The organism is Radiobacillus sp. PE A8.2, assembly GCF_045635475.1.
Lineage (GTDB): Bacteria > Bacillota > Bacilli > Bacillales > Amphibacillaceae > JBJGXI01.
Window position 1 is genome coordinate 1 of record NZ_JBJGXI010000046.1, and the last position, 42,179, is coordinate 42,179.

A 42,179-nucleotide genomic window follows, 5' to 3' on the forward strand; every position below is an offset into this window, starting at 1 on the left:
TTTTTCGTAATTCCTCATAGCGATTCATTGCTTCTAAAGAATTTCTGAATCTGTCTATAATTACTACGTCGTCAATATATCTATATCCATTGTCTGAGTGTGCTTTTATTACTTCTAAAACAACCCATTCATTTGAAAATCGTTCTTGTATTTCTTGCCAACGCATATTACCCCTCCGTTCAGATATTTGTATCTATTATATCACACAGATAATGGAATTCTTCGAACGGGAAGTCTTGATTATTTTTATAGAATGAGCCAGTTAATGGAACAAGAGGTGTATTTACTTCTTGAAGTAGCGCATCCCATTAGTAACATATAACATTATTTATTATAATTGCGAAATACGTCAATAATCAAAGGGATTCCACAAATCACCAAAATAATAAATCCAATATTTCGAAATAAGGCTTCTACCTGTTCCATAACATCATCCCAGAAGAAATATCTAGGTATCGGTACAACCATTAAAATAAAACCAAAGATAAATCCATGAAAAAAGTTTCTTTGTTTATCCATAAATAATTAATCCCTTCATCATTTAACGAACAGTGCCAGGCACTGTTCGTGTTGAGAAGATCAGTTCATATAATTGTGTATAGTAATTATCTAAATAGGAAACCACTTCATTTTCAGAAGATGGATTTTCTCTTAAGTACTCTGCCAACCCACCTAACACCTCCTAATAACAGTTTTAATTATAAACATAAGGCGGATAACAATCCTTTGTTCAGCTAATGCTCTACGTTAGCTTAAGATTTCTTTTTATCTAACATTATGCCAACTATTAACCCTAATAAAATATTGGTTATAAGTAGAGGGTTAATAGGACTATGTGCATTCATAAGAATAAATGTCAAAACTCCTGCAACCGTTGCGAACAATAACGCATTATATGACATACTTCAAATCTCTCCTTAATCCTAAATATTCTATGATAGCAAATAACATTTACGTGCAGTCTCTTACACTAAACTGCTCGTTAGTTTAAGATCACCATTTCACAAACTCACTAATCTTCATAATATAATAATATCAGAAAATAACGAATTACCGATCTTGTTTTCATAAAAATGGAAATTTTTTTTAAAATTAGAAGATTAAATACAACGATTATACCGAATTATCGGAGGTTACCCTTCAGAAAAAAACTGAAGACTTTCCACCACATACTCTAAACGCCGCAATCAACGCCAGCTAACTAGGGCATCAACATTGCTAAATAAAAAATAAGCAGTCCAACATGTAAAGTGGACTGCTTATTTTTTATATTTAATATCCATAAACCAATGCAGTAAGCTTCCTACTCTGACCTCAATATAAAAGCATTCCACTTCTTCTGCCACTCCACGTCAGACCAGAATGGGTGGTGTGGTGCGCAGTTGGAGCAAAGTACCATGCCCCAGAAGCCGAGTTCCATTCCTTTTTTCACGCAATATTCGGCGATGTCTTTTCCGACAGGGCCTTCCTCGAACTGTGCAAGCAGTGGTGTGTAGCCTACGTATCCTTCGCCAATGGCGATTGGTAGATTATGATCATCTGCCCAGTCGGCTGCTTCCATGAATCGTTCGTTCACTTTCTGTAGCATCGCTTGTTTATACAATCCGTAATGGTCATAAAGATACAAATCCCACTTGACCGGGTCGCACCAATCATGGATATAAAGCAGTTTTAACCCGACAGGATTTTCATAAAGGCGCCATTCTTCCCCAGCAGGTAGCTGGTATGTACTAAAATCCGGGGCATCGTCGCGAAGCATCGATTGCACTAAAGCATTCGGAAAATCTGCCTCAGGAATCATAATACCCGTTTCGTCCAGCAGCTTATGAAGCATACCATTGATATACATATGAAAATGTGCCACTTGCTCATTTTCCGGCAGATAATCTTTTGAATATGGGCGATTTAACGTATAGCAACCTGTGATTAAAAGCTCGGCATGCTGCTTTTGTAAAAACGCCAGCGCTTTCTCTACATACGGCTTTGTATATTGAATCAATTTCCCTGCATTGCCACCATCAATTCCCGCTTCGATTGCTACCTGGGTTAATCGTCCAAATTCTATCTCATTATGAAGCTCTACATAAGCAATCCGATCGTCTAGTCCTTCACTTTTCACATAGTCGATCAATTGATCCATTGATTTGGCCAAGGTCATAAACCGGTCCTGTGGTGGAATCGCCAATAGCTCGTTAAATAGCTCTGGCGTTTTTAAGAAACTAGGACTTTGCTGATATTCCCATGATGATAGAATAATATAACAGTCATATTTCTTAGCATAAGCAAATAAGTTGAGCAGGTGCTGATGCCCATCCAACACAGCACCACCTTTACAGTTATACCAACGCGTTCTCACGCCCACTTGACCAAGATTCGCGAAGGCCAATGGCCCTGTGCGCGGACCTTCTTCTGTAAATAATAGAAAAGGCATTGCACAAATTCGAATCGTGTTATAGCCTCGTTTTACCGCTTCCTTAAAGCATTGCTCCAAATCATGATACGGCTCCCCTGGCATCGTCATCGTGTACCATGAAAAATCCCACATCGTAATCGTTAGTTTACGAGGGAGGTGTGGTTTTATTTTTTCCATTTTATCACTCCTTCGGTAGTTTTGTTATCGCAACTCGATAATGAGGAATTGCATCAATCTGGTTAAATTGAGCAATTTCTACTCCTTCAAATCGTTCCACATACGCTTGGTTAACATAGCTATGAATCTCCCCTTTGCGCAACGGGGTAATTGCTAGACTTAGCTTGTTCTGATTGAGCTTGTGTTTATTTTCCTTTAATCCGATATACCATGGTGCGCCGTAGTGGATATGGTCGGTCATCATGTGCGCACCGATATGCGCAGTAGCAACATCACCATCATAATCTACTTTTAGAAACACATCCTCGATATAAGAGGGCCAGTTCGGATCGATATCGATTTGAGCAAATCTAGCTTTCGGATGAGCGATTTCGATCGTAGGTTGATATGCTGGGCATTCGATCACCCACGCTGTAAATGGTCCTGTTTGCTGTTCTGTCAGGGCTCCTGCGTTTGTTTTCACATTCGCTCCATCAGACCATATCGAAACTGTACATTGCGAACGACCGACGCTCGTACAAATTAGCTGTTCATTTTTAACATACAAGTGCGCATCACTAAGGATGAGCTGCTCTTCTCCCCACAGGTGAAAACGATACGTCTGCAACGCTTGTTCTCGACTAAGGATCAGCACTTGGACGCTTTCGCCATTAGTTAATTGCAAAGAAATCGCATTTGCCATGCCTACAGCAGGATGTACCACCCATACATCTTCTTGTTCTTCTACTTTATGCGCTCCAGAAATAGCTGCAACAGACTGCTTATCAAGCACCAATTCTGGTAAAATACCTTCGTGCGCATAAAAAACATGTACACATTGCTGTCGCTTTTGTAACCTCGTTAATGGCTGCACCGTACCGCTCGTATAGTGCACTTTATCAATCTCTAGATGAAAAGGAAAAATCACACTCGCATCCTTTTTCAAAGTGAAGCTTCCATTTTGCGGAAAGCTGACAGCTCCCTGATCTGTTTCCAACTCCACTCTAACCGCTTCTCGATCTGGCATCTCAACATGATCCTGAAAATTATTGATAAACAGAAATCCTGATCCGTCCTGTTGTCGCACACACCAGCGCAGCTGTTCGGTATCTTTCGGATCGAGACTATCCTGCCCGTCTGGAAGGTACGTGCCCATCGGAGCGAGCACCGAGCCAAACGATTCCAAGAACAACGCCATCGTCCGAATCCGGTCATATGCAGGACTCACTCTGCCAAACTCACCGAGTGGCGATTGATAATCGTAGGTAAGCTTCGGAAGACCAGATTCATTAAGAAAACCATTCTTACCAATCGGATTCGTTCCGCCGTGGTACATATAATAACCAAGCAGATTACTACCGCTCGCCAGTTTGACGATTGTCATCGCTTCGATGCTCGCGGGCGCTACAAATGGTCGAGCATTGTAGCTCACCTGCATGCCACCCGCCATTTCACAATAAGCAACAGGATATGCCAACGGTTCATAGTTAACATCTTCCGCAGGGGTTGTGTGCAAGTCTCGAAAAATGTATTCCCCGCTCGGTGGCTGATTCGGAATCCATGGCGTGTACGCATATCCTGCTAGCATTGGCAACGTATCTGTCTCCAACACCGCGGCCCCACCCCAAGCCGTAGCAGTAAAAAATAGTGGACGCATACCCGCAGCTTCTGCAAGCTTGCGAAGCTCTAGCAAATGCTCCTGCCCACCAACACCAGAAGACACGTAAACACCCGGCTTATAGCCCCATGCATCCAACGGCGCCCCGGCATGCATGAATTCATTTTCAAGCTGTATCCCAATAACCGGCCCACCCTCTTGATAAAACGATCCTGTTATTTGCCTAGCAATCTCCCTATATAGTTTGTTCGCATAGTCCAAATACAACGGATCATTAGAGCGAACCTCCAACGGTTTGTTAAAAATCCAGTCGGGTATCCCGCCATTTCGCACTTCTCCATGGCAAAACGGACCAATTCGTAAAATCAGCGGCATCTTATGCTTGGAACAAAGGTCAATAAAATGCCGCAGATTTCTGTTCTCCCCCCACTGAAACTCCCCTTCTTCCTCTTCGTGATGATTCCAGAACACATACGTGGCGACAATATTGACCCCGCCTGCCTTCATTTTCAACAGCTCTTCTTCCCAGTACAGATAAGAGAATCTTGAAAAATGAATTTCACCAACGACTGGAATCACCGGCTGATTATTTTTCGTCATATAAAAATTCGTAAACCCAATACGTTCACCTGTAGGATTTACCCCGTGACACGCCGATAACACGCCAGGCTTTATCACCTTGTTTGCACTCTCTAGTTTCATGGATCTGTGCATAACATCCTTCCTTCCATTTATATCTTGTGTAAGCGTGCCCCTTGGTGATTTGTCTCTAATTTTAACACCGATTGAAAGAAAAACTCCGCTTGCGCATTGTCCTTTAATCCAAGATATCCAAGCGCCATCATATAGTTGCAGTGAACCTTATTTCGTAATGTTAGGTCGTCATCGAAAACTAGAAAATCTGGCAAGGACACAGCAAAATAATCAATGTTCACTTGATCAAACAAATGCCGTTCCCCATAATCTATCAGTTTATTAAACCGGCGTTTTGCTTGTTTTTCGTTTCCGAGCTTTAACCAAGCTAAGCCTTGATAGAAAATCATATCCGGCGGTTGGTCGTTGTAAAACATCGCAGAGGCCGGCTCCTCCAACCCTTGACACGCTGTTTCAAATGCAACTTTCGCTTGTTCATAATCCAATAATCCTTCATACGCACAACCTAAGTAATAGTAAATATTATTCTCCTGCGCACCTGCTAGCTTCCCTTCCCCTAGGTTAACAGGATAAACAAGTGCTCGCTGTAAAACTCCAATCGCTTCCTTATAACTTTTTGCTTGCAGCTGTTGTTTTCCGATTTCTACTAAAGCCGTTACATATTGACCGGTTACTTTCCCTTCTCCACCTTCCCACGGGTGAAAGCTGCGCTTATTAAGCAGTTCTAGCGCTGTATCATGCTGTCTTAACGTATTGTGAAGCGTCACATATTCGAGATATAAATCGTCTCGCGATTGTACCAATTTAAGATGCTTATCAAGCTTCGCTAATCTGTCTTGCGGTGCTACTTTGTTTTTCTTATAAAGCTGATCCAATTCGTATAATACACGGGCATCGTCTGGATTCAGTGTAAAAGCAGTTTCCAAACTCGCTGTTGCAAGCGCCGGATTATCCAACTTATTAAAATACGCTAATGCCAAATTCCGATGTACCGTTGCAAACATAGCATCCGCCTTTCGTGAAGCTTCCCAATGCATCACCGCATCACTGGCTCTTTTCTTATCGTACAACAAATTTCCCAGGTAATAATGCGCCTTTGCATCGGTTGGATTTTGCTCAATTGCGTACGTTAATACGTCTAATTCAAATAACGTATTCGGAAAGCAATAGTCTGGCGTTGCTTGTGCTGCCATCTGCAAGTAATACGTTGAAGCTTCCGGCTGTCCTGCGCGACCTAAAACATAGCCTAATGCATACAACACAGTCGGATACGTTCGCTCCGCTTCCGTATCGTTGACAACTAGCTTCAGCACCTCGGCTGCTTCTTGATAAAGACCACTTTCTGTATAGTCTGCGGCGATCGCCAAATGATTGTGAGCGTTTTTACGTGTTATCTGCAAAAGCTCTTGTTGGATAGCGGCTGCCTGCTCCCTCGCGCCATCGTTGGTATGTGCGAAAACTAGTTCAAATCTAGCACCAAAATCGGCGATGTCCAGTTCTAGTGTATCCTGCGCATAAGCAATCGCTTCCTCACATTTGCCCTGCTTACGAAGCAACACCGCTTTCAGATGTCTTGCTTTATAGTTATGTGCATTTCGAACTAGCGATCGCTCTACCAACTCCAGCGCTTCCTGATACGATTGTTTCTCACAAGCAATTTGTGCTAACGAAAAGTAGCCACTATCTTGCCATGCTGCCGACCATACGGCTTTATAAAAAGCGGCGAATGCTTCATCTAACCGTCCTTGATGCTTTAAAGTTAGTCCAAGCTGGTAATACGCATCACTGTCGTATGGATTTGGATTACGCGATGTTAACGCCCTTACTGCCGATCGGAAATGCTGTTCACTCTTTGTATATAATCCACGCCGAAACAATAAGCTTCCATAAGCAACATTGATCCGAATATCGCTAGAATCACGCTTCAAGCCTTCCAGGTAATAAGCTTCCGGTTCAAATGTCGCGTGCCGATATTGCTCTAAGTGCAGCCCCGCTAAATACAACTGTTCATTCGTGTTGATCTCTTCAGGTGGTGCTATTGGCTTTGCCGCTTCTGGCATCTGTTCAATTTCCGGCTGTTTTGACTGATAGCTGACCACGATTCTGCCACCAGAATCAGCAACAGAAACATGAAGATCGTGCGCTTGCTCGTCTTCGTCCAGCGCTACAATCGCTTTGAATGTATCGGTAGGAGAAAGCAATACATTATCGTTTATGTACGTACGTTTCTTGCCTGTTAAAACAACTGTCGCATCCTTCATTTCCGAGGTAGCATATGCTTGAACAACAGCTTTACGATTCGTTTCATCTACCTCGAGATTCACAGCCGCTTCAATCGTGGCATTTTTGACCACGCCAATATCTTTATACGGCATAAAATATTGCTTAAACGCTTTTTCTTCATACGGCTGCAGCCATGTGAAATCGGGTTGATTGTCCGTGTACACACCTGTCATTAATTCAATATAAGGTCCATCTTCATCGGTTAAATGACGATCCCACGCCTGCCCGAATTCCCCATTTCCCCATGTCCACTGCTTCTTCCCAGGAGAGATATGATGATTGGCTACATGTAACAGCCCCGCCTGCACACCGTGGTCATAGCCACCGACAAAATTATAATCAGATTTATACGCCATATAAGACGTTGGTACAGGTATGTTTTTATAGCGGGAAATGTCGACCCCTTCCGCATAATCCATTTTATAATACGTTCCCGTCGCAATCGGAAAGCGCGATACATCACGTTTACCATGGTCAAACACGGCATGCACATCAGGTGGAAACACTGACTGTGTGTGATCATTAACAGCTACCGCCGGGTTCGCCCACCATAAAAATGTTTGTGGCTGCGACGTGCGATTGTACAATTGAGCAGCAACCTCCAAATACGCTTTTCCCGGATGTAAAATAAAACCAGTCGTCACCTTCGTCCCGTACATGCGGTCAATCTCACTCACCCACACCGCAGCACTTCCATCCTCATTTTCAGTTAGCTTATATTCCACCGCCCCAAACGTGTTCGGACGATGATGCTGCGGCCAGTTGAACTCGATCCCACCAGATATCCACGGACCTGTTAGTCCAACAAGCGCAGGCTTGATCACTTGATTATAATAAACAAAATCGTAATTATTCGTCTTATCTAGCGCCCGATATACTCTACCACCAAGCTCAGGCATCACTTCAATCCGCACATATTCATTTTCTATAATTGCTAGTTTATAAGCTTTAAGTGCCTTACTATCGTTAATTTTATCAATGACCGGATACGGATATACCTTGCCCGTGCTCCCTTGGTAGACGCGCTTATCCAAAAACATCGGATTTTTATCCGGCTCCCCGACACCGTAAGTTGGAATCTCAACAGTTTCTTCCCATACACGCGCCTTCTCCATGTTACTCATCGCTCTCCCTCCTAACATGCAACTCTCTACATCTAGCATAAGCCTGAAACCGCTTTATTCCAATTGACAATATCCTGTATTTGATGGATTATATTCGTATCATCACTTTCGTTAGGAGGCTCAAAATGCAACCTATGTTAAAACCAGATGGATTTGAATCGGAAAAGCTGTTTGTGCTCCCAGCATACATGCGCAACGAACTGACCAATCATCCGCTTACCAACTCTTTATTCATTACAGATATCGGTTACTTCCCAAAAGCCCAATACCATTATCGCGAGCGGTCAGAGGGGTGCGATACAGCTATTTTTATCTACTGTACAGAAGGCAGTGGCTGGGTGGAAATGAATCAAGGCGAAAAGATCACGATTGAAAGACAAACCTTGACTATCATCCCCACCGGGACCCCGCATCGCTATGGCTCTGATCACACCAACCCATGGAGTATTTACTGGTTCCACCTAAAAGGAAACGACGTGAATGAACTGCTCCACGCCTTTCAGTTAACAAAACCGACCGTAATCATCCCAGTCTCCGGCTTTGTGAAGTTCGTTGAATGGTTTGATTCATGCTATAACATCATGACGTTTAAACCCTTCTCTATCCCAGATCACATCCATGCAGCACAAACGATACGCCACCTGATAAGCTCGATCGGCATGGTCGCCAGTCGTTCCAACCATAAAAGCGAGGCTTACTTGGAAGATGCGGTAAACTTCATGGCAGCGCATATCGGAAAACCGCTCAAACTAGAAGCAGTTGCTACACACATCGGACTATCCAAGCAGCATGTGATCCATGTTTTCAACCAGTTCACCGGCATGCCGCCAATTGATTTTTTCTTACGAATGAAAATGCAGCGAGCTAGTCAAATGCTCGATCTAAGCACATTAAGTGTGAAAGAAGTTGGTGCAGCAGTTGGATATGATGATCCTTACTATTTTTCTCGGGTGTTTAAGAAGGTGATGGGGAGTTCGCCTTCGCATTATCGGAGGGTGGCGAAGGGGTGATGTGGTGGTTTGTTAGGATGGAATATTTTTGAGCGGTTGAAGATTTTTTAGAATTAATATTGAGGGGCGAAACACGGGGTCAGTTCTCTCGTCTCATTTGAGTATTGCGGAAGGGAGATCCATTGGCAATGTTTAGCCATAATTAGCGCAGATACTATAGTCCGCCACCATTGACTTAACTTTTGTCCGTGTTGAGGAACAATCGCAGGTCTGCAATAAATAATGCCAATAGGCACACCTGCTCAAGTATGATAACACGGACAATCCGATTCTAAGCATCCGCTGGCGGGGCCCCGTCCCCTTCCAGCAAATGCTAAGAATCGGGCGTTACAGTCAATGGCAAGCAGCTACGCTGTAGCTCTAGCTCTCTTGTTTAAAATCACTGTACCATTAGTGGCTCACAGCTCCGCAAATGGTGGCTCTATTTTCCGCAATCGGTGGCTCAAAACTACGCATAAGCGGCTCAACTCACAGCAATAATCAACTTACCTTAAACTCTCAATTATTTTTATCATTCTTTCATGCTTTTCATTATCAAACGATTTTACTAGACCTTTAGTTTTCTTAACTGGCCTTGGATAGGTATTAGAAGCCTTTTTCACTTTTGAGGAATTCTTATCTTCGTTTTCATACATAAAAAAACCTCCTTTTGCTTTTATATTATGCAAAAGAAGGTTTTTTATGTGAATGGCTTATCCAATTAAATTAATATACATTTTCCAGAATTCTATCTTCAAATTCTCGTCTTTTTCGAGTAGAACTTGTTAGAGACTCTCTACGAATCTTAGTTTTTGGCTTTTTGTTAGAATTCGCTTGGCTTTGCTTTTTCAGTTGCTCTCTCAATCGATTACGAGCCTCATCAGTTAATGGCATGAAAGCCACCTCCTTCAAGTACATTTCTTCATTACTTTTCTTAATTGTATCACATTAAGTAATGCTAATCCACTTTTTCAAAGGCCTCAAACACATAAGTTAAGTTAGCTACATGAGATCCATCTGCTTCATGTAAATAACCATCAGGTCCTCTTAAAACAATAAACAAATTTTTTTCATTTGTGTAAATAGGTACAATATATACTTGTTGAAAATTCTTTCTTTCAAGTTCAATCGGTACTCCATCTAATAACCTTAATAAAATAACTTCTTGAATGTCTTGCTTTTTCTCTTCATCATTCAATGTATCAAAAAGATTTTTTGCCATGTGTTCATAATGGAAACTATGAACTTTTGAAATATGAGTTAGGCATTGATAACCTTCATCAAGTATTTCATCTATATTTGAGAACGATGATTTAATTACATAAATATTAACTTCAAACTCAAATTCAGAAGTGTAATCTGACAAAAACATACGTAGTCTCTCTTTGAAAGGAATATGAGAAGGAATTTTGTCGTATATGTTTGCAGCGTCTTGTATTTTATCAGAGCATGCAATAACTCGGTCTAAAAATGCTTGTGCTTGTTGCTTGTTGCTTTCAAGATAATCCACTAACTCTTCTTGATGTTGAAGTTCTGCCTTTCCAATTTTAAGAACAATTGGAGTGTTAAATATCGCAATATCAACAAAGATTATAATCGTTGCTGTCATAATAATGACTTGCCAATCATCAACTGTGAATGGCTCTACGAAGAATCTTACTGCCATTACGATAAAGTAGATTGCGTAGAGCGATCTTCTGAACTTTTGTTTATTATACTTATACCATTCACTAGATTTACGCTTCCAGGACAATATAAATTCTTTTTTTTCTTTGTTTATCTTTTCTGCAGGCTTGTGTTCTTTTTCCACAGACCTTTGCATACTGGATACTTTTTCTCTCCGACATTTCTTCCACCAGATTATTCTCCAATAAAAGAACACATTCCCGGTGCTTACAATCCAAATGAAGATAATATAAGCAAGCAAAGTCGAAACTCCAACGTATAGTGAAATATCATTTATATTCATGTTTTTTGTTAAGTCACCTCTTTTAATAAGGCCCTTTTCCATGATTCTCAATTGTTATAGGCCTTTCTCCTTGGCAAATGTCCCTCTTGTCCTATTCTTCAAGCTGATCACTGTTTTTAAAAAATTCCTACTAGTACCAATAATGGACTGCATACCTAAATAAATTATTGCACCTTTAGCAGTTGTATGCATATATTTTCATGATAAATCATAAGGTCATTTTCTTAATGAAAATTTGGTTCCTCATAAATTCTCTGATAATAAATATTTAGCTTTAGCTCCAAATAATTAATTAAAGATTTATTTATTAAAATCTACTATTATTTTATCTATATTTCTATACCTTCTAAGAGTTCAGTTGACTTTAAAAGATTCGATTGTCAAATTGATTTGGATAAGAAATTCTTGGGGCTAACCATTTCAATAAGAGACAACCTTTATCATATGGTGTGGTGTCAGGAACTACCTGCATCTATAGAGTTAACCATATAAGAATTTAGATAGTACCAATCATACTTTGAAACATTCTCTTTTGTTGCATCCATATCAACTCTGTAGTTTAGATTAAATCGGTAAAATATATCATCTAGTAATGATTTAATTGGTGTAAATGCTTGTTTACTATCGTTCCACTTATATTCCCTTTGATAAAAATCTACTTCATATTTCTTTGAAAATACATTTCCTAATGTGACTGGTGAAGGATTTAATCCCATATTCCCACTCCTAATAATTATGTTATTACCACTTTTGCGATTTATAAGGTAATAAAGTTAATCTGACCTGTCACTGTAAGGTTAAAAGAGGAAATAAAATTTAGATGGTTATTCAAAAACAATAACTAGATTTATAACTCTTTATTTATAAACATTACTATATTGATCAAAACAACACCTGGATCATCCATAATCGTCTTTATCTAAAAATCCAATATTTTCATCATGTACATGTCTTACTACTTCGGTTATTGATCTTTTTTCCTTAATCATCATTTCACCCTAGGTTAATTCTTAGTTCTCCTATTCGACAAAACCACGGGAATTCCTGCAAACAATACACCTATTCCAATTTATTACAAATTACTATCTGCAGCTTGAGCAACTCCTTCCGCCTATCTATCTAAAACAATCATCGATCAACCAATAATTCTTCTTTTTTACTATTTTTTGTAAAAAGTGATATGTATACTGTGGTGCTTTATTTACGGCTTCATAAATGGTTTTAAAAAAGAGTAAACCGTTGTTTAATCAGGGAAACAAACGTATTACCCTCCACGTTCACAAGTGTCCATAACATTGGTCTGCCCATTGCTACTTGCTTCTGCTTTTACGTTGGATTTGTTCGACAATGTCGTTAATTTTCTTCCATTTAAATCGATCGCAATTAAGAAAATTGTAAATCGATCGCCCGCAACAAATCACAAAAAATTTCAATCCATTTCCCTGTCAAAATTAAAATATGACTTACAGGTCATGGTATTAACAATTGATCTCTTTCATAATAACTACGTGCACTATGTTAATGTCACAATCATGTCATGTATTTATCATCGTCCAATCAATACGAACGATGATTTTTATTTCGTATTTCGCCAATTCTCTCACTCGGTTTAAGCCCAACTTCTCATATTTAAAATAAAAAACAATAACCATTTCCATTTTATTACATAATACCACCTATAGCGTGTGTTCTTCCCTTGTCTCTAATTAGATAATAGTAAGAAAGCAATCTTCTCTTCAGCTTGAAGATTAGAGTGGCAAGTATGTAGCTGATAATCAGTGAGATTACATGACAAAAGCTGGCTCATATCAGCGAATATAGCTATCTATTAACCCAAGAACCAACTAAATAAAAATTTTTCCATCATATTTACCACTTAATGTAAAAACTAGCCTTACGCGACGTGGTGTATTCCAATGATCGCTTCCATAATAGTTTGCATAATAGTTTTTAAAAGGAAGTTTAACGGTGAATAGTGACGAAGCAAAAAGAGAGTTAGGTAGATATATTCGCGCACAAAGAAAATATACTGGTTTAACTCTTGAAGAAGCTGCTCATAGAGCTGGACTAGATTTTAATAATCTAAGCAGAGTTGAACGAGGGGAACAATTGCCAAAGTCTACTACTTTGTTTAAGTTAGCAATGGTGATTCCTTTAAATCTCAACTATCTGGCTAAAAATTACATACACTACATTGATATGAATGAATAGTGCCTCGGTCTCTATGAATCTAGCATCTGTTAATCCCACTACAAGCGTTTCCTCGAAAAAAAATCCCCAATCAAAAGGAGTGTCTCCATTGTCCGAAATCCTCTCCACCTATGACATTAATCCATCCACATTAAGTTTATTACCTGCTCCAAATATAGAATATGACACCGTTGTTTACGAACCCGATCGAATATTTCATGTCAAACAAACACCGCTGCAAATCATTAAGAAAGCTTGCTTGGAAAATGGTGCCTCGTATGAAGGCAGACGGGCATCGGTTATTCACCTTACCGCCAGCAAGCAAAAAGTTCCGATTCCGGTAAGTATATGTAAGCACATCTACGTCTTCCCTAATGCGTCTCCTAGTCAATTCCTCTGTCGTTGGATCTTCTATCACCATGTTTCATCCATCAAGTCGAAATCCCAAAATGGAAATGACCAGTCGATCATCACCTTTAAAAATGGACAGCAGCTGCCAATGCAAGAATCCCTTAACTTGTTAGAAAAGCAAATGTACCGCACCGCCATGTGTATCGCTCACTTTTCTTCGCAGCCTAATCAACGCATAACCCGGTTTATTTAAACCAATCCCCCATAATGAAAGGAAGTTTACCCATGAACTATATTAAAGAAATCAATGCCTTTTATAACATCATTGAGACAAATCCACTCTCGGCCTCTGCTTGCACCTTGTGGCACACCCTGATGCATATTAGCAACAGAACCGGCTGGAAACCAACATTTACTGTGGCAGCAGCCGTACTTAAACTAAAATCAGGATTAAAAGACAGCTCTTTCAAACGAGCAAGAGAAGAATTGCAGCACAAAGGATTTATTAGCTTCCAATCCCAAGGTGGAAATCAAGCAGCTGTCTATCAAATAATCAGCCTGTCGTCCAATATGGACCACAGTACGGACTACTGTTCGGACCAGACTATGGACCAGAGCACGGACCACAGTGTGGACCGCAGTGCGGACCCATTATATAAACAAAACAATACAAAACAAAAAGAAAAAAATAATACAACAGACGCACATGATTTCTACGCTGACAATTTCGGTGACATCTGCCCATTCATTGTCAATGAGATCGCAACTTGGACTAATGATGTTGGTGATGCATTAGTTGTGGAAGCAATAAAGCGTGCCGTGAGTCGTAACATCTTATCCTGGAGTTATGTTGAGAAGATTCTACTGTCGTGGAAGGACAAAGGAATTCGCAGTGTGGAAGCTGCTCGTGCTGAAGGAATTGCGTTTATTACCCAGCGGAAGAAGAAACTGCCTCGAAGTAGTCGAGGTGGGAGACGGGAAGTTGTGCCTGAGTGGTTTGAGGATAGGGATCTGAAGAATGACGTGCGTAGAAATCCGGTAAGTGATGAAGTGAATGCTGAAGTTATGGAAATTGCAAGAAGGTATCAGAAGTGATGTGAGGGGGAGGCAATAAGTAAGCCAATACTCTGGGTATGTTCAGGGTATTGACTGGTTATTTCGTTTGATACTGGTGGTTGGGATTAAAATTGGGGGCGAAGCGTTGGTATATAAGGGGTTAGATATGTGATGTGTAAAACTTGTGTGAAAAGAATAGAATATGTATTTTTTCTTCATAACAAGTTTGAATTCTAAATATAGACGAGAGAATTAATACTCTCGTCTTTTTGATATTCTTTTATAAATCTTCTGAAACTCCCCTTGTTGTGACTGATGTAACCTTCTAATAGAAGATGGAATTTCAATTAAATCCTTTATTGCTTCTTTTACTCGTATTCTGATTTTAACCTATAGTAAGTAAAAATAACGCTTGTATAGTATTGCATCATCCAGTCATACCAAATTTGTTTACTGTAATCTGTTAGTTGCTTTTTGTCATTATGACGTATATTAAAACCATTAACAATATTGAATATGGCTTTATCATGATTATTTTTGTTTACGTCATACTCGTTGTTTAAAATCTCTTTCAAATCATTCCTTAACGGTTCTAAAATATCTGCTAAAATATTTATAGCCTTCTTTTTGGTTTCTTCATTCGAATCAAATCTATAGTACATTTTTACGGATGTTTTTAACTGCTCTATAACATCGTAATCCATAGTTTCAGGTTTTTCCGTATTCATAAGTGCAGTTATCGCATCATTAGGTAATTCCATTATAAAACCGTAATTCTCATTCAAGTAATAACCACTTTTATATCTCTTCAACAAGTTATTTATATGTTCAGCAAATTCCTTTTTATATTCATCTGAAATAAAAGTACCTTTTTTATGATCATATACACCAATATGATCGTAAAGAATTTCAATCACCGTAAATAGTTCTTCTTCTTTGTAAGAATCGAAATATTCCCATATAGGATATACTTTATCCCTATTCAAATGATTGATAAAGAATATCTCTGGTGATGGGGACAATGAAGGTGGATACAATTGATAGTCATCCTTAAATTGCTCTGATTGCCAAACTCCATTGCGTGCTACTTCAAATAACTTTCTGTCCTCAAAGTATCTATGTATCTGATTAAAATAATTTTTTAGACTTTTATAACTAATAGAAAAGTCACTATCTAAAAGATCATTCCTTTCTGCAAAATATCTCATAGACATCCCCCATTTATTATTATTTATAAGTTCGACTTAATTGATATTTAAGAAAATGTAAACATATATAGTTACATAAACATTTACTTTTCCAAAAACAATTTTTTAATATGAATTTGAAATAGGTACACTTATCTTATCTTTTGCAACGCAAACATTTCTATATACAACATAGCATTCTACGAAATGTCCGCCTTTAAAATTAGTCGACTCAATTTTCTTGCGTGTACCTATATCCCTTACAATTTGTCCTCTAATACAGTCTCTTCTAATAACTTCCTCTCCACGATTGCGAACTTTCCAATATACATCATAATAAAGACTATCTTCATCATCTTTTGACAGGGACTCGAATTCATTTTCAGTAATGAAAAACTCTAAGCTCTTGTTTGCCTTTAAAGGTAATTTATCACGTAGGATGTTTCTTAAAAACTTATTTCTAAAACCATCTTGTTTTACGATACAATCAATTTTTAGGCGATAGCGAATATCAACATCGAACTTATCTTCAATAAATTCTTCTGTTTGCCGAACACCAAACAAAGTACTTTTTTCAAATGCTTTGTTCTCTTGAATTTCTTCTGGCACAGGAAATACTCTTCCAAATATGTCTCGTAATGCCTCATATATGTCGTCACTATCTTCTGTCTTGTCTTTGATCTTTTCATATGCCTTATTAGCCTTATTAACGAAAGTCCCACCATTGTTATAGACTTTTTGGTTACTGCCAAGGGCGTACCAATACTTTTGATCTTTATTACGATCTTTCAGATAGCACAAGAGATCCTTTAGCAATGGAAGGTAATCATTAAATGTAGCACCCTTATAGTCTTCATTCTCATTAAAGAAATTAAAAACTAATGTATCTATTAATAGTCCACCAAATTTAAAGCCTTTATTATTCTTCCAAGCCCGAACTAAATTACAAATATACTTAAAGTTTGTGTTTGTCTCTTCAATTGTCGTTGTACTTTCTTCAATTTCTGGCATGGGATCGGTTTTCTTCCACGAACCGCCATTATTTGAGTCAGGATAATCAAACGCACCATCTGATCGCTCAAAGCATGGGCATACCTCAACAGTTTTATTTATACTTTCAAAACTTACAACAACAACTTGTCCATCGCCTCTTACAATTGTTTTGGGGTATCTTTTCTTAATTTCCTGTTTAACTTTTTGCAACAGTTTCGATTGCCCATTTCCCTCATGTTCGTCATACTGTTTTTTTAGCTCCTTTGGTAATACATACAGCATATCAACGTCACTAAACGTTTTTATTGCAGTATCTCTTCCTAAAGAACCAACTATATGACTATTTTCTATTTCATCATTATCTAAGTTCCTAAATGACTTGTTTAACCGCTTGGTTATTTCCTTTACCCTTTTTGTTTCTTCCTCAATTGATTCTATTTGTAATCCATCAACATATTCCTCGAACTTTTCTTCTAACATCTAATCCCCCTATTAAACGATAAATAATAGTATCACAAATACCAATAGACCAATTACTGTTATTCGGAAGGATAAAGGAATTTTATCTTTCCATGTGAAATTCTTTTGTTCGTCTATCCATTCATACTGGCTTTGAAAAAACAATTTATAATGAGCAATCCAATCACTCACAAATATCTGTTTTGAGATACTTATTTCATAAAATTCATCCATTAGTTTCTTCATCATAACAGTTTCGTTTGAATCATGGCTGTATTCCTCTTGATTTGAACTAATAGCTTGATAATAAAGGTCACGAAGTTCATTGTGTATCTGTATTAACCGATTTCCTATTACTCTATATCTATCTTTTTCACTATTGTATTGACTAATAGTTAAGGCAATGATACTTGCAATTATTAAAGCAAGAGAAACTTCCATATTATACAGAAAACCTGGTTTATATATCTGCCAAATACCAATAGAGAGAGTAATAAACGCAATTCTCCCTGGCATCTTTACTACCGTGTCGTATGTTGAGAAATGCTTTTTTGCTCCATAAATCACGTTATATCCGTTTTCTGCGAGCTGTCTCACAAAATAGTCCTTTTTCAAACAAATCCTCCTTATTTATTGAGATAAGAAAAATATTCTCCTTAAAAGTAATTATTAAAAGAAATGAATCTATAATATTATACGAACAGTGGCACTGTTCGTAAACTATAACTCCGTATACTTACTCCTACTCCCCTTAGCCTTCTCCACCGGATACTTTTGCTCATTCTTTTCCATTTTACTCACAATAGCCTCACCAAGATCGATATCCAACTGGTCTGCTAGCAATAAAGAGTAAATTACTACATCAGCCAACTCATCTTTTATATTATCCATATTTTCTGCAACAGCTTCTTCGCTGCTTTTCCATTGAAAATTCTCCAAAAACTCACTTGCTTCTAAGGACATTGAAATCGCTAAATCTTTTGGATTATGGAATTGGCCCCAGTCCCGCTCATCTCTAAAGTTAGCTGCCAGCTTTTCTAGTTCATTTAGTGTTAAATTATTTTTTTGCATTTTGAATACCCTTTCTTATTAAAAGTTAAAAAAGGACTAATTCAATAGCCCTCCATCAAGTTTTTCCAACAAAAACTAATAGTTACTTTCACTATCGGCAACCTTGGTATTTCCATAACTAGCTTCTCTATATGTAATTTCCCGTTTTAATTGTGAAATCAAATACTCTTCTAAATTCTTATCGGTACAGTGTACATAACATCCCTTTTGTCCTCTTGTCATTAGTGTTCGATAAGTATTTCGAATAATCTTATCAGCAATTTCTTCTGCTTGATCTGGATTTTCTTTAACCATCTTTTTAATTCCTTTTAGTGACTGATCTGATTTTGCTCGTTTGGTATAGTCAGTTACAACTCTACCATTTTCATATCGTAAATCATCACCAATTATAACGCCTACATAATCAAACTCCAGTCCCTGACAAGTATGTATACATCCCGCTTCATCGATGGATGCATCATCAATCGCCCAAGTAGCTGTATTATCTAGGTTCCAACTAATTCCAAAATTATGTTCTTCTATCTGTATATCATGAAAGCTAGATTTGCCACGATTCGCCTTTGGCCATTCCCAACAATAACCTGCTACTATTCTTGATTTGTTGTTATTTTCGTTTTTCTTTTCAATTTCACGTTTCATTTCATTCGGATCTGAAAAAACCTTAAAATCGTAATCCAATCCCATGTCGTTAGCATTAGCTGTTTCACGAATCTGCAATAAATCATCTAGCCAAGCTATATAACCATCAGATCCATCACATCTAAATTGAGATGCTAGAACTCCAGAAGTTATTTCTGCCCCATATTCTTTAGCATATTTTTTTATCATTTCAACACTGCCGACATCCTTTAAAGTTACTCTCTGATTTTCGTCAATAAAGAAAATCGACATTTTTGAAGTATGTATTATTTCTTTCACTTGATTTTCACCTAAGTTACTAAACAAACCTGATTTTTCGTTTAAACGATGAGCCTCATCAGCAATTAATACATCTAGCTCATTTAGTTCAGATTCTGTATAACTACCCGAACCTTTGAATAAATTATCAATTCTAGTCTTTCTAAAATCACCTTTTAGTTTTGTAGAATAGATGCTTCTAGGTGCTGAATTTTTAGTAACATATTGGCAGGTAAGTGTTTTATTCGTTAATGCAACAAGTAAATTTATTGCTAAAACAGATTTCCCCGTTCCAGGACCACCCTCAATTATCATAATCTGTTTCGTGTCAGTTTCAATAGCAACCTCAGCAAGCTGGAGAGCAGTCTCATAAATAACCTTTTGCTCATCGATCATTACAAATTCCTGATTACCTTTTAACATACTGGCTAGTGAATCCTGTAATGACTTTGACGGCCTAATTCTTCCTTGCTCAATCTGATAAAGAATATCTTGTTGATCGCCATGTTTAATATATTTTTTTATGAAACTTCTAAGTTTTTCCACGTCACCTTTTGCATACACCGGTGCTAGATTCAAATAGTAATCATAATATGTATCAGTCAATGGATCATCTTGAGTTTTCCGATAGTTATGCAGATACGCACATGGTTTTAATTGAATAAATTGTTCTTGTACATTCTCATTATAATCTTCAATTAATGCTGCGTAAGACCACGCTTGATAAGAAGGATGCGCCACTTCATGTAAACCACGGTTTAAGGCCGTCTTTACAATAGCTTCTTTTCCCTCTACCTTTTCCACTTCAGACCACTGTTTTAGTTCAACTATTATTACTGAGTCAGTCTCACCATCATGTCCAGATAATAGAAAATCAACTCTCTTCGATGTGTAAGGAATTTTATATTCAATAGCCACTCCTGCATCATTTGGAATTGATTGATCATTCAAGACCCGGTACATATGTAACATAGAATTGTCCCATGAGCGAATCTCTGACTCACTAGTACGTCCTAGCTTTAATTCGAACTGATTAAGAATGTGATTTACCAGGACGTCCTGATCAACATGATTAAGGAATTCTTGTTTACTTGCTTCGTAGACGATCATATAGATTCCTCCGTTAAAACACTGAATAAGAATATTTTACCATAAATTACATTTGAGGATTGACAAAGACACTTAGCCATATTTAATTCTCTGTGCTGTACTTTTATTACCACATGTTTTACAACCATTTACGTCCATCTTTACCCCATATATAAAAATAATTTTACCTCTTTTTATGGAATTACCTGCAAACATATTTTGGGATGTATGTAGAATAGTAGGCTTTCTACCCGTTCTTGCAAAACGAAAATGGGGTTAATAAAATTAACATCTCGGATATTAACGCACAATTGTATAATAGATTATTAAAAGGAATTCTATTCTGCACACTAGGAAATGTTATGCAAGATTATTATTTGTGAATAGTACGAAATTTAGGAGGGAGCTTTATTAGCTCTCCTCCCAATTTAAAAAGTGTCGATCAGTTTGTAGCTACCCAACACCTTTTTAATTATTCCTCAATTAACCTATTTTCAACCAGGTATTCTTCAGCAACTTCTTGCACATTACGTTCTTATACGTCTACCTGGAAGATTAATTCATGCATTATATCGCTATTAAGATTATTTGCTAAAGGCTGTAAAATTTCTTCAATTTCTGGATATTGCTCATAGATGCCCGGAGTCATGGAAACTGCGGCTTTATATGGTGTGAAGAGTTGTTCATCGTCTTCTAAGTTAACTGTTGCAAAGCCTACAGCTACATCCACTTCTTCATTGTAGATGGCATCATAGTTTAGTTCTTAATTCATCTCAGATATTTAAATCATCACCAAATTCAAAACTATAGTACTTATAGATACCCGGTAGACCATCAGGACGATTCGTGCAAACTCAGCATCTGCTGACATTCTAAGTTCCCCTGGGTTCTTACTTAATATAGTCTTCCGGTAAACCACTAATAGTTTCTATACATAATTCTTCAACATGCTCATAACGTATAACTAGCGTATACAAATTATTCACATCAAAAATACTCGTCCATATAATACCATTCTCCGCATCTACTTCTTGTATTGCCTCATATACCTGCTGCTTTTCTGCAATTGGTTCCAAGCCCTTGTAATTTAAAAGTCCAGTACCAGTATAATCCCAATAGATATCAAAGATAGTACCCCTTCTCATGTACACTTTTATAGAAATAATTATTCTGGTCATGAATGTGAAAACCGTTATGGATCGTTCTGTTAGATACGGTTGAATATGAGTTAGAGGTGAACAAATATGTTCTCTCATAGTGATGCAACCAATGAGGTAAATTATTTAGATGATTACCGGACGAGCATTTTTCATAAATTGAAAATTTGGTATAATTTTGCAGGACATTCATATCTTCTGTCGAAATTAATATAGCAATGTAGAAATAAAGTGACAAATTCGAACGGCAATTTATTTTAATGCGGAGGTGAAAGATCAAATGGACAGTGTAGTGTATCATCCAAGATACGAACGACTAGGCAGATGATGGCACTTCCCACTTAGTTATTGTTATCAAATAACTGTAGATTTTTGTCAGAAACATTAGGATTGTGTACAAGTCCATCCACCTCATTTATAAAGCGATTACGTTTTGTGTGTATTAAGAGAGTTGGATTAAAGGAAGTATTTTTGTTAGCTGATTATAGTGAAAAATGAACATAGTAAAAAGATTTACAGTTTCTAATATAAATAAATATCATCAATCAAAAGGAGGAATGGTTATGAATTTATTTAAAATACAGATAAATAATTACCGACTACTAAAAAATTTCTCTATGGATTTGGAAAAAGATCTTTCCTTGGTAATAGGTAAAAACAACACTGGAAAAACATCGATTCTATCGGTTCTTAATAAATTCTTAACTGATAAAAACAGGTTCTCATTTGAAGATTTCAATATTGAGTTTAAGCAAGAACTGAAAGAGTTAATTTTAGAGGAAGAAGTTATTGATGAGAAAGATTTTAAAAGATTGGGCATAAGGCTCTTGCTGTTTATCCAATACACAGAAATGGATAATATATCAAATGTCAGTAAGGTTATGATGGATTTAGACCCAGATAATAATGTTATTGTACTTGGGTTTGAATATACATTGGATTTCACCCAGTTTATACGGATAAAAAAAGACTATAGGGAATTTGAAGCAGCTGAGAATGAAAAAAAGGAAGTAAACACAGATTATTCCCCTAAAAATATTTTTGATTTTTCAAGAGATAATCAATCGAATTATTTTAAATTAAGGAGACGTTCAATCCTATATGATAAAGATACCAAATTGGTCTCTGAAGATAATTTTATAGATTTGGATCGTGAGAAAATAAACATTTCCGATATTATTAATTTCAAATACATAAGCGCCACAAGAGATGTTGCAAACAAAGAAGTTGATAAAACTCTTTCTGGTCAGACATCAAGAATATATAGGCGTACAGAAACAAGTGATGAACAAAACAAAGCTGTTGTAGATTTTAAGGACAAGTTAAGTGAAACAGACTATCATTTAAATGGAATATATAAGACATTATTTGATGATATAGTCAAAAAAGTAAGGGATTTTGGCGGTATAAAAATAAATGAATCAGAGATTGAAATAATTTCAACACTTCAACATAGGGAATTGCTCGAAGGGAATACAACAGTGGTTTACAAACATGATTCAGATAATCATCTCCCTGAACATTATAATGGATTGGGGTACATGAACTTAATAAGTATGATATTTGAACTTGAAATTCTTGTAAATGAATTTAAGAGGGAAAAGGATAAAAACCCAGCAGATATTAATTTGCTATTTATAGAAGAGCCCGAAGCGCATACCCACCCACAAATGCAGTATGTTTTTATAAAGAATATTAAGAACTTACTTAGTGAAGGTATTAAAAAAGATGATGGAGAAAAAAGAGAATTGCAATACATCATAAGTACACATTCAGCGTGTATAGTGGCCGATAGTGATTTTGATGATATAAAATACCTTAATAGAGAAACTGCAAACAGCGTTATTGTTAAGAACTTGAAAGATTTAATGAATGAATACGATGAAGAAACTAATCAATATAAGTTCATTAAACAGTATCTAACGATCAGCAGAGCAGAGATATTCTTTGCGGATAAAGCAATTCTAATTGAGGGAGATACTGAACGAATACTTATTCCAACTCTTATGAAAAAGATTGACATTGAAGAACAATGCAAATTTATCACTTCTGGTAAAGAGGACGAATACTTACCATTACTCTCTCAAAATATTTCGATTATTGAGGTTGGTGCTTATTCTCAAATCTTTGAAAAGTTTGTTGATTTTTTAGGTATCAAATCACTTATTATTACAGATCTTGATGCTGTAGACGAAGAAGACAAAAAATGCAGAGTTACTAATGGTGTTAGTTACTCTAATTATGCAATTAGATTTTTCTTTGAAGATGCTTCTTTAACTGATTTAAAAGACTACTCTATTGAGAGGAAGCAATTTAATAAAGTTGATGGACGATGGGTTAATCAAGAAAATGGGAAACTTTGCGTGGTATATCAAACTAAGGAAGATGGATACAATGCACGAAGCTTTGAAGACGCTTTTATTCACCTTAACAAAAATTATGTTGCCGAAAATAAGGATAGTTTCAAAGGAATTAAACACAAACGATTTTTTGAGAACGATTATGATGCCTATGATTTAGCTGAGAATTGTGTAATTAAAAAAACTCATTTTGCATTGGATATACTTTATCATAGTGATGAAGATCTAAGTAATTGGAAAATTCCAAGTTATATAAAGGAAGGGTTGCTATGGCTGAAGAAGGATTAACTTTAGAAACTGAGGTGCAGGAAATCTTGAGGGCAATTGAAAAAGAACAGAATTTCTTACTGAGTGGTGGTGCGGGGAGTGGAAAAACCTATTCATTGGTTAGTGTTATTAGGCATGTACTTGAGAAAAATCCAACAAAATATGTGGCTTGTATGACTTATACCAATGCAGCTGTTAAAGAAATCGAAGATCGAGTAAACCACAAGAATCTAAAAGTTTCCACTATTCATGACTTTCTTTGGGATAGTATTAAGCATTTCCAGAAAGAACTTAAAGCAGCTATAATCAAATTATCAAACGACAGTGAATCAAAAATATCAGTTGGTGAAGATCCAGTAGCTGAAAATTACTTTGATAACTTGGAGGATGGTATTCAATATAAAGAATATTTAAGACTAAACGAAGGGATTTTTTCCCATAATGAGCTTTTAATTGTATCAAATTATTTATTTGAAAATTATTCGAAACTCAATGACATTGTAAAAGACAAATATCAATACATTTTTGTTGATGAGTACCAAGATACAGACAAAGTAGTTGTAAATATATTGTTAGATCACTTCAAAAAAAGTAACAAGCGTAGTATTATCGGTTTTTTTGGGGATGCAATGCAGTCCATCTATCCTGATGGAATTGGAAACTTGGATGAATATAAGAATAATCCTTCATATTCGTTGATTGAAATAAAAAAATTAAAAAATCGAAGAAATCCTCAGAAAGTGATTGATTTAGCAAATAGACTAAGAACAGATGGAATCAAACAGGAGCCTTCAAATGATAAAAATGCACCAAATATAGTAGGTGGAGAAGTAAAGGAGGGTAATGTTCTCTTTATTCATTCTGTTCACGGGGATGTAACGGCAGTTAAACAATACTTATCAAAGCACTATTATTGGAATTTTATGAAATCAGAGGAGACAAAGGAATTAAATTTAACTCATAACCTTATAGCTGAAAAAGCTGGATTTGGTAGTTTAATGGATATCTATGATAAAGACCTGATATTAAAGTATAGAGATCGGATTAAGGCGTACATCAAGAAAGAAGATATTCCTTATGATTTTTCAGAAAGTACATTTGGAGAAGTAATTAAATTCTTGAAGGAAGTAAAAACAGGAAAGGAACTGAAAAAGGTTAATCCTACCGATTCAATGCAAATGTTTATAAATGATAATCCAGAATTATATGAATTTGCATCTGATTACAACTATTCAAATTTATGTAAAATTTATGTGGATAAGGACCAGTTAATAGATGATAAAAAACAAGACGAAAATGATGAAAATAGAAAGGGATCGAAAAGAGATAATTTAATAAAACACCTTTTTAAGATACAAAACATTATTTATCTTTATATAAATGGTCGTTTTAATGAATTTTTAAGAATAACAGATTATAAAGATAAAATTACATGTATTCAGAATAAAAGAACATTGAAGATTAATATTGAAAGACTCACTGATACAGAAAATAAAACGATAGAAGAGATAATTAACATTGCACACGACACAGGTATTTGTATAATCGATGACAAACTTGAAGAATTTAAGGAGAAAAATGAGTATCTTTATAACAGAATAAAGGATGTTGCTTTCGATGAATTCAAGAAATTATATGATTACCTTGAAGGCAAAACTCCATTTTCTACACAACATAAAACTAAGGGCACAGAGTTCGATAACGTTCTTGTCATTTTAGATAACGGTGGCTGGAATAATTATAACTTTGAAAATCTATTTTTGAATACAGGTAGAGAAAGTGTCCTAAGTCGGACACAAAAAATATTCTATGTATGCTGTACTCGTGCAAAAGAAAATCTCGCCGTATTTTATCATAACCCGAGTAAAGAAGTTATATATATAGCTGAAGAATGGTTTGGTAGGGACAATGTAATATGTATCTAGGTTTAAACGTTTACTTTAATGGACCAATCTTGTCTTAGTGATAGAATAAGTAAAGGCCTATAAGTATGAGACTACATCCTGGCCGCACGCTCCTACTATTTTAGCATGTGATAAATACGGGCGTTTGGTTAGGCGGTAATCTCAGCAATCATCTGAAGTACTTTCTTCGCATTTTCGTTTGTTTGTCATACCCCTCCATTCTTGTGGCGAGGGAATGAGCGGATAGCACTAGCGACACACTTGGCTAATACCTGCCCCCCTCTTTCTCTTTGTCTTTCTCTTTGTCTTTCTCTTCCTCTTTGTATGTTCCTATTATTGTGTCCAAATTGTTCCCCAACTTGGTCAAGGAATGTGTCGTGTCCATGAATTGGTCCTTAGACGTGGCATGTAGGATTGCGGATCAACAGATGCCATTTAATAGATAGGGGCAAATTTTTTCAAAAAGGCACCTGGTACTTTCAATGCCCAGTTGTCCATTTAAAGTACCAGATGCCCAAATTATAAAAAGACAATTTTTTTTTGTGTTGCATATCTATATCCTCAACATCGATTATTTAAATTCTAACCATCGTTAAGTAACTCTTTCAAATCATCAACACTATTCCAAAATTCATCAATCCTAACAGCTTTCATCTCAATCGTTTTATTAGTATCGACAACTTCCCATACCGGATGCTCCGCTTCACCCTCTTGTTTCGGATACAGCAGGATACAACGAATAGCCTCTTTGTATGCCGTCACATAAGCGTACATCTGATAGATATCACTTTGTTGGTAACGACTTTTTCCATGATAGGTTGCACTTTTCCATTTTGTATCTATAATGACCTTGTTATTAACTAGAAAGTCAGGCTTCAGCAGAATATTCTCTTGCCCGCTTTTTTTATTATGTAATAATCTAGTTTTCGCATGCTGACTAATTACTGCATCTGCCCCAGCAGCAGCTTCTAGAGCCACTTCCATATATTTCTCAAACAGCAGATTCATTGGAAATAGAAATGAAAAAGATGATGATTGCTGCCCTTTATTATAAATAGAAGCGTGTTCGATGATTAGTTTTGCAAACAATACAGCATCTCGAAATCGTTCATTTTGCCGGTTTAAGCGAACTTCGTTTAGTTTATGTGGTGGGAAGTTTACTACATCAACTTGGTCTAAATAACCTAAACAACGCTCCAACTGCAGTTTGGAAGTATGAAGTACAGATGAACTACGCACAATCTGTAATGCCGCTTTAAACAACTGATTCATACTATTATTCTCTGTTAGTTCATCGAAACTGCAATAGGCTCTCGTATGATTAAATGCATTTTGGCGGATATGATTGCTTAGCTCTAACTTCCCCTTCATCACATATAAATTTTCTTCCTGTCGTTCATAAGTTTTATAGATACCTTTCTTAAGTTCCTTTAATAGACGTTCTAAAAAAGCGGTAAGAAAGGCGGTAAGCAAATCAGCCGTTTCTTGTCCATTTTTCACTCTTTCATAAAAGGTGATTGGTATAAAGTTAGATACGGACAGCATAGAAAGTAGTGCTTTCCGTTCATCATCAGCAGATAAATTTATTTTTGGAACGATCTCATAACGAATATCCGAGCATTGAATAACGCCTACAAAATTAATGAACCTTACTCGTTTATATCTCTGATCCAACACGTTCTCGTTGGGGTATCTCTCCTCTATATAACGAATAAGCTCTTCTAATTGCACCTGAGTAACTTCATTTTCGGTAATCCAATCATAGGACTCACGCACTGTAACTAGTTTAGTCATAGATGGCCATAAGCTCCTGTGTTGATAACTTCCTTTTCACTCGATATAGAACTGGAATATGATGTGATGGCCGTTGTTTAAATATTTCATTCACATTGACTTGTTCCTTATAAACAATGTAAGTATCTTCCTTTGAATTACCGATTCCTCCTAATACAAGCCCAATCTTCTCCCAATCGTCATAAAAATACTCTTGTAAAAGTGGAATAATCTTAGATTCCATAATTGCAATAATCTCTTCATCTGTTTCGGCATTAATGAAATAAGCATGTCCGATCATATGGTCACGGTCATACAGCACTTCGATGCGCTTATTAATTTTGTTGAGCATATCTTCAACATCAATTTCATCACCAATTGATCCCAAATATTCTGGTTTTGGCATCATCTCTTCAAACACAAAACGACGACGCAACGCTGTATCTAACAGCGCAATGGAACGATCTGCTGTATTCATTGTTCCGATCACATACAGGTTTGGTGGGAGGGTAAACCTTTCCTTTGAATAAGGTAATTCAACGATTAACTCATTATTTTCGGTTAAACGTTTATCTTCTTCTAGCAGAGTCAGTAATTCACCAAAAATTTTCGAGATATTACCACGATTCATTTCATCAATGACAACGATGTGGCGTTTAGCGTCTGTAAAATCGAAGGATTTCTTTTCCTGCAGTGCTTTTAAGACAACAGCTTTCTTCTCGTCACCTTCAATTTCAACACTACCCTCTTCGATCTCTTGCTCCATCTTTGTAAGAATCCAGCTTAATACGGCCCAATATCTTGTTTGGTTTGAACCACCGATGGCATCACGGACAAAGGAAACGTTATTTTTCCAATCAATATCATTCGCTTTAATATATCTAAACACGCGTGACAACCGGTCTTTAGACACAATCGAACTTGTCTTAGCATCGTCACTCGTAATTACTAAATTTTCATTAGAAGAAATATGAGAAATAACCAAGGTGCCACCTGTTTTTGACTCAAACTGAACGGACTGTCTCATACAATTGGTCACCAAGTGATCATACAATTGTTCAAAACGCACTTCTTCGGAATAGTCATTCGTATTGGTTTGCAAGCCTTCGTACATAGCTTCAATCGCCGCTCTTTTTAGAATGCCATCGGTTGGAACAAAGTTGCCTTTCCCATCCGATTTTAATCCTTCAATAAAGTCCTCATAAGCATACGACTGATGAAAGGTTACAAAGTGGATCTGTTCTTCTTTCGTTAAACGTAAGAATTCTTGCTGAAGCGCACCTCGCCCACTTGCCAATAGCTCTTCAAAGACTTTTTCATTCATTATTTGCAGCGCACGATCAACAACATGATACGTTTTCCCTGTTCCAGGAGGTCCATAAAGAACCAAATTGTTAGGCAGATTACTTGGTCGAGAATCTGCATCCATCGGAATGTCTGGCCTCTCTTCCCCATGCATAAATACCAAATTAATAGCACTCTTATTTTTCACTTGATTAATGGAACTTCGATAACCACCGTACCCCACATACTCGTGTACATCTGTATTCATCCATTCCACAGGGAGCTGATGACCATAGTCTGGTGAAAACTTGTACCCTTCGTAAGCATTTGCCGTTAGTCTTCCAACTGCACTAACTCGTAAGATCGATTTTGTCTTACCATCCACTTTACGGGTGAAGGTAGATTTAAGCGCAACATAATCCCCTTCTTGCATGGTAAAAAACTGCTTTAACGCCTTTTGCCCAGCCGAAGTCTCTTCTCTTTCGTCAATGATCTTATGTAGATCCTCATCATCAAGGTAAGGCGTTAGATCCTCTCTTAAAAACCCTATAGCCATACAATTATTTTGTATTAAGTAATCACTAATCGAGTGTTCACTGCCATAAGTATGGCCAACGAGCCAGTAACTGACAGTTTCATCAATGTTCATATCTCTTTCTGAAAATGTATCCCAAATAAAAAATGAAAATGCTAGATTGGACCAGTTCGCAAATAGCTCTTGCTGCTTTAATCGTTGTAGTACATAGTGGTTCAGCGCAATCGAGTTTTGAGCAGACAGTAACTCATCCTTCACACCCAATTCCATTCCAAGTTCGACAAGAATCGGTGGTGAGTAAATATTAAAAAACTTTTCAGGAACATAGATATTTAGTATTTTTAACAGCACCATATTAAACAGAGGATGCTCCATCTCACTTATCTCAGCAATTCGATCTTCTTGTGCAAGGTGAATAGCATGAAGAATGAGTGCTTTTAACGCATCAAATTCCTTATATAATGCATCATCTTTTAAAATAACTTTATGCTGCCCATACCCTTTACAATACTCACCATTCTGCGCACGATAGATCCCAAACTTTGAAGAGTTGCCCCCACCTATGCCGGAAAGAATACCCTTTCGTTCCAACCAATAGATAAAACTTTTCTTTGATTGCGTATCCGCATATTCCTCTACCGTCATATCTTTCAGTGAGTCGAGCGGAAATCGATCCAAGAATGATTGAAGCCCTTCTTTTTTCTCTTCTAACTTACTAGGATCAATATGATATTGCGATCCTTTTTCGAGCAGTGTTTGGAGTTTCATCTGTAATTCCCCCAGTGTCATTTTATTTAATTATAAGATTTATTGGAAATGGATGGAAGGGGTAGGGTTGTGGTAATTTGTTTGATTTATATTAGGATAGGTGTGGAGTAAGGGTTGAGGGTCAATTCTCATGTAAAGATGCAGTCATATTATTTATCTTTCAGTAGGTTCTAGCCCTCTACTTTTAAAATAGATCTATTGAATTGTCAACACTAAATCAAAAAATTCTTCTAGTTCTGTGTTTCGAATTACTCATCTTTTCTCCCCAATTTTCAGCATAAAGTTATCCATAACTACCGAAATTTTATAGTTTTCTAGACAGCATCAAATAATTTTACATTAGATTTCATGTAATATCTTATGTATAATATAAGTAGGAACAGTCATACTTATTATGGAAAAAGTGAAAAAAAAGGTGGCGGTAACTATGGATAAACCAGCATTTACTATTGATCAAATAATTAAGTCTTCTGATTTAGTAAGAAGATTCAGTGAGATAAGGAAGAAAGCTAAAGAAAATCCTTACTTTATAACAGAGAACGGGCATGTAGAAACTGTGTTACTCAGTTATGATAGTTATGAAGAGTTATACCAAAAATCCCTTTTATTTAAGGAAATGGAAGAGCGTATGGAGAAACTTGAGAATCAAATTGTAGACTATAGAATGGAAAGAGCTGAGGAAAATCCGGATCAGCTCATAGACTGGCGTACTATCCGACGTACTGCTAGTGAAGACTAATGGAAGATAAATTTATTATAAAAATGGATCCTGATGCATTTAAAGAGTATGAAGATCTAGATAATTCTATTGTTGGTGAAGTTGATAAAGCACTAGAAAGTCTAGAAAAAAGAGCAGATCAAGTCGGAAAAAGACTTGGTAAAAAGCGACAAATTGATTTAACTGGATCAAAAGAAAAAAAACTAAGGAGATCTGGTGTCCGAATCATTTATACAATAACAAATGAATATGTTGAAGTATTACAGATTGTTGTTATCCTTGCAATTGGATATAAAAAGGATGAAACTAAAATTTATAAAAACGCTCAAACCAGATCAGCTATTTATAAAGATGTACAGATATCTAATGGAATAGAACAATGGGCTTCAACTGAACCAGAGGTATCGGAACCATCTGAATTCGATGAACCCGATACCTTCTTATATTATATACTAGAGTACAGTGACAACCAATATGAAGCTAGACATGAAGTAATTGATTCTGTAAAAGGAAATGGTTCTAGTGCTTCTGATGCTGTTGAACAACTAGGTATCAACTTGTACCATTATGCTCAGGAATATATTGAAAATCACCATGAATACTTTAACAATCCAGAAACAAATTCGCACTTCAAATATGTTATTAGCATAATTGAGTTAGCAGGTGCAAATAATCAAATACATAATATTATTGAAAGTCTCCATGAGAGAGAGTAGATATCATAGCTTATACAAGACCAACTTTATTCAAGGCTCATTATAAGTATTTTACCGCAGTTCTGTTCTGGAAGTTTAATACACGCATTATATCACCAATAAGATTATCTGCTAATGGCTGTAAGATTTCTTCAATTTCCTGGTTTTCCTCATAGATCTCCCTAGTCATCGAAAACAGTAGCATTGCATGACAGAAAGAACTATTCATCATCCCCCAAGTTAACTAGATTATACTCACGAATACGACTATCCGTCGCAAACTCAACAACTACAACCGCTTCAGCATTATAAATCCCATCATTTTCACGAAGAATACCTTACTCCTTCACGTATACCGATACCCCGAAATAAATTCCAAAAATTCCTCTTCCATGGAATTACTGTATTTTAAAATCGCATATGCATTTGCACTCGGTAGTTCGATCTCGCTCCATTCTGCTGACATTAGTCTTCCTTCTGCCAGTTCACGCCTGCAGCTGGATAATGGCAGAAACGACACCCCGAGTCCTTCTACGATAAATCGCTTAGAAATATGCGTCTGGGTAACGTGCATCGTTTTTATTTTTGGGTACCTCAACCGTAGCGCAGGCATAAGCTCCTTCCAATAGCTCGGGTGATTACCTGTAATGAGATAGTTGGTTGATACTACTTCCTCGACATCAATGGCTGGGGCAGTTTCGCTGTCAAACCCATCATGAGCCATCACGAAGATCACCTCATCCTCGTAAAATAATTCCGTCCGCAAGCTTGAATCAGATGCGGGCAAACAGGATAAACCGATATCGACCTGTTCATCTAATACGGCCTGTTCGATCAACGTTGATTCCACAATGTTTACCGAAATTTCCACCTCAGGATGCGAATTCACATACTGTTTTAGCACAAACGGCAATATTGTTTCAGCAAGCAACGGGGAAATGGCGATGGAAAACTTCGTTCGGTAACCTTGCGAAATCGCCTGTGCATCCTTTAATCCATCTTGATATACATGCATCATTTTTTTAGCATGTGTTAAAAAATTTCGACCTTCCTCTGTTAACAACACCTTTTTGTTCGTTCGATTGAACAAGGAAAACCCTAACTCCTTTTCTAGCTGCTTGATATGCACCGTTACCGTCGGCTGCGATACATAGAGCATCTCCGCTGTTTTACGGAAATTACCCTGATCAGCAGCTAAAATAAAGGTTCGAATCCATTCAAAATCCACAAAAAACACCTCGGTATTAAGTTTTTTAATCATTATAATTAATAATATTTAATTTTATTAATCAATACTATCTCATATACTATTAGCAGATGACAAGGAGGGAATCGGAATGATTTATAAAGGATTAAAAGGGATTGCTTGTACGGAAACAACGATTAGTAACATTGATGGAGATAAAGGTGAATTAATCTACCGTGGTTATGATGCAAAAGAACTTGCCGGTAACCACAGCTTTGAAGAGGTTGCTCATCTGTTATGGTATGGGCATTTACCGGATCAAAACGAGCTAGAAGCGTTAACAAAAAAGTTAGCGTCTAAACGAGAATTGCCTGCTTACATTACAGAAGTGATCAAGCAACTGCCGGAACATGTTGACATGATGAGCGTCATGCGAACGGCCATTTCCGCATTAGGGTCTCGTTCTTTTCCATGGAAGCCAACTGTGGAACAAGCGATTTCACTTACTGCACTCCTGCCAAGTGTAATTGGATATCGATTAGCACAGCTAGAAAACAGAATCTTCACGTATCCAGAAGCATCGTTGGGCCATGTTGCGTATTATTTATTTATGTTATCAGGGAAAATCCCTAGCACTACCCACACACACGCGTTAGAGGCATACTTCATATTGACGATGGAGCATGGACTAAATGCATCGACATTTTCTGCACGGGTGACAGCGTCAACAGAATCAGATATGGTATCGGCACTAGTTTCTGCGATTGGCACGATGAAAGGCCCATTGCACGGTGGTGCGCCAACCGGCGTACTTCAATTGTTGGAACACGCTTCCGGCGGGGCAGACATGAAACAGATGATCACAGATAAGGTCAACAACGGCGAACGAATTATGGGCTTTGGACATCGCGTTTACAAAACCTACGATCCAAGAGCAATGGCACTCAAGTTAAAAGTAAAGCAATTAGCAGGACAGGATTCTTGGTTGGATTTAGCGATGCAGCTGGAAGAAGATGCGGTACGTGTTTTAGAAGTTTTAAAACCAGGACGTTCCTTATACACAAACGTAGAATTTTACGCAGCGGCGATCATGAAGACATTGAATATGGATCCCGCCTTGTTCACCCCTACCTTTACATCGAGTCGCATTGTCGGCTGGACAACGCATATTATCGAACAGGCAAGTGATAATGTTATCTTTAGACCTTCTTCTGTGTATGTTGGGCAGTAAAGGAGGAGCCTTCTAAGAACACTTAGGAGGCTTCCTTTATAACGGTAGAAACTGAATTATGGAAGCTAGACAAATAAATTTTTCATAAAATAACCATTTTCACCTATCTATTATACTGTTAGAATCCCCTTAGACCCGTATCAGTCCAATCCGAGCAAATAATGACAAGAATCACCGTCTTCGAAATAGCAAAGTTACTGCTTAATAGAAACATGAGTATCGATGAAATATCTGAAATAACAGGGTTAGATAAAATAGAAATTGAAACAATGAAAAACCATTAGGGATAGGGAGTGGTATGCTCTTAGTACGTTTCACTTCCCCATCGCTCTAAATCAGACGAGGCGCCGGATCCAAGACGTAGATTATATCCATTGCATCATCCTCTTTTCCACTCGCATCTAGAACCTAAAGTATACAAAAAAATACCTGTAGTTTAATCACTCTTTTTCAAGTGTCCTAACTACAGGTACCATTTTAGCAGGATTAATAAGGGAACATTATTATTCCTTGGGTTCTAAATCTTCAAGAGAATCAATATCCATATAAGACGGTACAGCTAAACCGGTCTTTGCACCCTCTAAGTTTGGTCCCAAATCATCAAACTCACCTTCGTATTGCTCGTATAAATAAGCGTGTGTTACTGGCATCCATGCTGCTAATGATACATCTGCGATACCAGTTGCTATAGCCTCAAACATTACTGCCGGGTCAACTTGTGTAAGTGTCACATCAAACCCTTTTTCTTCTAATGCAATTTTAGCAACATTTGCTGTAAAAATCGCATCATCCCATGGTAAAAGCGCGATTTCGATGGAAGTACCATCCACAGGATTTACAGCTTTTGTCCATTCTGCTACGATTTCTTTATTGGTACTAGCCCAATCCTTGGCCACTTGTTCAAAATCAGAATCTTGAGCTTTTAATAATGCATTTTCTAGATCTGGAAGCTCCAAGTGTATGCGATCAAGAATTGTATAAGCTTCAGGCATATCATCCTTTAAACCTTTTCTGGCAATAGTTTTAATCATTCCTTCATCTCCAAAAATACCTTTGGGATCCTCTAAATATTTTAGATCCCACTTGGCAAACTTGTAATGAGGAGACCATGCACTAAAGATTATCGGCTCTTCGTTATCAATAGCTTCACTTAATTCTGTTAACATTGCTCCTGCTGAAGACAGTTCCTGTTCCCACCCAGCGAGGTTATCGTACGAATCTAAAACTTCTTCATTGGTTTTAGTCTGTCCAGCACCAGGCTCTGTACCGGTAATTGTATACTCTAGTTCTTCACTAACACTTTTTGCTGATTGTTCATTTTCTTCAATGGATCCACACCCTGTAACAATAAGGGCTAAGGATAAACAAGTAATTAAACCGATATTTTTCCATTTAAAATTCATCATATATAAAATTTACTCCATCCTTATGTACTATTATTTCAATCTTACGAACTATTATCCCGCTACTTCTGATGAAACGATCCCCAGCTGGTTGATCTCAAGCATGCAAGATTAATACTATACTTATTGGGTTCATGATTCAAACGTCAAATTTAGATATTTCTGTACATATAGTTCGTGAAATCGTGATTAAACGGAGCTTTCAATGAGGCATGTCTCTTTTGCTTCTTTTTTCTCTATATTACGTGTTACATGTATAATTTTAGTTTTAGTTTGGCGGGATTTCCGACTATAGCTCATCGGGGGAACATGGGGTCAGAGTAACTGTTCCGTTTTGTGCCATCTCATAACATGCATGTGGGACGAGACGCAGACGCTCTGTTCCACACGAATATTCTTGAATTTAATCACACTTTCCAACTAATAGTAGACTGCCCTCATTCGTTCCGATATTGTTGCAGTTGGATCTTGTGTTATTACAAATATCATTTTGCATCTCTAAAAAAGGTTACTAATATTGGTATTGTTTTTACAATATGCACCGATTAAAATGACAAAACCCTCCCCTTGTAACCTCGCATTAAACATTTTCTCCACTTAGACAACTCACACATTCTATTGAATAATGGTGAAAATGCAATTGTTTTACCATATTATAAAGGAGGATGTGAATGGAAAACGTTTAATAATCAGGTGTTAAATTTCGCGTATCTCTTATTAGATGTGAATCGATACAAGAAGGAAGAATTAGTATCCATTTCTAATTTAATGTCATCTGTATTTTTATTAGATCAAGACACACGTGATCCAGACGAAATTTTCATCCGACTTCGTGATGTTGTTAGTGCTTTGCAGAAGCTAACGCAAGAAGAAGTAACCTTGTTTACAAACTGGTTAAAACAAGTTGTTGTGAAAAGGTTCTCGCTTGAGGATCAAGTTGAATTGTTAAACATAATGGATAATTCTGAGGCTAGGGAGGGGATAGAAATGTATTCAAATTTGGAAGAAAACCTAAAGAAATTAGAGGAAAGAGGCGAACAACGAGGAAAACGAATTGGAGAACAAAGAGGAGAAAGAATAGGGGAACGAAGAGGAGAACGAATCGGAGAACAGCGTGGCAAAGAATTGGGTTCAAAGAACAAAGCCATTGAAATAGCAAAGTTACTGCTTCATAAAAACATGAGTATCGATGAAATATCTGAAATCACAGGGTTAGATAAAGTGGAAATTGATGCAATGAAAAACCATTAGGGATAGGGAGGGCAGGCTCTTAGTCCTGTTTCACTCCCCCAACGTTCTAAATCAGACGAGGCGCTGGATCCATGACGTAGATTATTTCCATTGCATGAACACGAGCCCCTCCTGCTTATATGTGAGTCAATCTTCTATTCGCCATCTCGATATTAGCCCAACGCTTCACCTTTTCATTACGAACAGTGGCCAGGCACTGTTCCTAAGAGTAGATTCCAAATGGCTTTTCGCCTGTTGTCATATATTAATGAGGGTACCTAGTACGCCAACCATTTGAAGCACCAGGTACCCCTGCCTTACCCTTGCAACTCCTTCAACTGCATAAACAGCTTCTGAACTGTGCCTACTCCTACTCTGTCATACTTTGCTAAGATGAGCAGTTCTTGTGGTAATTGTCTCACCTTTTCCATCCCATCTTCTTGCATCTGTCTCAAAAAGTTTGGAAAGCCTTTGAAATTATCTTCGGTCAATGGAATTTGCGCTAAATCTTCTGTCATGATGATATAGTCAGATCTGAAGAATATGAGCAGTTCACCAGGTCTCTCCTGCATAATTTGGCGCCGTTCACGCTCTTCTTTAATGAAGTTTTTTAAATCATTAAAGAATAATTGATCGTTATCTTCCTTATATCTTTTTACGTGATTGTACATGCCTTCTAAATCACTAGGTAACTCACTCATAATTCGAGCTTGTTGGGCTCCGCCAAGTGCAATCATGAACCGTTCTGCATTTTCAAACCGCTGTGGCAGGAGGAATGCGTCTCGTAAGAAAAAAGGAATGTCTACTGCTTCCCCTTTATACGTGATCGTTCTAAGGACCGTGTCGCCTGGGATGATAACTGGCTCGACTTCTTCCGCTTCTACCTTTTCTTCTACTGCTACATTAGTGTCAACTTGGCCGGCAATCTCAGATACCTTTTGCAGCACGGATTCTTGCCACCTATTTAAACTGAACTCGATCTCTTGTATATCATACTTATTTGCCGAATTTAAAGCAGGCTCCTGATAACGAGGAATGCCTTTATGCACCGGCCCATAGCTATACATGAACCAATTTGCAAGCAAATACAATGACTCCCAGCTAGAAAGAGCTTCAGAATATCGAAATGCTTTTGTGTTGTGCGCGGCATCATTTCCTAGCACTCTCACATTATGTACCGCATCACAAACGTCTATTGGCAAAACATCATACGACTGCAATAGCTGAATACGGTCTTTTAACCCATTACAGCCATGATCAGAAATCCCTTCACTCTGAATAACACGATGCACAATATCTTCGACGAATGCACGCGCATGCGTTAACATCATTCTCGGGCTAGTAAACACACTATATTCTAACTCTCTACCAAGCGCAGCTAAATCCTTCGAAATAGGAGTCAAAAATTTATAAAAATAATCATTATTTTCCATCATAAACACCTTTCCAGCAAATCTTTGAAGTTAACATCTTAGTTGAGACTATTTATTTTATCATAAATAGATAGAAATATAATTTCTGGTAGATAACAAGTGTTGGAATTTTAAAATAGAACAGATACCTGACAGATGATAGTGCTAAGTTCTATAAATGTTACTTCCTTACGAATATTGCCATTGCCTTCCTAGCTTCATTGCCTTTTCATTTTGGCAATTTCATCAGCTGTAACAGTTGAATGGATAGAATACGACCTATGCTCACCGCAAAGCCAGATTCAAATGGCAGGAAGTATGAAAAAAAATAGAGTTACTGCCCCATCTAACTTAAACGATATTCCCTGTATTCCTTTCAAGCAACTTTAAGAATTCTTACTATACCAATCGATTCTTCCGTATAATATGTATGCACAAAATCAGAATCCAACGTTGCAAAATAATTAATTTCGTGTTGCGTAGTCAATGCAAGATGGATCGCATCCGCCGGACCAAGTTGAAAATATTTAAAATGATTGAGGGCATGATGTTGTGTTGTTTCATCAGAATATGGAGTAATAATCCGGAAACCTATTTGTTCTTCAAAGGTAGAGTATATTTGTACACTATTTTTATAATAGTGCTTGAGATAATCTCTATGTTGAGGAAATTGAAGTTTAAAATCCTTCATAAGCTGTTCAATTGGGTAAATTAATTCACCTGTTTGTACCAACTTTTCTATTCTCTTTTTGGGAACGAGAGAATGAAGGCGCTTTGCAGTCTCTATATTACCTATTTCATATAAATCTTTATGTGATAAGGGATATGTTGGATTTTTAATAACACTATTAGCAATAGTTAGAACGTTGCGGATATGGTTCTTAAATAAATTATGAATAACTTCCGTAACAACCATATTACTTATAGCGATACATTTAACTCCATCCTGTTCCCATTTCGAGAATATTTCAGCTACTTTATCGCCTCGTATATCGTCAGAATCTAAATAAGACAAAATAAAACAAGCATCTAAATAAATTGACGCTTGTCGAAAGTCAATTTCCTTGATTTCTTCATATTCTATTACAAAATTGTTAGTCATTTACTTACCTTCCTTATAAAGTTCTACCAATCCTTTTTGAGTCATAGAAGAAACAGCAATATGCTTTCTTAAGTTATGGAATTTTGTTTTCTTGGCATTGCCCTGGAATTTTTCATTTTTCACATCTGCTACTGTACCCACATGAATCACCCCTCTTATATTATTATGAAATTTGTCATAAGGTTCTTTTGGACAATAATCCATAAAAATCCTCCTTTTGAAGAAATTATCTATAAATACTATTATCTATACTATTTCCAATCATAGTATTAACTAAACGAAGCCTTTATAGCAACCACAATATGTTACATCGGGAATTCTTCTGCTCATGGACATTTTAATATTTTTCATCAATCAGATTCTGACACTCTATCTTACAGCATATTTGTACCAAGAAATTATATGTAAAAAATGAAACGAATTATTATGACGATATGAACTTATAAAGCACTTACATTTCCTAATACAAATAAGGATTTACCTGGTATAATATAGTTAATATCATGATAAATCGAAATTTTTAAAATAATACGGACAACGAGGAGGGACATCTTTTATTGTTCCGCATCCGCATGGGGAATCTGTATACCAAAAATTTTATGAGAAAAATAATGAAGAGGTTGTAAAATGAATAAAATTTTAGCGTTCTCTATTTCAGGAATGGGGTTAACTGGTGCCGTCCTAATCATCTCGGTGGCTCTATTATTCAACCCTCCAATAGGAAATGTATTGAAGATAGTAACGGCTGGTTCTACAACAGCTTTCGTTATCTTCGCAGTTTCAGCTCTTGTTCTTCGTCGGCAATTAGATGGAAAAAGAGAGTAATATATTTATTAAATTAATAAAGTCGGTATAAAGGAGTAGACAAATTTGTCTACTCCTTTATGCGCAAGCCCGGCATGGGCTATAACTTGGTGGTGAAAGTCCACTACATTTCATGAATCCCATCAGGTGTACAACTGTCCATCTCATGGGCCTGGCCCCCTTCAACCACGTTAACTAAAATCTTCATCCTCAATCTTCATATCTTTATTATAATACTTCAGATCGTTCTCATTAATCTCTCGTATGACTTTGCAAGGACTTCCCATAGCTACTACATTTGCTGGAATATCTTTTGTCACGATACTTCCCGCACCGATTACAGTGTTCTCCCCTATAGTAACCCCTGGCAGAATAATTGAACCTGCACCAATCCAAACGTTATCGTCAATTTTCACAGGTAGGTTGTACTGTACTCCTTTTCTCCGCAATTCTGGATGAATCGGATGCGTTCCTGCATCAATCGTCACATTAGGACCAATCATCACATTATTTCCTATGTAAATATCGGTGTCATCCACCAATGTCAAGTTGAAATTGGCGTAAACATCATTTCCTAAATGTGTATGCCGTCCCCAGTTAGCATGAACTGGTGGTTCGATATAAACGTTCGTTCCTACTTCAGCAAACAGTTTGTGCATTATTTCTTTTCTCAATTCTCCCTCAGAAGGACGAGTGTGGTTAAAATCATAAAGCACCTCTAGACATTGCGTCTGTTCTTTTATTAACGCTTCATCGTTGCAAAGATATAATCTTCCACTTTTCATTTTTTCCTTAATTGACAATTGACTCACTCCTATGATCATCGTTCGTATCGTAATAATACCTATAATCGATTTTAACATACGTTGTTTTGTTTAACTAAAGCGTACATCGTCTCATTTCCTTCAATTCATGTGTCTGATCCTTTCAAGCTATTTAATGTACCAAACACAAAACTCATAGCTCTTTTAATCTCTCCTTTGCCTGATCATCACCTTTTAAAGCGGCTTTTTTATACCAATATTTAGCTTTCTTTATATTAACTTGGGTTCCAATTCCATTCTCATAACAAAGACCAAGATTGAACTCCCCATAAGAGTCACCCTGATCAGCAGCCATTTGGTACCAAGATATCCCTTCGTCCCCCTGGCCATTTTCCACTGCCTCATGTCCTAGGCGATTTGCTGCAAACACATCACCAAAAAGGGCGGATTCCGTAAACCATCGTTTGGATTCTTCCTTGTCTACTTTTGTCCCAACACCATTTTCATACATATAGCCAAGTGTATACATTGCTTCTGGAACACCTTTATCGGCTGCTAGTTTGAAAAGTTCTAGAGCTCTTTCTTCATTCTTCTCCACATACTCCCCGCGTAAATACATATCGGCATAATTGTTTAGGGCGTCGGCATGTCCTTTTTCCGCAGCTTCTCTATAATAAAAATACGTTTTTTCCAAATCATGCTCCACAACTCTCCCAACAAAATATTCATTACCTAACAAGTAGAGAGCATCCACACTACCAGCATCAGCTGCTACTTTGAACCAGTCAAAGGCCCATTCGTCACGTTGAATTGATTTATAAAAATCAGCCAGGTCGAGCTGGGCATCTGTATTACCAACTAAGGCTTTTTCATATAGGGAGATAACTTCCTCTTCTTCCTGTTCGTCAATATAGATTTCCGAAAGATCATTTGTGGGATTGACTATTTCGGATAAGATAATTTCCATATCACGTATTAAAATAGATTTATATTCCTCGTTAAAGACAGTTACGTGCACTAACTGCGTATACAAGACAGCAATATCGTCGGGAAGATTATTTTTTAAAGACATATATTTTTTAAAAAT

Annotated in this window: 39 protein-coding genes; 13 read left to right on the forward strand and 26 right to left on the reverse strand. The window is 37.1% G+C overall.

All coding sequences use genetic code 11. The features are described 5' to 3' along the window. Positions 1 to 324 precede the first annotated feature (324 nt). The 5 genes from ACI6MV_RS19695 to ACI6MV_RS19715 form a co-directional block, all read right to left on the reverse strand. The gene (locus tag ACI6MV_RS19695; RefSeq protein ID WP_407272031.1) at positions 325 to 519 is read right to left on the reverse strand and encodes a hypothetical protein; all 195 of its coding nucleotides are present in this window, start codon (positions 517 to 519) and stop codon (positions 325 to 327) included. 22 nt (positions 520 to 541) lie between these two features. After that, complete coding sequence (locus tag ACI6MV_RS19700; RefSeq protein ID WP_407272032.1) at positions 542 to 667, reverse strand: hypothetical protein; 126 nt, start codon at positions 665 to 667, stop codon at positions 542 to 544. Between the two features lie 636 nt (positions 668 to 1,303). Then, a complete protein-coding gene (locus ACI6MV_RS19705) occupies positions 1,304 to 2,590 on the reverse strand; it encodes a cellulase-like family protein (protein ID WP_407272033.1) in 1,287 nt (428 codons plus the stop codon). A gap of 4 nt (positions 2,591 to 2,594) precedes the next feature. Then, a complete protein-coding gene (locus ACI6MV_RS19710) occupies positions 2,595 to 4,889 on the reverse strand; it encodes a beta-galactosidase (RefSeq protein ID WP_407272034.1) in 2,295 nt (764 codons plus the stop codon). Between the two features lie 29 nt (positions 4,890 to 4,918). Beyond that, the gene (locus ACI6MV_RS19715) at positions 4,919 to 8,248 is read right to left on the reverse strand and encodes a DUF5107 domain-containing protein (protein ID WP_407272035.1); all 3,330 of its coding nucleotides are present in this window, start codon (positions 8,246 to 8,248) and stop codon (positions 4,919 to 4,921) included. Between the two features lie 125 nt (positions 8,249 to 8,373). Here ACI6MV_RS19715 and ACI6MV_RS19720 point away from each other — a divergent pair, with 125 nt between their 5' ends. Beyond that, positions 8,374 to 9,258 carry an AraC family transcriptional regulator gene (locus ACI6MV_RS19720; protein WP_407272036.1) on the forward strand — a complete coding sequence of 295 codons (885 nt, stop codon included), beginning with the start codon at positions 8,374 to 8,376 and terminating at the stop codon, positions 9,256 to 9,258. A gap of 485 nt (positions 9,259 to 9,743) precedes the next feature. Here the strand turns inward: ACI6MV_RS19720 and ACI6MV_RS19725 are convergent, their stop codons facing one another. From ACI6MV_RS19725 to ACI6MV_RS19740, 4 genes are all read right to left on the reverse strand, one after another. Continuing rightward, complete coding sequence (locus ACI6MV_RS19725) at positions 9,744 to 9,893, reverse strand: hypothetical protein (protein WP_407272037.1); 150 nt, start codon at positions 9,891 to 9,893, stop codon at positions 9,744 to 9,746. A gap of 70 nt (positions 9,894 to 9,963) precedes the next feature. Further along, complete coding sequence (locus ACI6MV_RS19730; protein ID WP_407272038.1) at positions 9,964 to 10,131, reverse strand: hypothetical protein; 168 nt, start codon at positions 10,129 to 10,131, stop codon at positions 9,964 to 9,966. Between the two features lie 64 nt (positions 10,132 to 10,195). After that, entirely contained in the window at positions 10,196 to 11,047 is an 852-nt protein-coding gene (locus ACI6MV_RS19735) for a type II toxin-antitoxin system SpoIISA family toxin (protein WP_407272039.1), read from the reverse strand. Between the two features lie 614 nt (positions 11,048 to 11,661). Next, positions 11,662 to 11,922, reverse strand: a complete 261-nt coding sequence (locus tag ACI6MV_RS19740) for a hypothetical protein (RefSeq protein WP_407272040.1) — start codon at positions 11,920 to 11,922, stop codon at positions 11,662 to 11,664. A gap of 567 nt (positions 11,923 to 12,489) precedes the next feature. On the opposite strand from ACI6MV_RS19740, the gene ACI6MV_RS19745 reads away from it, so the two are divergent. From ACI6MV_RS19745 to ACI6MV_RS19760, 4 genes are all read left to right on the forward strand, one after another. Continuing rightward, positions 12,490 to 12,819, forward strand: a complete 330-nt coding sequence (locus tag ACI6MV_RS19745; RefSeq protein ID WP_407272041.1) for a hypothetical protein — start codon at positions 12,490 to 12,492, stop codon at positions 12,817 to 12,819. Between the two features lie 355 nt (positions 12,820 to 13,174). Beyond that, complete coding sequence (locus tag ACI6MV_RS19750; protein WP_407272042.1) at positions 13,175 to 13,417, forward strand: helix-turn-helix domain-containing protein; 243 nt, start codon at positions 13,175 to 13,177, stop codon at positions 13,415 to 13,417. An 88-nt stretch (positions 13,418 to 13,505) separates the two neighbouring features. Beyond that, positions 13,506 to 14,000 (forward strand): competence protein ComK, encoded by a 495-nt coding sequence (locus ACI6MV_RS19755; RefSeq protein ID WP_407272043.1) that lies wholly within the window; start codon positions 13,506 to 13,508, stop codon positions 13,998 to 14,000. 32 nt (positions 14,001 to 14,032) lie between these two features. After that, positions 14,033 to 14,842 (forward strand): DnaD domain-containing protein, encoded by an 810-nt coding sequence (locus ACI6MV_RS19760; RefSeq protein WP_407272044.1) that lies wholly within the window; start codon positions 14,033 to 14,035, stop codon positions 14,840 to 14,842. 329 nt (positions 14,843 to 15,171) lie between these two features. Here the strand turns inward: ACI6MV_RS19760 and ACI6MV_RS19765 are convergent, their stop codons facing one another. From ACI6MV_RS19765 to ACI6MV_RS19795, 7 genes are all read right to left on the reverse strand, one after another. After that, a complete protein-coding gene (locus ACI6MV_RS19765) occupies positions 15,172 to 16,011 on the reverse strand; it encodes a hypothetical protein (RefSeq protein WP_407272045.1) in 840 nt (279 codons plus the stop codon). 105 nt (positions 16,012 to 16,116) lie between these two features. After that, on the reverse strand, positions 16,117 to 17,463 hold the full coding sequence (locus tag ACI6MV_RS19770; RefSeq protein ID WP_407272046.1) for a nucleotide-binding domain-containing protein: 1,347 nt from the start codon (positions 17,461 to 17,463) through the stop codon (positions 16,117 to 16,119). Positions 17,464 to 17,475: 12 nt separating this feature from the next. Further along, the gene (locus ACI6MV_RS19775; RefSeq protein WP_407272047.1) at positions 17,476 to 18,057 is read right to left on the reverse strand and encodes an SLATT domain-containing protein; all 582 of its coding nucleotides are present in this window, start codon (positions 18,055 to 18,057) and stop codon (positions 17,476 to 17,478) included. Positions 18,058 to 18,162: 105 nt separating this feature from the next. Next, a complete protein-coding gene (locus tag ACI6MV_RS19780) occupies positions 18,163 to 18,513 on the reverse strand; it encodes a nucleotide pyrophosphohydrolase (protein ID WP_407272048.1) in 351 nt (116 codons plus the stop codon). Positions 18,514 to 18,588: 75 nt separating this feature from the next. Beyond that, positions 18,589 to 20,520, reverse strand: a complete 1,932-nt coding sequence (locus ACI6MV_RS19785) for a DNA/RNA helicase domain-containing protein (RefSeq protein WP_407272049.1) — start codon at positions 20,518 to 20,520, stop codon at positions 18,589 to 18,591. 514 nt (positions 20,521 to 21,034) lie between these two features. Beyond that, on the reverse strand, positions 21,035 to 21,229 hold the full coding sequence (locus ACI6MV_RS19790; RefSeq protein WP_407272050.1) for a glycine betaine ABC transporter substrate-binding protein: 195 nt from the start codon (positions 21,227 to 21,229) through the stop codon (positions 21,035 to 21,037). A gap of 160 nt (positions 21,230 to 21,389) precedes the next feature. Further along, on the reverse strand, positions 21,390 to 21,644 hold the full coding sequence (locus ACI6MV_RS19795) for a type 2 periplasmic-binding domain-containing protein (RefSeq protein WP_407272051.1): 255 nt from the start codon (positions 21,642 to 21,644) through the stop codon (positions 21,390 to 21,392). 575 nt (positions 21,645 to 22,219) lie between these two features. Here ACI6MV_RS19795 and ACI6MV_RS19800 point away from each other — a divergent pair. After that, positions 22,220 to 24,304 (forward strand): ATP-dependent nuclease, encoded by a 2,085-nt coding sequence (locus tag ACI6MV_RS19800; protein WP_407272052.1) that lies wholly within the window; start codon positions 22,220 to 22,222, stop codon positions 24,302 to 24,304. Continuing rightward, positions 24,286 to 26,208: a UvrD-helicase domain-containing protein gene (locus ACI6MV_RS19805; protein ID WP_407272053.1), complete on the forward strand. Its 1,923-nt coding sequence runs from the start codon at positions 24,286 to 24,288 to the stop codon at positions 26,206 to 26,208. Before ACI6MV_RS19800 ends, ACI6MV_RS19805 begins: the two co-directional genes overlap by 19 nt. Positions 26,209 to 26,769: 561 nt before the next feature. Here ACI6MV_RS19805 and ACI6MV_RS19810 read toward each other — a convergent pair. Further along, entirely contained in the window at positions 26,770 to 27,981 is a 1,212-nt protein-coding gene (locus ACI6MV_RS19810) for an McrC family protein (RefSeq protein WP_407272054.1), read from the reverse strand. After that, positions 27,974 to 30,547 carry an McrB family protein gene (locus tag ACI6MV_RS19815; protein ID WP_407272055.1) on the reverse strand — a complete coding sequence of 858 codons (2,574 nt, stop codon included), beginning with the start codon at positions 30,545 to 30,547 and terminating at the stop codon, positions 27,974 to 27,976. Before ACI6MV_RS19815 ends, ACI6MV_RS19810 begins: the two co-directional genes overlap by 8 nt. Positions 30,548 to 30,974: 427 nt before the next feature. On the opposite strand from ACI6MV_RS19815, the gene ACI6MV_RS19820 reads away from it, so the two are divergent. Continuing rightward, a complete protein-coding gene (locus ACI6MV_RS19820) occupies positions 30,975 to 31,286 on the forward strand; it encodes a hypothetical protein (protein WP_407272056.1) in 312 nt (103 codons plus the stop codon). Next, positions 31,286 to 31,981: a hypothetical protein gene (locus ACI6MV_RS19825; protein WP_407272057.1), complete on the forward strand. Its 696-nt coding sequence runs from the start codon at positions 31,286 to 31,288 to the stop codon at positions 31,979 to 31,981. Before ACI6MV_RS19820 ends, ACI6MV_RS19825 begins: the two co-directional genes overlap by 1 nt. A gap of 40 nt (positions 31,982 to 32,021) precedes the next feature. On the opposite strand, the gene ACI6MV_RS19830 is transcribed toward ACI6MV_RS19825, so the two are convergent. Then, a complete protein-coding gene (locus tag ACI6MV_RS19830; RefSeq protein ID WP_407272058.1) occupies positions 32,022 to 32,150 on the reverse strand; it encodes a hypothetical protein in 129 nt (42 codons plus the stop codon). Positions 32,151 to 32,306: 156 nt separating this feature from the next. Then, positions 32,307 to 33,221, reverse strand: a complete 915-nt coding sequence (locus ACI6MV_RS19835; RefSeq protein WP_407272059.1) for a LysR family transcriptional regulator — start codon at positions 33,219 to 33,221, stop codon at positions 32,307 to 32,309. Between the two features lie 70 nt (positions 33,222 to 33,291). On the opposite strand from ACI6MV_RS19835, the gene ACI6MV_RS19840 reads away from it, so the two are divergent. Beyond that, entirely contained in the window at positions 33,292 to 34,377 is a 1,086-nt protein-coding gene (locus ACI6MV_RS19840; RefSeq protein ID WP_407272069.1) for a citrate synthase/methylcitrate synthase, read from the forward strand. A 161-nt stretch (positions 34,378 to 34,538) separates the two neighbouring features. Then, the gene (locus tag ACI6MV_RS19845; RefSeq protein ID WP_407272060.1) at positions 34,539 to 34,661 is read left to right on the forward strand and encodes a hypothetical protein; all 123 of its coding nucleotides are present in this window, start codon (positions 34,539 to 34,541) and stop codon (positions 34,659 to 34,661) included. 219 nt (positions 34,662 to 34,880) lie between these two features. On the opposite strand, the gene ACI6MV_RS19850 is transcribed toward ACI6MV_RS19845, so the two are convergent. Beyond that, positions 34,881 to 35,783 (reverse strand): glycine betaine ABC transporter substrate-binding protein, encoded by a 903-nt coding sequence (locus ACI6MV_RS19850; RefSeq protein WP_407272061.1) that lies wholly within the window; start codon positions 35,781 to 35,783, stop codon positions 34,881 to 34,883. Between the two features lie 615 nt (positions 35,784 to 36,398). On the opposite strand from ACI6MV_RS19850, the gene ACI6MV_RS19855 reads away from it, so the two are divergent. Next, the gene (locus ACI6MV_RS19855) at positions 36,399 to 37,031 is read left to right on the forward strand and encodes an RpnC/YadD family protein (RefSeq protein ID WP_407272062.1); all 633 of its coding nucleotides are present in this window, start codon (positions 36,399 to 36,401) and stop codon (positions 37,029 to 37,031) included. Between the two features lie 296 nt (positions 37,032 to 37,327). Here the strand turns inward: ACI6MV_RS19855 and ACI6MV_RS19860 are convergent, their stop codons facing one another. The 3 genes from ACI6MV_RS19860 to ACI6MV_RS19870 all read right to left on the reverse strand — a co-directional run bounded on the left by ACI6MV_RS19860 (position 37,328) and on the right by ACI6MV_RS19870 (position 39,728). Continuing rightward, a complete protein-coding gene (locus ACI6MV_RS19860; protein ID WP_407272063.1) occupies positions 37,328 to 38,443 on the reverse strand; it encodes a DUF4145 domain-containing protein in 1,116 nt (371 codons plus the stop codon). Positions 38,444 to 38,798: 355 nt separating this feature from the next. Then, a complete protein-coding gene (locus tag ACI6MV_RS19865; protein WP_407272064.1) occupies positions 38,799 to 39,524 on the reverse strand; it encodes a hypothetical protein in 726 nt (241 codons plus the stop codon). After that, the gene (locus ACI6MV_RS19870) at positions 39,525 to 39,728 is read right to left on the reverse strand and encodes a hypothetical protein (protein ID WP_407272065.1); all 204 of its coding nucleotides are present in this window, start codon (positions 39,726 to 39,728) and stop codon (positions 39,525 to 39,527) included. It abuts the gene before it with no gap. A 423-nt stretch (positions 39,729 to 40,151) separates the two neighbouring features. On the opposite strand from ACI6MV_RS19870, the gene ACI6MV_RS19875 reads away from it, so the two are divergent. Then, positions 40,152 to 40,349: a hypothetical protein gene (locus ACI6MV_RS19875; protein WP_407272066.1), complete on the forward strand. Its 198-nt coding sequence runs from the start codon at positions 40,152 to 40,154 to the stop codon at positions 40,347 to 40,349. 170 nt (positions 40,350 to 40,519) lie between these two features. Here ACI6MV_RS19875 and ACI6MV_RS19880 read toward each other — a convergent pair whose 3' ends face one another. Together ACI6MV_RS19880 and ACI6MV_RS19885 are read right to left on the reverse strand one after the other, a co-directional pair. Then, positions 40,520 to 41,191: a sugar O-acetyltransferase gene (locus ACI6MV_RS19880; RefSeq protein ID WP_407272067.1), complete on the reverse strand. Its 672-nt coding sequence runs from the start codon at positions 41,189 to 41,191 to the stop codon at positions 40,520 to 40,522. A 94-nt stretch (positions 41,192 to 41,285) separates the two neighbouring features. Beyond that, a partial coding sequence (locus tag ACI6MV_RS19885; RefSeq protein ID WP_407272068.1) for a tetratricopeptide repeat protein occupies positions 41,286 to 42,179 on the reverse strand: 894 nt, incomplete at its 5' end.

Coding starts and splice junctions, on each gene's coding strand:
- ACI6MV_RS19695 (WP_407272031.1), bottom strand. CDS start 519: ATGGATAAACAAAGAAACTTTTTTCATGGATTTATCTTTGGTTTTATT.
- ACI6MV_RS19705 (WP_407272033.1), bottom strand. CDS start 2,590: ATGGAAAAAATAAAACCACACCTCCCTCGTAAACTAACGATTACGATG.
- ACI6MV_RS19710 (WP_407272034.1), bottom strand. CDS start 4,889: ATGAAACTAGAGAGTGCAAACAAGGTGATAAAGCCTGGCGTGTTATCG.
- ACI6MV_RS19715 (WP_407272035.1), bottom strand. CDS start 8,248: ATGAGTAACATGGAGAAGGCGCGTGTATGGGAAGAAACTGTTGAGATT.
- ACI6MV_RS19720 (WP_407272036.1), top strand. CDS start 8,374: ATGCAACCTATGTTAAAACCAGATGGATTTGAATCGGAAAAGCTGTTT.
- ACI6MV_RS19725 (WP_407272037.1), bottom strand. CDS start 9,893: ATGTATGAAAACGAAGATAAGAATTCCTCAAAAGTGAAAAAGGCTTCT.
- ACI6MV_RS19730 (WP_407272038.1), bottom strand. CDS start 10,131: ATGCCATTAACTGATGAGGCTCGTAATCGATTGAGAGAGCAACTGAAA.
- ACI6MV_RS19740 (WP_407272040.1), bottom strand. CDS start 11,922: ATGGGATTAAATCCTTCACCAGTCACATTAGGAAATGTATTTTCAAAG.
- ACI6MV_RS19760 (WP_407272044.1), top strand. CDS start 14,033: ATGAACTATATTAAAGAAATCAATGCCTTTTATAACATCATTGAGACA.
- ACI6MV_RS19765 (WP_407272045.1), bottom strand. CDS start 16,011: ATGAGATATTTTGCAGAAAGGAATGATCTTTTAGATAGTGACTTTTCT.
- ACI6MV_RS19770 (WP_407272046.1), bottom strand. CDS start 17,463: ATGTTAGAAGAAAAGTTCGAGGAATATGTTGATGGATTACAAATAGAA.
- ACI6MV_RS19780 (WP_407272048.1), bottom strand. CDS start 18,513: ATGCAAAAAAATAATTTAACACTAAATGAACTAGAAAAGCTGGCAGCT.
- ACI6MV_RS19785 (WP_407272049.1), bottom strand. CDS start 20,520: ATGATCGTCTACGAAGCAAGTAAACAAGAATTCCTTAATCATGTTGAT.
- ACI6MV_RS19795 (WP_407272051.1), bottom strand. CDS start 21,644: ATGAGAAGGGGTACTATCTTTGATATCTATTGGGATTATACTGGTACT.
- ACI6MV_RS19800 (WP_407272052.1), top strand. CDS start 22,220: ATGAATTTATTTAAAATACAGATAAATAATTACCGACTACTAAAAAAT.
- ACI6MV_RS19805 (WP_407272053.1), top strand. CDS start 24,286: ATGGCTGAAGAAGGATTAACTTTAGAAACTGAGGTGCAGGAAATCTTG.
- ACI6MV_RS19810 (WP_407272054.1), bottom strand. CDS start 27,981: ATGACTAAACTAGTTACAGTGCGTGAGTCCTATGATTGGATTACCGAA.
- ACI6MV_RS19815 (WP_407272055.1), bottom strand. CDS start 30,547: ATGAAACTCCAAACACTGCTCGAAAAAGGATCGCAATATCATATTGAT.
- ACI6MV_RS19820 (WP_407272056.1), top strand. CDS start 30,975: ATGGATAAACCAGCATTTACTATTGATCAAATAATTAAGTCTTCTGAT.
- ACI6MV_RS19825 (WP_407272057.1), top strand. CDS start 31,286: ATGGAAGATAAATTTATTATAAAAATGGATCCTGATGCATTTAAAGAG.
- ACI6MV_RS19830 (WP_407272058.1), bottom strand. CDS start 32,150: ATGACTAGGGAGATCTATGAGGAAAACCAGGAAATTGAAGAAATCTTA.
- ACI6MV_RS19835 (WP_407272059.1), bottom strand. CDS start 33,221: ATGATTAAAAAACTTAATACCGAGGTGTTTTTTGTGGATTTTGAATGG.
- ACI6MV_RS19845 (WP_407272060.1), top strand. CDS start 34,539: ATGACAAGAATCACCGTCTTCGAAATAGCAAAGTTACTGCTTAATAGA.
- ACI6MV_RS19850 (WP_407272061.1), bottom strand. CDS start 35,783: ATGATGAATTTTAAATGGAAAAATATCGGTTTAATTACTTGTTTATCC.
- ACI6MV_RS19860 (WP_407272063.1), bottom strand. CDS start 38,443: ATGGAAAATAATGATTATTTTTATAAATTTTTGACTCCTATTTCGAAG.
- ACI6MV_RS19865 (WP_407272064.1), bottom strand. CDS start 39,524: ATGACTAACAATTTTGTAATAGAATATGAAGAAATCAAGGAAATTGAC.
- ACI6MV_RS19870 (WP_407272065.1), bottom strand. CDS start 39,728: ATGGATTATTGTCCAAAAGAACCTTATGACAAATTTCATAATAATATA.
- ACI6MV_RS19875 (WP_407272066.1), top strand. CDS start 40,152: ATGAATAAAATTTTAGCGTTCTCTATTTCAGGAATGGGGTTAACTGGT.
- ACI6MV_RS19880 (WP_407272067.1), bottom strand. CDS start 41,191: ATGTTAAAATCGATTATAGGTATTATTACGATACGAACGATGATCATA.